The sequence below is a fragment of the Streptomyces sp. NPDC007025 genome, from assembly GCF_042869455.1.
Taxonomy (GTDB): Bacteria; Actinomycetota; Actinomycetes; order Streptomycetales; family Streptomycetaceae; genus Streptomyces.
Genome location: NZ_JBIAFT010000004.1, coordinates 440,417 through 498,087, shown reverse-complemented (window position 1 = coordinate 498,087; position 57,671 = coordinate 440,417). Strand labels below are relative to the sequence as shown.

General features: G+C 74.6%; 36 protein-coding genes and 1 other RNA gene (1 of these 37 cut by a window edge). 28 read left to right on the top strand and 9 right to left on the bottom strand.

The window, feature by feature from the left end; genetic code table 11:
- On the top strand, positions 1-2,578 hold the 3' portion of the coding sequence (gene secA / locus ACFYMO_RS10920; protein ID WP_388545647.1) for a preprotein translocase subunit SecA. It extends 269 nt beyond the left edge of the window; only the last 2,578 of its 2,847 coding nucleotides appear in the window; the start codon falls outside the window, past its left edge; it ends in the stop codon at positions 2,576-2,578.
- Between the two features lie 240 nt (positions 2,579-2,818).
- Here secA and ACFYMO_RS10915 read toward each other — a convergent pair whose 3' ends face one another.
- Positions 2,819-3,298, bottom strand: a complete 480-nt coding sequence (locus tag ACFYMO_RS10915; RefSeq protein ID WP_366773172.1) for an Rv3235 family protein — start codon at positions 3,296-3,298, stop codon at positions 2,819-2,821.
- A gap of 284 nt (positions 3,299-3,582) precedes the next feature.
- Here ACFYMO_RS10915 and ACFYMO_RS10910 point away from each other — a divergent pair, with 284 nt between their 5' ends.
- From ACFYMO_RS10910 to ACFYMO_RS10895, 4 genes are all read left to right on the top strand, one after another.
- Positions 3,583-4,110, top strand: coding sequence for a DUF6912 family protein (locus tag ACFYMO_RS10910; RefSeq protein ID WP_366773173.1), 528 nt, complete (start codon positions 3,583-3,585; stop codon positions 4,108-4,110).
- Positions 4,111-4,228: 118 nt separating this feature from the next.
- A complete protein-coding gene (locus ACFYMO_RS10905) occupies positions 4,229-4,909 on the top strand; it encodes an HAD family hydrolase (protein ID WP_366773174.1) in 681 nt (226 codons plus the stop codon).
- Between the two features lie 528 nt (positions 4,910-5,437).
- Positions 5,438-10,492, top strand: a complete 5,055-nt coding sequence (locus tag ACFYMO_RS10900; RefSeq protein WP_366773175.1) for an NAD-glutamate dehydrogenase — start codon at positions 5,438-5,440, stop codon at positions 10,490-10,492.
- Positions 10,493-10,617: 125 nt separating this feature from the next.
- A complete protein-coding gene (locus ACFYMO_RS10895; RefSeq protein ID WP_366773176.1) occupies positions 10,618-12,930 on the top strand; it encodes a hypothetical protein in 2,313 nt (770 codons plus the stop codon).
- Here the strand turns inward: ACFYMO_RS10895 and ACFYMO_RS10890 are convergent.
- Positions 12,888-15,476 (bottom strand): glycosyltransferase, encoded by a 2,589-nt coding sequence (locus ACFYMO_RS10890; RefSeq protein WP_388545643.1) that lies wholly within the window; start codon positions 15,474-15,476, stop codon positions 12,888-12,890. The two genes, ACFYMO_RS10895 and ACFYMO_RS10890, sit on opposite strands and share 43 nt — an antisense overlap.
- Positions 15,477-15,657: 181 nt before the next feature.
- Here ACFYMO_RS10890 and ACFYMO_RS10885 point away from each other — a divergent pair, with 181 nt between their 5' ends.
- The 3 genes from ACFYMO_RS10885 to ACFYMO_RS10875 all read left to right on the top strand — a co-directional run bounded on the left by ACFYMO_RS10885 (position 15,658) and on the right by ACFYMO_RS10875 (position 19,541).
- Positions 15,658-16,932 (top strand): acyltransferase family protein, encoded by a 1,275-nt coding sequence (locus ACFYMO_RS10885; protein ID WP_388545640.1) that lies wholly within the window; start codon positions 15,658-15,660, stop codon positions 16,930-16,932.
- Complete coding sequence (locus tag ACFYMO_RS10880) at positions 16,932-18,470, top strand: hypothetical protein (RefSeq protein ID WP_366773179.1); 1,539 nt, start codon at positions 16,932-16,934, stop codon at positions 18,468-18,470. Before ACFYMO_RS10885 ends, ACFYMO_RS10880 begins: the two co-directional genes overlap by 1 nt.
- A gap of 135 nt (positions 18,471-18,605) precedes the next feature.
- Positions 18,606-19,541: a class I SAM-dependent methyltransferase gene (locus ACFYMO_RS10875; RefSeq protein WP_366773180.1), complete on the top strand. Its 936-nt coding sequence runs from the start codon at positions 18,606-18,608 to the stop codon at positions 19,539-19,541.
- A 23-nt stretch (positions 19,542-19,564) separates the two neighbouring features.
- On the opposite strand, the gene ACFYMO_RS10870 is transcribed toward ACFYMO_RS10875, so the two are convergent.
- Positions 19,565-21,442 (bottom strand): hypothetical protein, encoded by a 1,878-nt coding sequence (locus tag ACFYMO_RS10870; protein WP_366773181.1) that lies wholly within the window; start codon positions 21,440-21,442, stop codon positions 19,565-19,567.
- Between the two features lie 300 nt (positions 21,443-21,742).
- On the opposite strand from ACFYMO_RS10870, the gene ACFYMO_RS10865 reads away from it, so the two are divergent.
- From ACFYMO_RS10865 to ACFYMO_RS10835, 7 genes are all read left to right on the top strand, one after another.
- Positions 21,743-22,510 (top strand): acyltransferase, encoded by a 768-nt coding sequence (locus tag ACFYMO_RS10865; RefSeq protein ID WP_388545636.1) that lies wholly within the window; start codon positions 21,743-21,745, stop codon positions 22,508-22,510.
- A gap of 170 nt (positions 22,511-22,680) precedes the next feature.
- Entirely contained in the window at positions 22,681-23,799 is a 1,119-nt protein-coding gene (locus ACFYMO_RS10860) for a DegT/DnrJ/EryC1/StrS family aminotransferase (protein ID WP_366773182.1), read from the top strand.
- A 182-nt stretch (positions 23,800-23,981) separates the two neighbouring features.
- On the top strand, positions 23,982-25,112 hold the full coding sequence (locus ACFYMO_RS10855) for a Gfo/Idh/MocA family oxidoreductase (protein WP_388545700.1): 1,131 nt from the start codon (positions 23,982-23,984) through the stop codon (positions 25,110-25,112).
- The gene (locus ACFYMO_RS10850; RefSeq protein WP_388545633.1) at positions 25,109-27,895 is read left to right on the top strand and encodes a glycosyltransferase; all 2,787 of its coding nucleotides are present in this window, start codon (positions 25,109-25,111) and stop codon (positions 27,893-27,895) included. The genes ACFYMO_RS10855 and ACFYMO_RS10850 overlap by 4 nt, the downstream gene beginning before the upstream one ends.
- A gap of 70 nt (positions 27,896-27,965) precedes the next feature.
- Positions 27,966-29,858, top strand: a complete 1,893-nt coding sequence (locus ACFYMO_RS10845; protein WP_388545630.1) for a glycosyltransferase family 4 protein — start codon at positions 27,966-27,968, stop codon at positions 29,856-29,858.
- Positions 29,743-31,023, top strand: coding sequence for a nucleotide sugar dehydrogenase (locus ACFYMO_RS10840; RefSeq protein ID WP_388545697.1), 1,281 nt, complete (start codon positions 29,743-29,745; stop codon positions 31,021-31,023). Before ACFYMO_RS10845 ends, ACFYMO_RS10840 begins: the two co-directional genes overlap by 116 nt.
- Positions 31,020-32,174 (top strand): glycosyltransferase family A protein, encoded by a 1,155-nt coding sequence (locus ACFYMO_RS10835; RefSeq protein ID WP_366773185.1) that lies wholly within the window; start codon positions 31,020-31,022, stop codon positions 32,172-32,174. Before ACFYMO_RS10840 ends, ACFYMO_RS10835 begins: the two co-directional genes overlap by 4 nt.
- 18 nt (positions 32,175-32,192) lie before the next feature.
- Here ACFYMO_RS10835 and ACFYMO_RS10830 read toward each other — a convergent pair whose 3' ends face one another.
- The 4 genes from ACFYMO_RS10830 to ACFYMO_RS10815 form a co-directional block, all read right to left on the bottom strand.
- The gene (locus tag ACFYMO_RS10830) at positions 32,193-34,475 is read right to left on the bottom strand and encodes a CDP-glycerol glycerophosphotransferase family protein (RefSeq protein WP_388545627.1); all 2,283 of its coding nucleotides are present in this window, start codon (positions 34,473-34,475) and stop codon (positions 32,193-32,195) included.
- Positions 34,373-36,826, bottom strand: a complete 2,454-nt coding sequence (locus ACFYMO_RS10825; RefSeq protein ID WP_388545624.1) for a CDP-glycerol glycerophosphotransferase family protein — start codon at positions 36,824-36,826, stop codon at positions 34,373-34,375. The genes ACFYMO_RS10830 and ACFYMO_RS10825 overlap by 103 nt, the downstream gene beginning before the upstream one ends.
- A 233-nt stretch (positions 36,827-37,059) precedes the next feature.
- A complete protein-coding gene (locus ACFYMO_RS10820; protein ID WP_366773188.1) occupies positions 37,060-37,833 on the bottom strand; it encodes a decaprenylphospho-beta-D-erythro-pentofuranosid-2-ulose 2-reductase in 774 nt (257 codons plus the stop codon).
- Between the two features lie 154 nt (positions 37,834-37,987).
- Positions 37,988-39,391: an FAD-binding oxidoreductase gene (locus ACFYMO_RS10815; RefSeq protein ID WP_366773189.1), complete on the bottom strand. Its 1,404-nt coding sequence runs from the start codon at positions 39,389-39,391 to the stop codon at positions 37,988-37,990.
- A gap of 151 nt (positions 39,392-39,542) precedes the next feature.
- Here ACFYMO_RS10815 and ACFYMO_RS10810 point away from each other — a divergent pair, with 151 nt between their 5' ends.
- The 3 genes from ACFYMO_RS10810 (at position 39,543) to ACFYMO_RS10800 (ending at position 41,910) form a co-directional block, all read left to right on the top strand.
- The gene (locus ACFYMO_RS10810; protein WP_366773190.1) at positions 39,543-40,115 is read left to right on the top strand and encodes a phosphatase PAP2 family protein; all 573 of its coding nucleotides are present in this window, start codon (positions 39,543-39,545) and stop codon (positions 40,113-40,115) included.
- Positions 40,112-41,170, top strand: coding sequence for a decaprenyl-phosphate phosphoribosyltransferase (locus ACFYMO_RS10805; RefSeq protein WP_366773191.1), 1,059 nt, complete (start codon positions 40,112-40,114; stop codon positions 41,168-41,170). The genes ACFYMO_RS10810 and ACFYMO_RS10805 overlap by 4 nt, the downstream gene beginning before the upstream one ends.
- Before the next feature lie 140 nt (positions 41,171-41,310).
- Entirely contained in the window at positions 41,311-41,910 is a 600-nt protein-coding gene (locus tag ACFYMO_RS10800; protein ID WP_366773192.1) for a GtrA family protein, read from the top strand.
- Between the two features lie 49 nt (positions 41,911-41,959).
- On the opposite strand, the gene ACFYMO_RS10795 is transcribed toward ACFYMO_RS10800, so the two are convergent.
- Entirely contained in the window at positions 41,960-46,126 is a 4,167-nt protein-coding gene (locus ACFYMO_RS10795) for an FHA domain-containing protein (protein ID WP_388545619.1), read from the bottom strand.
- A 377-nt stretch (positions 46,127-46,503) separates the two neighbouring features.
- On the opposite strand from ACFYMO_RS10795, the gene ACFYMO_RS10790 reads away from it, so the two are divergent.
- From ACFYMO_RS10790 to ACFYMO_RS10770, 5 genes are all read left to right on the top strand, one after another.
- Positions 46,504-48,264: a serine/threonine-protein kinase gene (locus ACFYMO_RS10790; RefSeq protein WP_388545695.1), complete on the top strand. Its 1,761-nt coding sequence runs from the start codon at positions 46,504-46,506 to the stop codon at positions 48,262-48,264.
- A gap of 207 nt (positions 48,265-48,471) precedes the next feature.
- Entirely contained in the window at positions 48,472-49,833 is a 1,362-nt protein-coding gene (locus tag ACFYMO_RS10785) for a serine/threonine-protein kinase (protein ID WP_388545616.1), read from the top strand.
- 128 nt (positions 49,834-49,961) lie between these two features.
- On the top strand, positions 49,962-50,735 hold the full coding sequence (locus ACFYMO_RS10780; RefSeq protein WP_366773196.1) for a 2OG-Fe dioxygenase family protein: 774 nt from the start codon (positions 49,962-49,964) through the stop codon (positions 50,733-50,735).
- A 35-nt stretch (positions 50,736-50,770) separates the two neighbouring features.
- Positions 50,771-51,886, top strand: coding sequence for a peptide chain release factor 2 (gene prfB, locus ACFYMO_RS10775; RefSeq protein ID WP_366773197.1), 1,116 nt, complete (start codon positions 50,771-50,773; stop codon positions 51,884-51,886).
- 267 nt (positions 51,887-52,153) lie between these two features.
- Positions 52,154-52,933 (top strand): collagen-like protein, encoded by a 780-nt coding sequence (locus ACFYMO_RS10770; protein ID WP_366773198.1) that lies wholly within the window; start codon positions 52,154-52,156, stop codon positions 52,931-52,933.
- A gap of 149 nt (positions 52,934-53,082) precedes the next feature.
- On the opposite strand, the gene ACFYMO_RS10765 is transcribed toward ACFYMO_RS10770, so the two are convergent.
- Positions 53,083-53,277 carry a hypothetical protein gene (locus tag ACFYMO_RS10765; protein ID WP_078534678.1) on the bottom strand — a complete coding sequence of 65 codons (195 nt, stop codon included), beginning with the start codon at positions 53,275-53,277 and terminating at the stop codon, positions 53,083-53,085.
- A 265-nt stretch (positions 53,278-53,542) separates the two neighbouring features.
- On the opposite strand from ACFYMO_RS10765, the gene ftsE reads away from it, so the two are divergent.
- The 5 genes from ftsE (at position 53,543) to ssrA (ending at position 57,629) form a co-directional block, all read left to right on the top strand.
- The gene (gene ftsE, locus ACFYMO_RS10760; RefSeq protein WP_366773199.1) at positions 53,543-54,232 is read left to right on the top strand and encodes a cell division ATP-binding protein FtsE; all 690 of its coding nucleotides are present in this window, start codon (positions 53,543-53,545) and stop codon (positions 54,230-54,232) included.
- A 41-nt stretch (positions 54,233-54,273) separates the two neighbouring features.
- Positions 54,274-55,188 (top strand): permease-like cell division protein FtsX, encoded by a 915-nt coding sequence (gene ftsX / locus ACFYMO_RS10755; protein ID WP_366773200.1) that lies wholly within the window; start codon positions 54,274-54,276, stop codon positions 55,186-55,188.
- Positions 55,189-55,256: 68 nt separating this feature from the next.
- Complete coding sequence (locus ACFYMO_RS10750) at positions 55,257-56,576, top strand: S41 family peptidase (protein ID WP_388545610.1); 1,320 nt, start codon at positions 55,257-55,259, stop codon at positions 56,574-56,576.
- A gap of 27 nt (positions 56,577-56,603) precedes the next feature.
- The gene (gene smpB, locus ACFYMO_RS10745; RefSeq protein ID WP_366773238.1) at positions 56,604-57,125 is read left to right on the top strand and encodes an SsrA-binding protein SmpB; all 522 of its coding nucleotides are present in this window, start codon (positions 56,604-56,606) and stop codon (positions 57,123-57,125) included.
- Between the two features lie 131 nt (positions 57,126-57,256).
- Positions 57,257-57,629, top strand: a transfer-messenger RNA (tmRNA) gene (gene ssrA, locus ACFYMO_RS10740).
- Positions 57,630-57,671: the final 42 nt, after the last annotated feature.

The following is a 57,671-nucleotide window of genomic DNA, read 5'->3' as shown; positions in this document are numbered from 1 at the left end:
CGCGCTGCACCTCGGCTACGTGGCCGAGATGAAGACGGGTGAGGGCAAAACGCTGGTCGGTACGCTGCCCGCGTATCTGAACGGGCTGTCGGGCGACGGCGTCCACATCGTCACGGTCAACGACTACCTGGCGCAGCGCGACTCCGAGTGGATGGGCCGGGTGCACCGCTTCCTCGGGCTCGAGGTCGGCTGCATCGTCGCCAACATGTCCCCCGCCGAGCGCCGCGAGCAGTACGCCTGCGACATCACCTACGGCACCAACAACGAGTTCGGGTTCGACTACCTGCGCGACAACATGGCGTGGTCGAAGGACGAACTGGTGCAGCGGGGACACAACTTCGCCATCGTCGACGAGGTGGACTCGATCCTCGTCGACGAGGCCCGTACGCCGCTGATCATCTCCGGCCCCGCCGACCAGGCCACGAAGTGGTACAGCGACTTCGCGAAGCTGGTCAAGCGGCTGGAGAAGGGTGAGCCCGGCGACCCGCGCACCCAGAAGCCGGAGACCGGCGACTACGAGGTCGACGAGAAGAAGCGCACGGTCGGCATCCACGAGTCCGGCGTCGCCAAGGTCGAGGACTGGCTGGGCATCGACAACCTCTACGAGTCGGTCAACACCCCGCTGGTCGGGTATCTCAACAACGCGATCAAGGCCAAGGAGCTCTACAAGAACGACAAGGACTACGTCGTCATGGACGGCGAAGTCATGATCGTCGACGAGCACACCGGCCGTATCCTCGCCGGGCGCCGCTACAACGAGGGCATGCACCAGGCGATCGAGGCCAAGGAGGGGGTGGACATCAAGGACGAGAACCAGACGCTCGCCACGATCACCCTCCAGAACTTCTTCCGCCTCTACAACACCCTTTCGGGTATGACCGGTACGGCCATGACCGAGGCCGCCGAGTTCCACCAGATCTACAAGCTCGGCGTGGTCCCCATCCCGACCAACCGCCCGCTGGCCCGGGTGGACCAGGCCGACCTGATCTACCGCACCGAGGTCGCCAAGTTCGACGCGGTCGTGGACGACATCGCGGACAAGCACGAGTCGGGGCAGCCGATCCTGGTCGGCACCACCTCGGTCGAGAAATCCGAGTACCTCTCCAAGCAGCTCACCAAGCGCGGCGTCGCACACCAGGTGCTCAACGCGAAGAACCACGAGCGTGAGGCGCTGATCGTCGCGGAGGCGGGCCGCAAGGGCGCGGTCACGGTCGCCACCAACATGGCCGGCCGCGGTACCGACATCAAGCTCGGCGGCAACGCCGAGGGCATGGCGGAGAACGAGCTGCGCGACCGCGGGCTGGACCCGAACGAGCACCCGGAGGAGTGGGCGGCGGCCCTGCCCACCGCGCTGGACAAGGCCGAGAAGTCGGTCAAGGCGGCCGTGGACGAGGTCAAGGAGCTGGGCGGCCTCTACGTGCTGGGCACCGAGCGCCACGAGTCGCGCCGGATCGACAACCAGCTGCGCGGCCGCTCCGGCCGGCAGGGCGACCCGGGCGAGTCCCGCTTCTACCTGTCGCTCGGCGACGACCTGATGCGGCTGTTCAAGGCGCAGATGGTGGAGCGCGTGATGGCCATGGCCAACGTTCCCGACGACGTCCCGATCGAGAACAAGATGGTGACCCGCGCCATCGCCTCCGCGCAGTCCCAGGTCGAGCAGCAGAACTTCGAGATCCGCAAGAACGTCCTCAAGTACGACGAGGTGCTCAACCGGCAGCGCGAGGTCATCTACGGCGAGCGCCGCCGGGTCCTGGAGGGCGAGGACCTGCACGAGCAGGTGCGGCACTTCATGGACGACACGATCGAGGCCTACGTCCAGGCCGAGACCGTCGAGGGCTTTGCCGAGGAGTGGGACCTGGAGCGGCTGTGGAGCGCCTTCAAGCAGCTCTACCCGGTGCAGGTGAGCATCGAGGAGCTGGAGGAGGCCGCGGGCGACCGCGAGGGTCTGACCGCCGACTTCATCATCGAGGCGATCAAGGACGACATCCGCGAGCAGTACGACGCGCGTGAGCAGGAGCTGGGCTCCGAGATCATGCGTGAGCTGGAGCGGCGCGTGGTGCTGTCGGTGCTCGACCGCAAGTGGCGCGAGCACCTCTACGAGATGGACTACCTCCAGGAGGGCATCGGCCTGCGTGCGATGGCCCAGAAGGACCCGCTGGTCGAGTACCAGCGGGAGGGCTACGACATGTTCCAGGCCATGATGGACGGCATCAAGGAGGAGTCGGTCGGCTACCTGTTCAACCTGGAGGTTCAGGTCGAGCAGCAGGTCGAGGAGGTGCCGGTCGAGGACGAGGCACCGGCGCCGTCACTGGAGAAGGAGGGGGCGCGCGACGCCGTGCCGGCCGGTGCGGGCGCGGGGCCGGCCCCCGCGATCCACGCCAAGGGGCTGGACCAGCCGCAGCGCCCCGACCGCCTGCACTTCTCGGCGCCGACCGCCGAGGGCGGCGTCGTCGAGCGCGATCTGGACACCAGCGAGACGGCGGACGAGGACGGCGGCGGTCCGGTCCGCTCGTCGGCCGACGGCCTCACCCGCGCCGAGCGCCGCAAGGCCCAGAAGGGGCGCAAGAAGCGGAAGTAGCGCGCGGCGCGGCCCGCCGCGCGCCGGCCGCCGTTTCGGCGGCCGGCCGGGGCGGCTCGCGCACTCCTACGCGGCCCGAGGGGCCGGGCACCCGGTGCCCGGCCCCTCAGCCGTGTCCGGTGGCTCCTCGGCCGTGGTCCGGTGGTGGCCCCTCAGTCGTGCCCTGTGGTCCCCCGCCGGGCCCGGCTGCGCCTCCGCCGGGTCCGGGGCTCCGTGCGCCCCCGCGGGATCGGGGCGCGGTCAGCCGTCGGCGGCGCCGTCGAGCTCGATGGCGGTGCAGCGCCAGCGGTTGTCCGGGCACCATTCCAGGCGGAACGCCATGGCGCGCTGGTGGGCGCCGGTGGCGATGCGGGCGAAGGCTTCGATGACACCGGGCCGCGGCTGGGTGCCGCGAGCCTCCAGCACCTCGGGTGCCGTGCGGTCCGCGCCGCGCGGGCGCAGCGGTGCCGAGGGGGCCAGGGCGGTCAGCCGGTCGTAGGCGGGTCCTCGGACGTGGGCCAGCAGGGTGTGGACGGGGCACTGGCCGCTCAGCACCAGCAGCAGCCGGTGGGCGAACCAGAACGGGGGCCGGCCCTGGCGGGCGCGGTGGGCCGCTGCCCGGAGCGCGGAGTCGGCGGGGCGGCGGCTGTCGCGCCGGGTCGGCGGCCGGGTGGGTGCCGGGCGCGGGCCGCGCCTGCGGGGCTGACGTCCGGATGCCGGGTCGGAGACGGGCGTCGTCATGGGCTCCCTCGGGGTGTGTGCCGGGACCCGGCGAGCGAATACCGGGCGGTAACTGGCTGGACGGCAACGGTTCTAGCGGCGGAACGCGGGGTGCCGCAATGCGCGGGGGCGGCCCGGTGCGGGGCCGGGGCAGATTCCCCTATCCGGTGGGGGCGACCCGTGGGTGTTGACTCCGCGCCGTGTTCACCTGCGGGTTCGTTCGGCCGCCGAGCAGGGCGCCGTGCGGCGCGTGCCCGTATGCTGACGGGGCATCCGGTCCCGGCGATACACGAAAGCGGCAGCCCATGCGCGTCTATGTCCCTCTGACCCTGCCCGCACTGAGCGAGGCGCACGGCGCGGGTGAGCTGGGACCGGCGCCCGTCGAGGCGTACGCGGTCACCCCCGGGCTGCGCGCGTGGTGGGGCTCGGAGGACGCGGAGGAGCTGGAGTACGCGGCGCTGCGGCAGGCCGCCGGTGCTGCGCTGCGGCTGCTCGCCGACCAGCACGAGGCGGCGCGCCGCCGGGTCGTCGTCGCGCTGGAGGCCGCCGACGAGGCCGTCGTCCCCGACGAGGAGGGCGACGGGTCCCGGGGCGGCGCGGAGGCGGATGCCGGGGCCGTGGGCCGGGTCCGGCTGACCGCCGCCGTCCCGCTGACCAAGGCGGCCGCAGTCCACCTCGACGCGGAGGACGCGGTGGACGACGTGACCGCCGCGGTCGGTGCGCTGTCCGCGGCGCTCGCCGGTGACGAGCGGGCGGAGCAGGTGGTGGACCGGGCCGACGACCACGAGCTGCTGTGGTTCGCCACCCAGGAGATCCCCGCGCTCGTCGGCTGAGAGGCCGCCGTCGGCGGCCGACCGGCCGCAGACGGGCCCCGCGCGGAGGCGAGCGGTCGCCCGCGGGGGGCGGGAAATCGGTGTCGCGATGTCAGTGCCGTCTCCTACCGTCGGCTGCATGGTCCTGGGGCGAGAAGAGCGGTCCGCGCACATTGTGTGGGACTGGAACGGCACGCTGCTGCACGACATCCATACGGTCATCGAGGCGACGAACGCCGCGTTCGGCGAGCTCGGTATGCCGAGCATCACACTGGAGCGGTACCGGGAGCTGTTCTGCGTACCGGTACCGCGCTTCTACGAGCGGCTGCTCGGCAGAATGCCCACCGACGACGAGTGGCGGGTGATGGACGAGACCTTCCACCGGTACTACTGGGCGCTGGCGCCGCGGGCGGGGCTCGCCGAGGGAGCCGCCGAGCTGCTGGCCGCCGGGCGTTCGGCGGGCCGCACCCAGTCGCTCTGCTCGCTGGCGCCGCACGACCGGCTGCTGCCGCTGCTGCGTACCTACGGCATCGAGGAGCACTTCGTGCGGGTGGACGGCTCGGTCGGCCCCTCCGGTGGCGGCAAGGCGGCGCAGATGGTGCAGCATCTCGCCGCGCTCGGCGGGGTGGAACCGCGCCGCACGGTGGTGATCGGGGACGCCGTGGACGACGCCTCGGCGGCCGCGCACGCGGGGGCCCGTGCTGTGCTGTTCACCGGCGGCTCGCACAGCCGGGCCAGTCTGGAGGAGGCGGGTGTCCCGGTGGTGGACACCCTGCACGAGGCCGTCCGGACGGCGGAGCTGCTGGCGGCGGAGCCGTGACCGGACCGTCGGGGGCGTGGGAGCGGGCCGGGGCGGCGGCCCGGCGCCGCAGCGGCCGTACGGATCACGGCCCTACGGATCACGGCCCCCGGCAGAGCCGCACGGAGCACGCCGACAGCTGCCGGCACGCCCCCGGCGGCCCGAAAGGGGGAACCGTCCGGGCCCCGCGCACCGTCTCCAGGAGCGTGCCCCCGGAACGCCGCTTTGCCAGAAATTTTCCCGGACCCGGCCCAACTGGCCGGTTCGGAGAAGACGATCTCGGCGTTCTCCCTATTCGTACATATAAGGCCCATGACGTGTCGGCGGCCGGGGGCGATAGCCTTACCCCCGTGATCAGCGCGATATCCACCGGAGGATCAGCGACCGAGCGATCCTCCGTACAGCGCCCCCCGCGACAGCGCGGGCGGGGCGCCGCTGGTCGTCTCTCCCGGCACAGCGGCGGACCCGAGCGGAGACCCCGCGTCGTTCCGGTGCCGTGCCTTCATTTTCCCGACGTCACGCAACGGCGCGCGACAGGAGCCAGAGGACATGCAGAGCAAGCTGGAAGAAGCAAAGGCCGAGCGGCTGGCGGAAGCCGCACGGGTGGCTGAACGGAGCCCGGCCCAGGGGCGCCACCCGGTCCAGGGGCCCCAGGACGACGCCCTTGGTGCGTATCTCCAGCGGTACTACCTGCACACGGCGCCGGAGGATCTCGCCGACCGCGATCCGGTCGACATCCTCGGAGGTGCTCTCGCCCACTACCGGCTGGCCGAGGAGCGGCCGCAGGGCACGGCGAACGTCCGCGTGTACTCGCCGTCGATAGACGAGAACGGCTGGTCGTGCACGCACTCGGTGGTGGAGGTCGTCACCGATGACATGCCGTTCCTGGTCGACTCGGTCACCAACGAGCTCTCGCGGAGGGGACGCGGCATCCACGCCGTGATCCACCCGCAGATGGTGGTCCGCCGGGATCTGACCGGGAAGCTGCTGGAGGTGCTCTCCGTCGGCCGGGACGACCTCGCGCAGGTGCCGGACACCCAGTTGCCGGACACCCGGGCCGCCGGGGCCGGCGAGCCCGCGGCCGGTGCGCGGGACGGCGCCGGGGCGGCCGGGAACGGGAAGCTGCCGCACGACGCGGTGGTCGAGTCCTGGATCCACGTCGAGATCGACCGCGAGACGGACCGCGACGACCTCAAGCAGATCGCCGCGGACCTGCGCAGGGTCCTCTCGGACGTGCGGGAGGCCGTGGAGGACTGGCAGAAGATGCGCGGTGCGGCCCTGCGCATCGCCGACGAGCTGCCCGGCGAGCCCACCGACGAGCTCCCGCGTGAGGAGATCGAGGAGGCCCGGGAGCTGCTGCGGTGGCTGGCCGACGACCACTTCACCTTCCTCGGCTACCGCGAGTACGAACTGGACGTCGAGGAGGGCGCGGACGGCTCCGGGAAGGGCGACGGCGGTGAGGAGCTGAGCCTCGCACCGCTGCCCGGCACGGGGCTGGGCATCCTCCGTGCCGACCCGCGGCGCAGCACCGAGGAGAGCCACCCGGTCTCGCCGTCCTTCAACCGGCTGCCCGCCGACGCGCGCGCCAAGGCGCGCGAGCACCAGATGCTGGTCCTCACCAAGGCGAACAGCCGGGCGACCGTGCACCGCTCGTCCTACCTCGACTACGTGGGCGTCAAGAAGTTCGACGAGGCGGGCAACGTCGTGGGGGAGCGCCGCTTCCTCGGGCTGTTCTCGTCCGCCGCCTACACCGAGTCGGTGCGCCGTGTCCCGGTGGTCCGCCGCAAGGTCGCCGACGTGCTGGAGACCGCGGGCTTCACGCCCGACAGCCACGCCGGGCGCGACCTGCTGCAGATCCTGGAGACCTACCCGCGCGACGAGCTGTTCCAGACCTCGGTCGAGGAGCTGCGCTCCATCGTCACCTCCGTCCTCTACCTCCAGGAGCGCCGCAAGCTGCGGCTCTACCTGCGCAAGGAGGAGTACGGGCGGTACTACTCGGCGCTGGTCTACCTCCCGCGCGACCGCTACACGACCGCGGTGCGGCTGCGGCTGACCGAGATCCTCACCGAGGAGCTGGGCGGCACCAGCGTCGACTTCACCGCGTGGAACACCGAGTCGGTGCTCTCGCGGCTGCACTTCGTCATCCGGGTGCGCCCCGGCGCCCAGCTCGCCGAGCTGACCGACGCGGAGATCGAGCGTATCGAGTCCCGGCTGGCCGAGGCGGCCCGCTCGTGGGCGGACGGTTTCAACGAGGCGCTGGTCGCCGAGTGCGGCGAGGAGCAGGCCGCCGAACTGACGCAGAAGTACGCGCGGGCCTTCCCCGAGGGCTACAAGGCGGACTTCTCGCCGCGGGCCGCCGTCGCCGACCTGCAGCACCTGGAGGAGCTGGTGCAGGGCGGGCAGGAGAGCGACTTCTCGCTGAGCCTGTACGAGCCGGTCGGTGCGGGCCCGGGTGAGCGCCGCTTCAAGATGTACCGGACCGGCAGTCCCGTCTCCCTCTCGGCCGTGCTGCCGGGACTGCAGGCGATGGGCGTCGAGGTGGTCGACGAGCGGCCCTACGAGCTGCGCTGCGCCGACCGCTCGCACGCCTGGATCTACGACTTCGGGCTGCGGATGCCGGACGGCCGGCGCGGTCTGGAGGAGGAGGCCCGGGAGCGCTTCCAGGAGGCGTTCGCCGCGGTGTGGACCGGCCGCGCCGAGAACGACGGGCTGAACGCGCTGGTGCTCTCCGCCGGGCTGACCTGGCGGCAGGCGATGGTGCTGCGCGCGTACGCGAAGTACCTGCGGCAGGCGGGCGCCACCTTCAGCCAGTCCTACATCGAGGACACGCTGCGCGGGAACGTGCACACCACCCGGCTGCTGGTCAACCTGTTCGAGGCCCGGCTGGACCCGGCGCGCCGGTGGGCGGGGCACGAGCTGACGGACGGCATCCTGGAGGAGCTGGCCGGGGCGCTGGACCAGGTCGCCAGCCTGGACGAGGACCGCATCCTGCGCTCCTTCCTGACGGTCATCAACGCCACCCTGCGCACCAACTACTTCCAGCGGGACGCCGACGGCGAGCCGCACACCTACGTGTCGATGAAGCTGGACCCGCAGGCCATCCCGGAGCTGCCCGCGCCGCGCCCCAAGTACGAGATCTGGGTGTACTCGCCGCGGGTGGAGGGCGTACACCTGCGGTTCGGCAAGGTCGCGCGCGGCGGCCTGCGCTGGTCGGACCGGCGGGAGGACTTCCGCACCGAGGTGCTCGGCCTGGTCAAGGCGCAGGAGGTCAAGAACTCCGTCATCGTGCCGGTGGGCGCCAAGGGCGGCTTCGTCGGCAAGCAGCTCCCGGACCCGGCCGCCGACCGGGACGCCTGGCAGGCCGAGGGCATCGCCTGCTACCGGACGTTCATCTCGGGTCTGCTGGATGTCACCGACAACCTCGTCTCCGGGGCGGTCGAGCACCCGCGGGACGTGGTGCGGCACGACGAGGACGACACCTACCTCGTCGTCGCGGCCGACAAGGGCACCGCCAGGTTCTCGGACATCGCCAACGAGGTCGCCGAGTCCTACGGCTACTGGCTGGGCGACGCCTTCGCCTCCGGCGGTTCGGCCGGCTACGACCACAAGGGCATGGGCATCACCGCGCGCGGTGCGTGGGTGTCGGTCGAGCGGCACTTCCGGGAGCTGGGTCACAACACCCAGACCGAGGACTTCACGGTGGTCGGCGTCGGCGACATGTCCGGCGACGTGTTCGGCAACGGCATGCTGCTCTCCGAGCACATCCGGCTGGTGGCCGCCTTCGACCACCGGCACATCTTCCTCGACCCCGACCCGGACGCGGCCACCTCCTACGCCGAGCGCCGCCGGCTGTTCGAGCTGCCGCGCTCGTCCTGGGCGGACTACGACCCGGGGCTGATCTCGCAGGGCGGCGGCATCCACCCCCGCGGCGCCAAGTCGGTGCCGATCACCCCGCAGGTGCGCGAGGCGCTGGGCATCGAGCCGGGGGTCACCAAGATGACGCCCGCCGAGCTGATGCGGGCCATCCTCACCGCCCCGGTCGACCTGCTGTGGAACGGCGGCATCGGCACCTATGTGAAGGCGTCGACGGAGAGCGACGCGGATGTCGGCGACAAGGCCAACGACGCCATCCGGGTGGACGGCCAGGATCTGCGGGTGAAGGTGGTCGGCGAGGGCGGCAACCTCGGCTGCACCCAGCTGGGCCGGATCGAGTTCGCGCTGAACGACGGCCGGATCAACACCGACGCGATCGACAACAGCGCCGGGGTGGACACCTCCGACCACGAGGTGAACATCAAGATCCTGCTGAACTCGGTGGTGGCCGACGGGGACATGACCGTCAAGCAGCGCAACGCGCTGCTGGCGGAGATGACCGACGAGGTCGGCATGCTGGTGCTGCGCAACAACTACGCGCAGAACGCGGCGCTGGCCAACTCGCTGGCACAGGCGGCGAGTCTGCTGCTGGCCAGCCAGCGGCAGATGCGCCGGCTCTCCAAGGAGGGCAAGCTCGACCGGCCGTTGGAGTTCCTGCCCTCCGACCGGCAGGTGCGGGAGCGGCGCGGCAACGGCCAGGGGCTGACGCAGCCGGAGATCGCGGTGATGCTCGCGTACACCAAGATCAATATCACCGCTGAGCTGATCGGCACCTCGCTGCCGGACGACCCGTACCTCGAGGGGCTGCTGTACGCCTACTTCCCCGAGCCGCTGCGCGAGCGGTTCGGCCAGCAGATCGCCAACCACGCCCTGCGCCGCGAGATCGTCACCACGCTGCTGGTCAACGACACGGTCAACACCTCCGGCTCGACCTTCGTCCACCGGATGATGGAGGAGTCGGGGGCCTCCACGGAGGAGATCGTGCGCGCCCACACCGCCGCGCGGGCCATCTTCCGGCTGGGCGACATCTGGGACGCCGTCGAGTCGCTGGACAACGAGGTCGCCGCCAACGTCCTGACCGACATCCGGCTGCGCTCCCGGCAGCTGGTGGAGCGCGGCACCCGCTGGCTGCTCAACAACCGCCCGCAGCCGCTGGAGCTGGCCGACACCATCGAGCTGTTCGCCGACCGGGTCGAGGCGGTCTGGGCAGAGCTGCCCAAGCTGCTCAAGGGCGACGACCTCAAGTGGCACCAGCGGGTGTACGACAAGCTGTCGGGCGCCGGTGTCCCCTCGGAGCTGGCGCTGCGCCTGGCGGGCTCGGCGGCCGCGTTCTCCGCGCTGGACGTGGTGGCCGTCGAGGGCCGTACGGACATGGGCCTGATGGATGTGGCCGAGGTCTACTTCGACCTCGCGGACCGGCTGGGCATCACCCAGCTCCAGGGCCGGGTCAGCGAGCTGCCCCGTGCCGACCGCTGGCAGTCCATGGCCCGCTCCTCCATCCGTGAGGACCTCTACGCGGCACACCAGCTGCTGACGGCCGATGTGCTGGCGGCCGGGGACGGCGCCGCGTCGTCGGAGGAGCGGTACGAGGCGTGGGAGGAGAAGAACCACGCGATCCTCGTCCGCGCCCGGGCCACCCTGGACGAGATCCAGGCGTCCGAGACCTTCGACCTGGCCAACCTCTCGGTGGCGATGCGGACGATGCGCACCCTGCTGCGCAGCAACCGCTGACCCGGGTCCGGCACCGGACACCCCGACCGCCGCGCCGCGGGACCTTCCCGCGGCGCGGCGGTCACGCGTTCGGCCGCCTGTGCCGCGACGGGCCGCACCGGCGCTGCCTACGGTGAAGTGTGGGTGTGCTGGTGGACGGAGTGGACGACGCGAACGACGACAGCGGCGCGCACGGGGACGGCGACGCGGTCGGCGGCAGCCGTGCGGGCGACGGCGGCCCGCGGCCGGACGCCGCGGGCGGTCCCCCGGGGGTGGACGAGGCCGACACGCTCGTGCTCGACCCGGTGGCCGGCACCGGCGGCTCCGGGACCGGCACGGCGGTGGCCGTGCACCGCGCGGGCGGTACCGGGGGCGACGCCGCGCTGCGGCGGCAGCGCCGCGCCGTGCTGCGGTACCGGACCGGGTCCGCTGCGGCGCTGGTGCTGCTGGCCGCCGGCTATCTGCTCCAGGTACTGGGCATCGCCCACCCGCACGCCTTCCTCGTCGTCGCGGGCGCGCTGCTGGGCCTGCTGACCGATGTGCTGCTGCCCTACGGCGCGCAGCAGGTGGTGCGGGAGCTGCGCCGGGCGCAGTTCACCCCGCCGGTGCGGCAGCTGCTGAGGGACGCGCTGCTGCTGGGCGGGCTGGGCGGGCTGGGGGTGCTGCACCCGGCCGGGGCCGGTGCGCTGCTGCCGGGCGCGGTGCTGCTCTGCTGGATCCTGCACTTCTCCTGCCAGGCCGTCGCGGCCGCGGTGCGCGACCGGCGGCGGCTCCCGGTGGTCACCCGCAACATCGACACCTCCGCGCTGCGGCTCTCGCCCGCGCCGCCCGCGCTCTTCGCCCAGCGGGCGACCGTGCGGCTGACGGCTGTCGCAGCGCTCACGACGGCCGGGATGAGCGCCTCGGCCGCGTCCGGGGACCCGGTGTGGGCGTCGGTACTGGCCTGGGGCTGCTGCGCCGGGCTGCTGGCGGGGACCGCGCACCTGGCCGGGCGGCTGCTGCCCGGCAGGCGGGTGGCCGGTGAGGAGGAGGCGCTGGCCTGGCTGGACGGCTGGCTGGCGGAGTACCGGCCGACGGTGGCGATGTACTTCTCGGGCGGGACGACGTCGGCGTACCAGGCGAACATGTGGCTCTCCACGCTGGCGGAGCTGGAGGGGCGGCCGCTGCTCGTGCTGCGGGAGCGGTTCATGGTGCAGAAGATCGACGCCACCGACGTCCCGATCGTCTGCATCCCCAAGGTCTCGCATCTGATGCACCTGGAGCACTCCACGCTCAAGGTGCTGCTGCACCCGGCCAACTCCGGCAAGACCTCCCAGGCGCTGCGGATCCCCACCCTCAAGCACGCCTTCATCAACCACGGCGAGTCCGACAAACTCTCCTCCTGCAACCCCTACGCCAAGGCCTACGACCAGGTGTGGGTCGCCGGAGAAGCCGCCCGCGAGCGCTACCGGCTCGCCGAGGTCGGCGTGGACGACAAGGACGTCGTCGAGGTCGGCCGCCCCCAGCTCGCCCCCATCCGGCACGCCGACGAGCGCGCGGCGGGCGGTGGAGACGGGCGGCTGACCGTGCTCTACGCGCCCACCTGGGAGGGGTTCACCGACGATCCGGGCAACACCTCGGTGCTCACGGCTGGGGAGAACATCGTCAAGGCGCTGCTGGCCGACCCGAAGGTACGGCTGCTGTACAAACCGCACCCGATGACCGGGTCGATCGACCCGCGGGCCGGCGCAGCAGACCGGCGCATCCGCGCGCTGGTCCTCCGCGCGGGCGTCGGGCAGGGCTGCGCGCAGCCGGATCCGGAGGCGCTCGCCGTGCTGGAGGAGGCGACCCGCGCGCTGGAGGAGCTGACCCGCGCCGACCTGCGGCGGCACGCGGACGAGGTGGAGCGGATGCTGCGCCAGCAGGCTCCCGCGCCGGGCCGCGCCAGGGCGACGGCCGAGGCCCAGCGCAGGTGGGAGGAGGCGTACTGGGCGGCGCGGCCCGCCGGACAGCACCAGGTCGTGGACGGGCCCAGGCCGGGGCTGTTCAGCTGTTTCAACGAGGCCGACGTGCTCGTCTCGGACGTCTCCTCGGTGGTCTCGGACTACCTCAGCAGCGAGAAGCCGTACGCGGTCGTCAACACCAGCGGTATGGACGAGGACGGCTTCCGTCGCGCCTTCCCCACCGTCCGCGCGGCGACCGTGCTGGGTCCGGACGGCGCAGGGGTTCCCGGACTGCTGCGGACCCTGCGGCACCCGGAGGAGGACGCGCTCGCCGCCGCCCGCGCCGCGCTGAAGGTGCGGCTGCTCGGCCCGGCCGAGCCGCCCTCGCTGGTCCGTTTCGACCGTGCCGTGCAGGCCCTGGCGCGGGAGGCCGAGGCCCGGGCACGGCATGTGCGGGAGGGCGGCGGCCCGGGCGCGGCGCGGGCCGGTCCGGATCAGGCGCGGGTCGAGGCGCTCGGTGCCGACGACCGGTCCTGACGGCTCGCGGCGTCCGCCGCGGCCCCGCCCCGGGCGGCCTGCCCGGCCCCGGCCTGTTCCGCCCCGGGCTGACGCACCTGCTCCGCGGGGTGCGCGAGGGTCCGCAGGGCGAGGACGAGGTTGTTGTTGAGCGAGAAGTAGAGCTGCACGGCCTGGCCGCTGTCGCCGAGCCGGGTGGGCGGGGTGACGTCGGTCCTCTTGCGGTCCGGCAGGTCGCCCAGCAGCCGCCCCATGCGCATCCGCTCGGGGCCGGGGCCGGGGCGCAGCCACAGGTCCCACACGCCTTCCGGGGCGCCGTCGGCGAACGCTGCGGGCAGCTCGAAGGGCAGCTCCATCCGCGCGGTGTCCGTGCGGCCCGTGCCCGCTGCGCCGTCGCCGCTCCACCGCCCGGGGAACTCGAACGCCTGGCGCGGGTTGTCGCGCGGCACCGCCGTCAGCACCGGGCCACCGGACAGCTCCTCGGTGCGCCGCGACAGCGCCGGGCGCGTGCCCTGGCCGTACAGCCGCGCCGTGAGGGTGTAGCCGTGCTCGCCCAGCTCGATCGAGGTGATCTCCGCGTGCCGGGCGCGGGACCAGGCGCGCACGGCGAGGTGGCCGTCGCTGGTGACATAGGGGATCCGGGGGTTCAGGGTGCCGTCGTCGGTGAGCGGCGCCGGCATGGTGAGCAGGTGTGCCGTCTCCACGAGGAGGGCCTTGACCCGTCTGGCCGCGCCGTCGGAGGTGCGCTCCACGTAGGCGTCCCACCGGGCCTCGTGCAGGTCTGCTCCGGAGCGCTCCAGCCGGAGGGCGATCCAGCCGTCCGCGTCCGCACGGTCGCGGGGCGGCAGCGGGAGGCGGACGGGTGCGGAGTCGTCCCGGTGCCGGGGGCGCAGGGACAGCACCGCCGGGCCCTTGGGGAGCGTGTCGGCCCGGAGCCGGACCAGCAGCGCCCCGTCCCGCTCGGCCCGCGCCCGGGCCACCGGGCGCCGCATCCCCTTGGCGGCGCCGCCCGGGGTGCCTCCGCTCAGTCGCAGGGCACGGGCCAGCGGGCGCAGCGCGGGGACGAACGCCCGCGGTACGAGGCGGCGGGCGGTCCGTACGACCCGCCCCCGGCTGCCCGTGCGGGGGGTGGACGCCGCGGACGCGGGCTGCCGGGCCGCGGGCCCGCCAGGTGTTGCCGGCCCGGTCCGCGCGTCCCCCGCCGGCTGTGCGGGTCCGTCCGGCTGTGCGTCGCCCGCCGGCTGCGCGGTCTCCGCTGTCGGCGCCGGTGCGGCTGCCGGTGCCGGTCCGGGAGTCCGTCCGGGGCCGGCCGGCTGGGTCGGTCCTGCCGCTTGTCCGGGTCCGCCGCTCGGCGGTGCGGTCTCCGGTGCGGCGCGGCCGGGGGCGGCGCCCGCGCCGGCGCGTCCCGCCAGCAGCCTGGTCATCAGGGCCTCGTACTCGCCCGCCACCCGCCGGGGGCAGTAGCGGGCGGCCTTCTCCCGGGCCGCACCGGCCATCCGGGAGCGGAGGTCCGGGTCCTCGATCAGGTGCAGCAGGGCGTCGGCGTAGCCGCGTACGGTCGTCTCCTCGCTGCCGCCCAGCGGGGCGAGCAGCCCGTCCTCGCCGTTGGTGATGATCTCTCCCGGTCCGTACGGGCAGTCGGTGCTGACGACGGGGACGCCGCAGTGCATGGCCTCCACCAGGGTCATGCCGAAGGACTCGGCGTCGGAGGAGACGGCCGCGATGGAGCCCTTCGCCCACTCCGTCTCGATGGGGGAGTGGACGCCCATCAGGAACGCGCGGTCGTGGAGGCCGCAGTCGTTCAGGGTGGCCCGCAGCGCGTCCTGTTGCGGGCCGCGCCCGTACAGCCGCAGCGACCAGTCCGGGTGGACGCCGGCGACCAGCGCGAAGGCGCGCAGCAGCCGGTCGTACCGCTTGACCTTGATGAGGCGGCCCGCGGCGACGATGAGCTTCGCCTCCCCGTCGGAGGGCTCGACCTGCGAAGCGGGTACCGCGTTGGGCACGCAGGTGATCTCGGCCCGCACCTCGGGCAGGGCGGCGCGGTAGTCCGCGGCGTCCGCGTAGGAGACCGTGACGAAGGCGTCCAGGTGGGCCAGGGCGGCGTCCTGGTGGCTGCGGATATGGTCGCTGTGCATCGCGTGGGTGAGGTGTTCCTGCCCGATGCGCAGGTAGCGGTCGGTTCCGTAGGCGGCGAGGTAGTCGTTGATCTTCGGCCGGGTGCCGATGACGACGTCGGCGTCCAACTGTTCCAGCAGCTCCTTCACCCGCAGGTCGCCCAGCCGGGTGGCGATGCCGCGCTCGACGTGGTCGCGGCCTTCGATGAAGCGCTCGCTGGGCCGCCGGTAGTCCGGGTGGTCCCCGTCGTAGCCGGGGGAGGAGCGGCGCAGGTCGATGAGGGAGGTGAGGGTGACGCGGGGGTCGAAGACGAGTGCCGGTTCCTGGCGTGACCGGCGGAGGCTGACCACCTCCACCTGGTGCCGATCGGCAAGCGCTCCGGAGAGGTTCACCGTCGACCTGATCGTCCCGCCGATTCCGTAGGCGTTGTCCAGCAGGAACACGATCTTCATCCGCGGCTTCCCCTTCTCCGTGCTGCGTAGGTCAATCTGTCCGAAAACAGATGATTTCCACCGACTATTTGAGGTGTGAAAAGGGAGGGGATGCGCTCGTAACACTCGTATGTCCCTCGTTCGGCCCTCGCGGCGGCATGCCGCGACCGGACGGACCGCCGCCGCGCCTACTGTCTGATCAATGGCCTCGAAGATCATCGACCCAGCCGGGCCGGGCGGCGCCGACAGCGGCCCGCCCGCCGGTTCCGGCGTGCCCGGGGACGCGGCGGGGGCCGCGGAGGCCGCCCCGGTGGCGGCCGGAACGGTGCCGGTGGTCGCTTCCGAGGTGCCGGCCGACCCCGGGGCACCTTCCGGTGCGGTCCACGGCGCTGCCGGCAGCGCCGCCGACGCCGACAGCACTTCCGACGGCACGCGGGGCCCCGCCCGGGACCCGTTCCTCGACAACGCGAAGTTCCTGCTCATCGTGCTCGTCGTGATCGGCCACAGCTGGCCGATGGGGCTCGTCGAGGGCTCCCGCACCGTCAAGGCCGGCTATCTGTGGATCTCCTCCTTCCACATGCCCGCCTTCATCCTGCTGAGCGGCTACTTCTCCCGCGGCTTCACCGGACGCCCCGCGCAACTGCGCAGACTGGTGGCCGGGGTGCTGGTGCCGTACCTCGTCTTCGAGGTGCTCTACACCGCGGTGGAGACCGCCGCCTGGGGGAAGCCGTTCCGGCTGACTCTGACCGAACCCACGTTCGTGTGCTGGTTCCTGGCCGCACTCTTCGTCTGGCGGCTCACGGTCCCCCTGTGGCGGGTGATCCCCCGGCCGCTGCCGGTCGCCGTGCTCGTCTCCCTCGCCGCCGGCACCTCCACCCTCGGGAACGACCTGGCGCTGCCCCGGGTGCTGATGTTCCTGCCGTGGTTCGTCCTCGGACTGGCCCTGCGGCCCGCCCACTTCGCCCGGCTGCGGACCAGCGCCCCGCTGCGGTGGTGCGCCCCGCTGGTGCTCGCCGCGGGCGGCGCCGCGGCGTACGCGCTCGCGCCGGGCACCGATGTGCACTGGCTGTGGATGAGCCACGGCCAGGCCGAACTGGGCGCGAGCACGCTGCCCTACCTGCTGGTGCGGCTCGCGCTGTTCGCGGTGACGGCCCTGATGACCGGCGCCTTCCTCGCGGTGGTGCCGCGGCGCACCCGCTGGATCACCGCGTTCGGTGCCGTGACGCTGTACCCGTACCTGCTGCACGGACTGCTGACCACCGCCGCGCACGGCTACGGCTGGGAGGCGCCGCTGCGTCCGCTCGGCCCGCTCGGTGCCGGCCTGCTGACGGTCTGCGGAGCCGCCGTCGCCGTACTGCTGTCGACCGCGCCCGTACGGCGGCTCGCGCGGCCCCTCATCGAGCCACCGGTGCCGGGCCTCACCCGGCCGCGGCGCCGGGGACGCTCGCCCGGAACGAGTGAGCCAAGGACGGCGTGATGGCCTGGGACCCTTTCACCGACAGCTTCGTGACACCGTCGCGCACCGCACCCGGCGCCGCGGAACCGCAGCGGACCGCGCCGCCGGACGGCGAAGCCGCAGCGCGGTACGCGCCCACCGTCTCGGCCCTGGGCTCCTGCGCCGGGCCGGACGGCTCCGGCGGCGGCGCGCTCCCCGGGCCGCCCGGACCCGCCGCCGGGCTGCCCGCGCCCGCCCCGGCACCGCCCTCCTCGGGCACCCGGCGGCCGGGGGAGCGCGGCGCGCCGGACGAGGCCCGGGGGGCGCGCCAAGGCGACTCCGGCGGCCCGGAGAGAGCGGCCGGGGGACCGCACCGGAGGTGGGCCCGGGGACCCCACCGGCCGGCCCGCGGCGCCTCCGCAGCGGGGCGGCAGAGCGGACGCGACCCGTTCCTCGACAACGCACGGTTCCTGCTGGTCCTGCTCGTCGTCCTGGAGCACAACTGGGCACCCGTCGCCGACGCCATGCGCGGTGTCGAGGCCGCCTCGCTGCTGGTGTACTCCTTCCATCTGCCCGCCCTCGCGCTGCTGTGCGGCCACCTCTCGCGGAACTTCACCGGGCGGCCCGACCAGATGCGCAGGCTGCTGACCCACCTGCTGGTCCCCTACCTCGTCTTCGAGGCCGCCTTCGGGGGGATGCGCACCCTCTTCTGGGAGCAGCCCTTCGCCGTCACCCCGACCCGGCCCTCCTTCGCGTGCTGGTTCCTGCTGGCACTGTTCGCCTGGCGGCTGACAGCGCCCCTGTGGCGGGCCGTCCGCTGGCCGGTGGCCTTCGCCGCGCTGCTGTCGGTCGCCGCCGGGTTCACCGAGCTGGGAGACGAACTGGCCCTGTCCCAGGTGCTGATGTACTGGCCGTGGTTCGTCCTGGGGCTGCGGCTGCACGCCGGCCGGCTGCGCCCGCTGCGCAGCCGCGCCGCACGCAGCTGGGCACTGCCGGTGCTGGCCGCCGCCGCGGCGGGCGCCTGGTGGGCGGCGCCCCGGGTGAGCCGCGACTGGCTGCTGATGGAGGCGGGCGCCCACGAACTGGGCCTGCGCCCGCTGCCGTACGTGGTCGTGCGGCTCGCGCTGTTCGTGCTCGGCGGAGTGCTCGTGGCCGCGTTCCTCGCACTGGTCCCCGCACGCCGCACCGGCTACACCGTGTTGGGCGCCTGCGCGCTCTACCCCTTCCTGCTGCACGGACTCGTCGTCGAGGCCGTCCGGCAGACCGGCGGCTACCAGGCGGTGGTCACCGGCGGCCTGCTGGCGGTGGTGGGGACGACGGTGCTGGCCGTGGGGCTCACGATGCTGCTCGGGCTGCCGCATGTGCGGCAGGTCCTCTGGCCGCTGGTGGAACCGTCGATCCCCGGATGGCTGCACGGGCGGGCCGCGCCGGAGGCGGGTGACGACGCCGCGCCCGACGGGCGGCTCCCCCGGGTGCGCGCCCCGCAGAGCGGCAGCGGCCGGTGGCCGGCGGACGGCCGGGCCGTGCCGCCCCGCTCGGCCGGGACCCGGGTGCCGGGCCGGACCGCGAACGGCGGCTGAACCCCGGATGGCCGCGGCGCTGCGGTGCGCCGAAGCTCTGCCGACGCGCGGCGCGGCGGGCTCCGGTGTGCCCCGGCGGGCGGTACAGGTGCCAGGGAAGCCCGTACGCACCCGTACCGAGGAGAGCGCCTCCCCATGACGACCACCGCCTCGTCCGGCCGGTCTCTGCCCGCCGACGCCGACGCCTCCGCAGCCGATACCGCCGACGGCCGGGAACCGCCCGGGCCCCGGACCTTCGAGGAGGTGCCCGGCTGGTTCTACCGCACCGACCTGATCCTCTTCGACTGGTTCCTGACCCGGCAGCGCGAACTCCAGCACCGCGGCGACCTGCTGGAGATGGGTGCCTATCTCGGCAAGAGCGCCGTCCTGACCGGCGGATACCTCAACGGCCCGGACGAACGCTTCACCGTCTGCGACCTCTTCGATTCCGAGTCCGCGCCCGACGACGCCAACGGACGCGAGCTGCGCCGCTCCTACCCCACGCTGACCCGGCGCGCCTTCGAGGCCAACTACCTCTCCTTCCACGACGAGCTGCCGCGGATCCTCCAGGCGCCGACGACAGCGGTGCCCGACGAGGTCACGGACGGCAGCTGCCGCTTCGTCCACGTGGACGCCTCCCACCTGTACGCGCACGTGCGCGGGGACATCGCCGCCGCGCGGAGGGCCCTCGGCCCGGCCGGGCTCGTCGTCCTGGACGACTACCGCTCCGACCACACACCCGGTGTCGCCTGCGCCACCTGGCAGGCCGTGCTGGAGGACGGGTTGCGGCCGGTCTGCGTGTCCGGCCACAAGTTCTACGGCACCTGGGGCGACCCGGAACCCTGGCAGGACGCCCTGCACGCCGAGCTGCGGGCCCGCGGCAAGTGCTGGCTGCAGTGGCAGGAGGTGGCGGGCCGGGGGCTGCTGCTGGTGGGGGCGCGCAAGGCCGACCCGCCGGTGCTGCCCGTCTCCCGGCACGCCGGGTCCGGTGCCGCCCGGGGGACCGCACTCCGTGCCGCCGCCGTCCGGCGGCTCGCCGTCGACCTGCTGCCCCCGCTGATGACTCGCGCCGTGCGCCGCGCCCGCCGCTGACCGGCCCGGCGGGTCCGGAGCGCTCAGCACAGCCGGCGTTCGGCCACCAGCGGGTCCGGCGGGATGCGCAGGGTGGTGCGGGACCAGGAGCCCCGCAGGTTGCTCCAGAACCGGCCCGGCGTCAGCGGCGCCCGGGTCGAGTCGAGGAGGTCGGGCAGCGGGCCGCAGGTCAGCGCGTGCCGGGCCGCCCGCACCCGGCGCGGGTCGACGCCCCGGGGCACCGGTGCGCCCGGCGCGGTCAGGTCGGCGAGGATCCAGGAGCGGTCCAGTGGCTTCTCGTGCCCCGCCTTGCGGTGCGAGACGGGTTCGGTGTGGGCGCCCAGCGGGTTGCCCAGGCCGAGGATGTCCACGACCCGGCCGTCCAGCGGGAGGACGGCCCCGGCCAGCCCCAGCCGCGCCTCCGCGCCCGCGACCGGTGCCCGCACCCGCGGGGCCAGCGGCACCAGCGGGAACCCGGTGTCGCGGGGCAGCCGCAGCACCAGCGTGTGCCCGCCCTCGTGCAGGGCGTGCCGCGCCACCAGGGTGAAGTCCCGAGGGGCCGCCGTGTGGTCGTACTGGCTCACCGGATGGTGCGCGCCCAGCGCCTGCTGGTAGACGCTGTGCGAGTCGAAGACGATCCGCTCGTCCTCGAGGCTGCCCAGCGGCGGGCGGAGCGCGACGAGGCAGACCATGCCCCAGCCCGCCACCGCCGCCGTCAGCACGGCCGCCGCACGGCCGAACGGCAGCAGGAGGACGGGCAGCAGCAGCAGGAAGAGGGCGGGCAGCACCATCCGGCCGTGCATGAAGTCGCCGCCGACCTTCACCACGAAGAGCGCCGAGAGCAGCCCCGCCAGGACGGGCGCCACCCTCAGGGCGGCGTCGGCCCCGCGCGGCGCGTCCGGGGCGCTGCGGCTGCTGTCGTTCTCACCCGCGCGCCGGGCACGGACCAGGTGGAGCACTCCGTACGCGGCGAGGAGGCCGAGCGGTACCCACAGCAGGTACGGGTCCAGGGTGTTGCGCAGGTAGTACCAGCCGTAGCCCCACTGGCTGCCGGAGGCTTCCTTGGCGATGGCCGGCAGCGGCACGAGTACGCCGTAGTACCCGGCGCGGAAGAGTTCGTAGCCGCCCGGCAGCGCGACCGCCGCGCCCGCCCAGGCGAGCGCGGTGCGCGGCCGGGGCCGCCGCACCACCCACAGCGCGGCCAGGAACACGGCACCGACCAGCACGAGGTCCGGTCGCACCAGCGGGCCCAGGCCGAACACGAACGCGGTGGCGGGCAGCGCCCGTCCGGGTGCCGTCAGCGCGTGCCGCAGCCCGCGGAGCGCCGGCGCCCTCCGGTCCCGCTCCGGGGCCGGTTCCGAATCCGGTTCCGTTTCCGAGCGCGCCCGGACCAGCAGCCACCAGCAGCCGCCCAGATAGCCGAAGGTCAGCCCGCTCTCCAGCCCGGAGGTCGCGTAGTCCCAGGTCGCGCAGAGCGGGAGCAGCACCAGCACCCCGACGGGCAGCAGCGCGCCCGCGGGCCGGTGCAGGCGGATCATGCGGCGGGTGCCGTCCAGCGCCAGCAGGAAGCCCGCCACGGTGCACAGCAGCCCCAGGGCGACCGCGAGCCGCAGCGGGTCGTCCACCCCGGGCACGGTGCTCCCGGCGGCGAGCAGCCACTGCCAGAGGGTCCCGGTCGAGGTCTCGGCGCGCTCGCCGACGTTGTAGACCGGGCCGTTGCCCGCCAGGATCTGCCGCACGGTGCGGGTGTAGATCAGCGCGTCGTCGTTGGTCCAGCGGTGCCGGTACCCCAGGACGAGGACGGTCGCGCCGCAGGCGAGGACGGCGAGCGCGTTCCAGCGCTGGACCAGTGTGCCGGGCAGAGCGAAGGCCCGTGGTCCCTGCGCCGGTTGGGGGACGGGGATCTCATCCGAGCGCGACATACCGCCAGCCTCTCCCCGGGCCCGCCGGGGCCCGTGCCTGCGGCGCGCCGCCGGGGTGCCGCTCACCCGGTCGGCGGAGGGGTGCCGCGGGGAAGCGGGCGGACTCCGGGGGCGCCGCGCGCGCCGGTCGCCGGACACGCCGCGTGCCGCGGCCATATTCGGCCTCGGACCGGTTCGCCGGGCCGGGCCGGGCTGGAGTGGTCCGGTCCGGCCGAAGCGGCCCCGGCCGGCCCGGCTGTGTCCGCTGTGTCCGCCGTGTCGTTCCGTCCCCGTACCGCCCCGCACAGAGAGCGAGCCGCCATGCCCACCATCGATCCCACCCCCGATCCGGTGCCCCCGAATCCGGCCGCCGCCTCCAGGCAGGCCTCGTCCTTCCGTCCGCCGCACCACACGCGGGTGGGGGGGTTCCGTGCGATGCCGGGCGCGCAGGTCTCCGAGCGCGCCGCCGTCGGGGACGGCAGCACCGTGTGGGAGCTCGCGCAGGTGCGCGAGGACGCGGAACTCGGCGCGGAGTGCGTGATCGGGCGGGGTGCCTACGTCGGTGCCGGGGTCCGGATCGGCGACCGCTGCAAGCTGCAGAACCACGCTCTGGTCTACGAGCCCGCCGTTCTGGGCGACGGCGTCTTCGTCGGGCCGGCCGTGGTCCTCACCAACGACCGGGCCCCGCGCGCGGTGGAGCCGGACGGCGCGCTCAAGCGGGCGGGGGACTGGGAGGCGGTGGGGGTCACGGTCGGCGACGGTGCCTCGCTCGGCGCGCGTGCCGTGTGCGTGGCGCCGGTACGGATCGGCCGCTGGGCGATGGTGGCGGCGGGCGCCGTGGTGACGGCGGACGTGCCCGACTTCGGCCTCGTCGCGGGGGTTCCGGCACGCCGCATCGGCTGGGTGGGCCGCTCCGGGGTGCGGCTGCGTCCGGTGCCGGAGCGGCCGGGGGAGTGGGAGTGCCCCAGGACGGGCGAGCGGTACCGGGAGCAGCCCGCGGAAGGCGCCGCCGGGGCGACCGAGGGCTGCCCCGGGCTGCGGGAGGTGCGGCCCGTCGAGCACGGGGCGGGGGGCCGGGGCCGCTCGTGACAGAGCGCGGGCGGGAGGCGCCGCCGCGCCCTCGTCCGGGGTGCGGATGTAGGCGATCCGGGTGATTTGTAAGCAAATCATGCAAGAGGGGGGCCGGATGCGGGTCCACATAGGGCGAATCTGCCGGGGGAACCGGAGGGCACATCCGCATGCAAGGGCTGCGAAAAGACATGATTCCGGCTGCCAAGCCCACGATTCCGGCCGCCAAGCCCGTACTCGGGGACGACGAGGTCGCCGCCGCGGTGCGGGTCCTGCGCGACGGCCGCGTGGTCCAGGGACCCGAAGTGGCCGCGTTCGAAGAAGAGTTCGGCGCCCTGGTCGAGGGCCGCCCGTGCGTCGCCGTGAACTCGGGCACCTCGGCGCTCCACCTCGCGCTGCTCGCGCTCGGCATCGGGCAGGGCGACGAGGTCGTCGTCCCCTCGTTCTCGTTCGCCGCCACCGCGAACGCGGTGCGGCTCGCCGGCGCCGAACCGGTCTTCGCCGAGATCGACCCGGAGACCTTCTGCCTGGACCCGGACGCCGCCGCCGACGCCGTCGGGCCGCGCACCGCCGCACTGCTGCCGGTGCACCTGTACGGCCATCCGGCGCCCATGGGGCGCCTCACCCAGCTCGCTCAGCGGCACGGGCTGGCCGTCGTCGAGGACGCCTGCCAGGCGCACGCCGCCGCGCTGCACGGGCGGCCGGTGGGCACCTTCGGGGACGCGGCCTGCTTCAGCTTCTACCCGACCAAGAACATGCACGCCCTGGAGGGCGGCATGGTCGTCGTCCCGGACGCGGAGCGGGCCCGCACCCTGCGGCTGCTGCGCAACCAGGGCATGGAGCAGCGGTACGAGAACGAGATCGTCGGCGCCAACATGCGGATGACCGACGTGGCGGCGGCCATCGGCCGCGTGCAGCTCGAACGGCTGCCGGAGTGGACCGAGCAGCGCCGCACCAACGCCAAGGCGCTCGACGCGGGCCTGGCCGGCGGGCTGGTCACCCCGCAGGTCGCCGACGGCGCCCGGCACGTCTTCCACCAGTACACGGTCCGGGTGCCGGGCGGCTCCGCGGTACGGGACACGGTCCAGCGCGAGGTGCAGGCCGCGGGCGTGGGGTGCGCCGTCTACTATCCGACGCCCATCCACCGGCTGAAGCCCTACGCGCACCTGGGTGCCGACCTCCCGGTCACCGACCAGGCCGCCGCCGAGGTGCTCTCGCTGCCCGTGCATCCCGCGCTCACCCCCGAGGACCTGGACCGGATCGTGGCCGCGGCGGACAGCGCGGCGCGCCGGGCCGGGGTGACGAAGTGACGGCGGCGAGGGCGGCCGCGGCGGCCGCACCCGTGGCGCCCGCGGCCAACGAGCCCAGGACCGCCCGCGCGCCCCGCACGGGGTCAGGGCCCGGGGCCGCCGCGTCGGCCGCGCCCGAGGAGCAGCACGCGGGGCACGGCTCCGGGCGGCGGCTGCGCGCCGGACTCGTCGGACTGGGGGTGATGGGCCGCAACCACGCGCGGATCCTCGCCGCGCTGGACGGTGTGGAGTTCGTCGGCGTCGTCGACCCGGCCGGAGCCCCGCACACCGGCGGGCCCCTGCCGCCCGGCGTGCCGGTGCTGCGCGAGGTGGCCGACCTGCTGGCGCTGGGCGTCGACTACGCGGTCGTCGCCTGTCCGACCGCGCTGCACGAGGAGGTCGGCCTGCAACTCGCCGCGCACGACGTGTGCGCGCTGCTGGAGAAGCCGCTGGCACACACGCCACAGGCCGCACGGCGGCTGGTGCACGCCTTCGAGGAGCGCGGCCTGGTCGCCGGGGTGGGGCATGTGGAGCGGTTCAACCCCGCGCTCCAGCAGCTGCGCGGTCGGCTGGAGGCGGGGGAGCTGGGGGACCTCTTCCAGGTCGTCACCCGGCGGCAGGGGCCTTTCCCGCACCGCATCGCCGACGTGGGCGTGGTCAAGGACCTGGCCACCCACGACATCGACCTGACGGGCTGGATCACCGGGCAGGGCTACGCCTCGCTCTCGGCCCGCACCGTCTCCAAGAGCGGCCGCGAGCACGAGGACATGGTCGCCGTCGTCGGCTCGCTGACCGGCGGCACCATGGTCAGCCATCTGGTGAACTGGCTCAGCCCGCTCAAGGAGCGCTTCACCGCCGTCACGGGCGAGCGGGGCTGTTTCGTCGCGGACACCCTCACCGCCGATCTGACCTTCCACGCCAACGGTGCGGTGGCCACCGAGTGGGAGGCCCTGCGCGCCTTCCGCGGGGTCGCCGAGGGGGACGCCGTGCGGTACGCGTTCCCCAAGCGTGAGCCGCTGCTCGTCGAGCACGAGCGGTTCCGCGACGCGGTGCGCCAGGGCACCGGTGAGGGCAGCGGCATCGTCACGGCCCGCGAGGGGCTGCGGACGGTGGAGGTGTCGGCGGCCGTGCTGGAGTCGGCACGCGAGGCGGGCCGGGTACGCGGCGGGGCGCCTCCGGCGGCGGGAGACGCGGCCGTGCCGCTCGAAACCCTCGTGGTGGCCTCGCCGGTCAGCACGTCCGCCCCGGCGCCGGACCCGGACGGACCGGCGCCCCACGAGACGGTCGCCTCCCACGACCCGACGGCCCCCACCATCGCGGAGCACACGGCATGAGGCACACGCACCGCAGCATCCGGCGCCGGACGGCGCGCGGCAGCAACGCCCCCGAGGCACCCGGCGCGGCCGCCGGGCGGATGGCCGGGAGCGCGGCCCGGCAGGGTACGGAGCGTCCCCGGGGGCGTCCGCGGCTGGCCGTCGTCGTCGGCAACACCATCGCCGGGGACTCGCGGGTGCAGAAGACCGCCATCGCCGCGGCCCGGGCGGGCTGGGACGTGACGCTGGTCGGGCGCAGCCCCTCCCGGCGGCGCGAGGAGTCGGTGCTCGGCCCGGTCCGCGTCATCAAGGTGCCGGTCTCGGCGCAGCTGCGGGCCGTGGTCGCCGCCGAGCGCCGCCGCCCCGGAGTGCGCAGCCGGCTCACCCAGTTCGGACTGCCCGACGACGCCGCCTGGGTACGGGCCCGGGCCGCGCACGCGGCCTGGGTGCGCGAGCAGACGGCACGCGTCGGCTGGCTCGGCGGCCCCGCACCCGAGCGGCCGGCCCTCCAGGAGCCGCGGGCCGCCGCACTGGCCCGGCAGCTCGCCCGGGAGGCGCTCCGCGGATGGGTGCGGGCCCGCCGGTACGCGCACCGGGGCCGCGGCCGGGCCTACCGGTGGGAGCGCCGGCGGGTCGCGGGTGCGACACGGCCCACCGGCGACTGGCGCACCGACTGGCCCGAACTGCTCGACATCGACCTGGCGTTCGGCCCGGTCGTGGAGGAGCTGGAACCGGACGTCATCCACGCCAACGACCATCTGATGATCGCTGTGGGCGCGCGCAGCGCCGCCCGGCTGCGGGCCCGCGGCGTGCCCACCCGCTGGCTGTACGACGCGCACGAGTACGTCCGCGGCGTCGAGTGGCCCGACGCGGTGCGCGCCAGCGCCTTCCCCGGGGTGGAGGAGGAGTTCATCGGCCGCGCCGACGCGGTGGTCACCGTCTCCGAGGAACTGGCGGGCATCCTGCGCGAGGCGTACACGCTGCCCGCCGAGCCGCTGGTCGTCGCCAACGCGCCGGTCCGCGAGACCGTCAGCGCCACGGCGGGCGACTGCGTCCGCGTCCGGGACGTGTGCGGGCTGAGCCCCGACGTGCCGCTGCTCGTCTACGCGGGATGGATCGGCCCCGAGCGGGGGCTGGACACCGCCGTGGAGGGGCTGGCGGAGCTGCCGCACGCCCACCTCGCGCTGGTCGCGGGCAAGGAGAACGCGACGCTCCAGGGGCTGCTGGCCCGCGCCGAGGAACTGGGCGTCCGGCAGCGGGTGCACGTGGTGCCCTACGTGCCGCAGGAGCAGGTGCCCGACTACCTCTCCTCCGCCGACCTCGGACTGGTCTGCTTCCGGCACGTGCCCAACTGCGAGATCTCGCTGCCCACCAAGGCGGCCGAGTACCTGCACGCCGGACTGCCGATGGTCACCAGCGGGGTGCGCACGCTGCGCAACTTCGTCGAACGCACCGGTGTCGGCGAGGTGTTCGTCACCGAGGACGTCCGCTCCTTCGTGGCGGCCGTGCAGCGCGGCCTCGCCAAGCGGAGCACGCTGGCCGCGCGGATCACCGAACCGCTGCTGCGGGAACTGTCCTGGGAGCAGCAGTCGGCGGGACTGCTGGACCTCTACGAGCAGCTCGCCGGCCCGGCCGCCGCGGCCCGCCTGGCGCCCCGCGGCGTGCCGTGGTCCGCCTCCGAGCAGCCCGGGCTGGGCGCCCCGGGCCGTGCCGCCGCCCCGGAGCCGGCGGAGTCCGGCGCCACGCCGTCCGCGTGGCGGTCGCTGGGCAGCACCCCGGTACGGCTCGGCCTGGGCTGCGCCAACTCGGCCGGTCAGCTCGCCGGATTCGCGCGGGCGCTGTGCGAGCGCCGCCAGGACCTGTCGGCCGAGGTCGTGATGCACACCCACGACCAGAGCGTCATCTACCCGGCCGACATCTACGCGATCGGCGAGCGCACCGGCGACCTGGGGTTCCAACTGGAGCGGGCACGCCGGGTGCTGGGCTCCTACACGCACTATCTGGCCGACTCCTTCACCCCGGCGCTGGGCCGGCTCAACGGCGGCCACATCCAGGACGACCTGCCTTCGCTGTCCGCCGCCGGTATCAAGGTGGCGCTGCTGGCGCACGGCAGTGACGTGCGCGACCCCCAGCGGCACATGAGCCGCTACGAGCACTCCCTCTTCCACGCCGCCGACGAGGCCGTCCTCAAGGCGCTGACGCGGAAGAGCGCCCGCAACCGGCGGGCGGCGGCGCAGAGCGGACTGCCCCAGTTCGTGACCACCCCCGACCTGCTGGAGGAGCTGCCCGGGGCCCGCTGGGCACCGCTGGTGGTCGACACCGGGAGCTGGGCGAGCGAGCGGCCCGCCATGGAACGCTCCCGGCCCGTGGTGGTGCACGCGCCCTCCAAGCGGTGGACGAAGGGCACCGAGAAGGTGGTGCCGGTGCTGGAGGAGATGGACCGGCGCGGTCTGATCGAGTTCCGGATGCTGACCGGGGCGCCCTGGAGCGAGGTGCGGGAGCTGGTCAAGGGCGCGGACGTGGTCGTCGACCAGTTCGCCGTCGGCACCTACGGCACCTTCGCCTGCGAGGGGATGGCCGCGGGCCGGCCCGTCATCGCCTTCCTGGACGAGCGGCTGCACCGGTCGGTCGGCATCCGGCCCCCGATCGTCAATGCCACCCCCGCCACCCTGCGCGGCGCGGTCGAGTCGCTGCTGGAGGACCGCGACTTCGCCCGGCGTACCGCGCAGGAATCCGCCGAGTACGTCCGCACCTACCACGACGGCACCTACACGGCGGACGTACTGGACGGCTTCCTGCGCTGAGCGCCGCGCCGCCTTCCTCGGCGGCGCGCGACGGCCGACAACAGACGGCCGACAACAGAAGGGGACACCCGTGGAGTTCGACAGCGGCGCCGGGAAGGGCGGCACATCGGGCGCGGAGCAGCGGTCCGCCTCCGCCGGACGGCGGGGCCGGATCGTGATGCTGGTGTGCAACGGGGTGGAGGGCGACTCCCGGGTGCAGAAGACCGCCCGGTCGGCCGCCGCGGCCGGCTGGGAGGTGGTGCTGCTGGGCCGCTCCCCCGACGGGCGGCCCGCGTCCTGGCGGCTGGGCGGGGCGCAGGTGCGGCTGCTGCCCGTGCCCACCCCGCTCGACCGGCCGCCGCGTACGGCCCGCCGTCCGCTGCTGACCCGGCCGCTGGCCTACCGGCCGGCCACCGCGCCCTACCGCGCGCAGCGCGTCAAGGCGTGGCGTGACGAACTGCGCACCCGGCGCGCCGCGCTGGCCGCCGACCGGCGGCCGGCGGTGTACGCCGCGGCGCGGCTGGCCGGTCCGCGGGCCGCCGCCCGGCTCGCCCAGCGCTGGGTGGGCTTCCGCACCCGCCAGCTCGACCGGGGGACGGCGCTGCGCGGCACCGGCACCCCGCTGGACCGGGCGACCGTGGCCGTGTGGCGGCGCGCCCGCAAGGAGCGCTGCTGGCGGCGGCTGTGGCCCGGCCTCTACGACTTCGAACTCGCCTACGGGCGGGTCGTGGACGAGCTGCGGCCCGACCTGATCCATGCGCACGATTTCCGGATGCTGGGGGTGGGCGCCCGCGCCAAGGTCCGCGCGGCGGCGGCCGGGCGGCCGGTGAAGCTGGTGTGGGACGCGCACGAGTATCTGCCCGGCGTCCGGCCCTGGCAGCACGACGTGCGGTGGCTGCCGGCCCATCTGGCGCACGAGCGCGAGTACGCGCCCTGCGCGGACGCCGCCGTCACCGTCTCCGGCACCCTGGCCGCGTTGCTGCGCGAGGCGCACGGGCTCGCCGAGGAGCCGGCCGTCGTCCTCAACGCGCCGGAGGCGCACGCCGCGACCGGACCGGCCGGCACCGATGGCCGCGCGCCCCGGAGTCCCGCGTCCGCGAGCACCTGGCCCGGGCCGGCCGCCGGCGGGACCGGTGCGGCCGACGGCGGGGACGGCGGGGACGGCGGGGACGGCGGGGACGGCGGGGACGGCGGGGACGGCGTGCCGAGTCTGCGCGCGCTGTGCGGCATCGGACCCGGAACCCCGCTGGTCGTCTACAGCGGCGCGGCGGCCCCGCAGCGCGGGCTGGGCACGATGGTGGAGGCGCTGGCGGAACTGCCCGAGGTGCACACGGCGCTGGTCGTGCCCAGGCCCTCCGCCGGGTATCTGCGCGAACTGCGCGCGCGGGCCGCGGAGCTGGGGGCCACCGAGCGGCTGCACGTCCTGCCGTACGTGCCCTACCGGCAGGTCGTCCCCTTCCTCGCGGAGGCGGACGCGGGCGCGATCCCGCTGCACCACTGGACCAACCACGAGATCGCGCTGATCACCAAGTTCTTCGAGTACGCGCACGCCCGGCTGCCGCTGGTGGTCAGCGACGTGCGGACGATGGCCGGCACCACCCGGGAGACCGGCCAGGGCGAGGTCTTCCGTGCGGAGGACACCGCCGACTACGTACGGGCCGTGCGCGCGGTGCTCGCCGCTCCGCAGCGCTACCGGGCGGCCTACGAGCGCCCGGGCCTGCTGGAGCAGTGGACCTGGGAGGCCCAGGCCCGCACGCTCGACCGGATCTACGCGCGGCTGCTGCACCAGGCGGCGCCGGAGCGGCCCGACCATCAGGAGCAGCCGGAAGGAGACGGGAATGCGGATCTGCGTGGTGGCGCTCGGGAAGATCGGGCTGCCACTGGCCGTCCAGTTCGCGGCCAAGGGACATCAGGTGACGGGAGCGGACACCGACGCGCGCGTGGTGGCGAGCGTCAACGAGGCGGCGGTGCCGTTCCCCGGTGAGGAGGGGCTGGCGGAACGGCTGGCCGAGGCGGTGGAGGCCGGTCGGCTGTCCGCGACGACCGACACCGCGGCGGCCGTCTCCGAAGCGGAGGCCGTCGTGCTCGTCGTCCCGCTGTTCGTCGACGAGCGCGGTACCCCCGACTTCCGGGCGATGGACGCCGCGACCCGCGCCGTCGCCGCCGGGCTGCGCCCCGGCACACTGGTCAGCTACGAGACGACGCTGCCGGTGGGCACCACCCGGGACCGGTTCGCGCCGCTCCTGGCGCAGGACTCGGGGCTGCTGCCGGAGCGGGACTTCTCCCTGGTCTTCTCCCCCGAGCGGGTCTTCACCGGACGGGTCTTCGCCGATCTGCGCCGCTACCCCAAGCTGGTCGGCGGTATCGGCCCGCACTCGGCCAAGGACGGGGTGCGGTTCTACGAGTCGGTGCTCGACTTCGACGCCCGCGAGGAGCTGCCCCGGCCCAACGGGGTGTGGGATCTGGGCTCGGCCGAGGCCGCCGAGCTGGCCAAGCTCGCCGAGACCACCTACCGGGACGTCAACATCGCGCTGGCCAACCAGTTCGCGCGGTTCGCCGACCGGTCCGGTGTGGACATCGACGCCGTCATCGACGCCTGCAACACCCAGCCCTACAGCCACATCCACCGCCCCGGCATCGCGGTGGGGGGCCACTGCATCCCGGTCTACCCGCGGATGTACCTGTGGAACGATCCGGAGGCGGCCGTCGTCCGCGCCGCGCGCGAGACGAACGAGGCCATGCCGGCGCACGCCGTCGACCTGCTGGCCGACGCCTACGGCGAACTGCGCGGCGCCGAGGTGCTGGTGCTCGGCGCCGCCTACCGGGGCGGGGTGAAGGAGACCGCGTTCTCCGGCGTCTTCCCCACGGTCGCCGCGCTCCGCGAGCGGGGCGCGCGCCCGTACGTGTCCGACCCGCTGTACGCGCCGCACGAACTGGCCGACATGGGGCTGCGCCCGCACACCGGCCAGCCGGTGACCGCGGCCGTGATCCAGACCGACCACGCCGCCTACCGGGAGCTGTCCGCCGACCGGCTGCCCGACGTGCGGGTCCTGGTCGACGGCCGCCGCGTCACCGATCCGGCGCTGTGGGCGGGGGTGCGGCGGGTGGTCGTCGGGGACGGCGGCGGCCGGGAGGCGGTGGCGGTATGAGCGCCGGCACCCGGGCGGCGTCCGGGGCCGCCGGACGGGACGGGGCCGCCTGCCCCGATGCCGGCGCCGCCTGCCCCGACGTCAGCGTCGTCGTCGCCGCCTTCGACACCATGCCCTACCTCACCCGTTGCCTCTCCTCGCTCGTCGAGCAGACCATCGGACCGCGGCGGATGGAGGTGATCGTCGTCGACGACGGCTCCACCGACGGCAGCACCGAGGAGATCGCCCGCTTCGCCGCGCAGCACCCCGGCCTGTTCAGCACCGTGCGCCGGGCCAACTCCGGCGGCCCGGCCGCGCCCTGCAACCAGGGCCTGGAGCGGGCGCGCGGGCGCTACGTCTTCTTCCTCGGCGCCGACGACCACCTCGCCCCCCAGGCGCTGGAGCGCATGGTGGCCATGGCCGACGACTGCCGGTCGGACGTGCTGCTGTGCAAAATGGTCCCGGTCGGCGAACGCACCGTCCCCACCGGCGTGTTCGGCCGCTCCGCGCCGATGATCCGGCTGGTCGGGGACGGGCTGCCGTGGGCGCTCTCCAACACCAAACTCTTCCGCCGCTCCCTGGTGGAGGAGCACCGCATCCGCTACGACGAGTCGATGCCCGCCTTCAGCGACCAGCCGTTCGTGCTGGAGGCGTGCGTGCGCGCCGCCCGGATCTCGGTGCTGGCCGACCAGCCGCACTACTTCGCCGTCCGCCGGGCCGACTCCAGCAACATCACCTACCGGGCCGGGCCCGAGGTCCGGCTGCACTGCGCCGAGCGGCTCTTCGAGGCCGCCTGCCGCTTCCTGCCGCCCGGCCCGCTGCGGGACGCCTTCCACAAGCGGCACTTCCACGTCGAGGTCTTCCAGCTCTTCGGCGCGGACTTCCCCGCCCTCGACCACGAGGTGCGGCAGGCCGTGTGCACCGGGGCCGCCCGGCTGATCGGCGCGTACGGCGACGGGCTGCTGGAGCGGCTCGACCCGCGCCGCCGCCGCACCCTGGAACTGGCGTGGCGGGGCGATGTCGCCGCGCTGTGCACCGAGATCGCCGCCGACCCCGAGCGGACGCCGTGCCCGGTCACGCCCGCGGGCCGCGCCGCGCTGGTGCGCTGGCTGCGCGGTCCGGGCGGCGCCGGCCGGCCCCCGCGGGGCGGGGCCCGGCCTGCGGTCGGTTGAGCGCCCCGGGCACACCGGTCAGCTGAGCGCCTGGGGCCTGTCCGCTTCCGGTCCAGCCGCTTCCGCCGCGAGGATCGCCTCGGCCTGCTCCGGGGTGGGCGCCGGGCGCCGTTCCGCGAGCGGCACCACCGGCGGCAGCGCCGCCGCGTCCTCGCCCAGCAGCACCCTGCGCACCACGCGTTCGGCGGCGTGCCCGTCGTCCCAGGGGCAGAACCGCTCCCGGAACGCAGCGCGCAGTGCTCGGGCCTCCGGGCCGCGCCAGGTGCCGCTGCGGAAGACCGCCGTCAGCTCGTCCTCGGTGCGGGTGACCGGTCCGGGGGTCTCCCCCGCGCGGCCGGAGAGCAGGTCGAAGTAGGTGCCCCGGGCGTCGCGGTAGCTCTCCCAGTCGGGCGCGTGGACGACCAGCGGCCGGTCGAGGTTGGCGTAGTCGAACATCAGCGACGAGTAGTCCGTGATCAGCGCGTCCGCCGCCAGGCACAGATCCTCGACCGAGGGGTGCCGGGAGACGTCCCGCACCAGCCCGCGCGCGTGCAGATCGCGCAGCACCGCGTCCCGTCCGTAGTAGTAGTGGGTGCGCACCAGCAGCACGTACTCCTCGCCCAGCCCCGCGCTCAGCCGCTCCAGATCGAGGCGGGGGACGAAGCCCCTGCGGTAGTCGCGTGCCGTCGGCGCGTACAGCAGGGCGATCCGGCCGCGCGGGATGCCGAGCCGGGCGCGGACCGCGGCGACCTCCTGCGCGGTGGCGGTCGCGAACCGGTCGTTGCGCGGGTAGCCGGCGGACAGGTCCTGGTAGCCGGAGGGGAAGACCCGGTCCCACACCTCGGCCGAATGCGGATTGGCGGTCAGGCTCACGTCCCACCGCTCCACCCGGCGCAGCAGCCTGCCGAAGTCCATCTGCGCGGCAGCCGGGTACGGCTGCTGGTCCAGGCCCATCGTCTTGAGCGGGGTGCCGTGGTGGGTCATCAGATGCACCTGGCCGGGCCGCTTCACCAGATGGTCGGGGAAGTTGACGTTGTTGACGAAGTACCGGGCGCGGGCCAGCATCCGCCAGTAGCGCCGGGAGCCGGGCAGCACATGGTCGGTGCCGGGCGGCAGCGCGGGCACCGCGTCCGGGCGTACCACCCACACGCTGTGCAGCTGCGGCGCCAGCCGCCGGGCGGCGGCCTCGATCGCCTGCGGGTTGCAGGCCACGCCGCGGTTCCAGTAGGCGGAGTAGACGGCCACGTCCGGATAGCCGGGCAGCCGCCGCTGCACGGCGTAGTAGAGCCGGTGCCCGGCGCGGGCGAGCCGCGGGCGGGCCGCGCGGGCCGCCGAGCGGGCGCGCCCGGCGGTGCGGCGCACCGCCTCCCGCGCCGCGAACAGCGGATAGGCGTCGAGGGCCAGCAGCCGACAGTCCCGCGCCCGCCGCGGCGGCGGCGTGAATCCGTCGGGCACGTGCTCGCGGTAGAGGCGCGCCGCCTCCCGGAAGAAGGCGCGCCGGTCGGCCGGGCGCACCCGCTCCTTGCGCCGGATGCAGAAGACCAGATGCGCGACGGCCCGCTCGAACAGCAGCGGCCGGTGCCGCGCCAGCTCGGGGCGGCGCTCCAGGAAGGCGAAGAGGGAGGCGTACTGCGGGAAGATGTCGAAGTGCGCCCGGCCCGGGGAGCGGGTGATGGCGCCCTGATGCCGCTGCCGGTAGTCGACGCAGACGCGCGGCAGGCAGCCGATGGAACCGGCGCACACCAGGGCCTCGTTCGAGAGCGGCGCGTCCTCGTACAGCCCGGGTTCGAAGCGCAGCCCCTCGCGCAGATAGAAGACGCGCCGGTAGGCCTTGTTCCAGGCGACGTGGAAGAGGGTGAGCAGCTCGGGGTGCTCGGCGGCCGTGAAGGTCTGGGTGCCGACCCCGGCGAGCTGGTCGCCGAAGCGGCTCGCCTCGGCGCGCCCGTCCCAGTAGGAGCGCTGGTGGTCGAAGACCAGCACGTCCGGGCCGCCGCAGGCGGCCAGTTGCCGGTCGATCGCGGCCAGGGCGCCCGGCAGGAAGCTGTCGTCGCTGTCGAGGAAGAGCAGGTAGTCGCCGCGTGCGTGGTCGACACCGGTGTTGCGGGCCCGGCCCAGTCCGCCGTTCTCGGCCAGGTGCAGCACCCGCACCCGGGAGTCGCGGGCCGCGTACTCGTCCAGGATGGCGCCGCTGTGGTCGGGGGAGCGGTCGTCGACGGCTATCACCTCCAGGTCGGTGAAGGACTGGCCGAGCACCGAGTCGAGGCACTCGCGCAGATAGCCCTGGACCTTGAACACCGGTACGACGACGCTGAAGCGGGGCATGACCACCAGTCCTTCGCTGCGGGGGGAGCAAGAGGCGTGCGGGGAGCGGCGCCCGGCCCGGGCCCGCCGGGACCCGGCGCGGGTGCGGGACGCCGCTCGGCGAGCGGTACGAGGGGCGGCACCGCCGCGGGGACGGCGGCACCCGGCGCGGCGGCGCCGGTGCTGTGGCCGGTACCGCGGCCCGTGCCGGTTGCGGGGCCGGTGCCGAGGAAGACGTGCCGGACCACGCGTTCGGCCGCGTGCCCGTCGTCCCAGGGGCAGAACCGCTGCCGGAAGGCGGCCCGCAGGGCGCGCGCGTGCTCGGTGGTGTGCGCGCCGGTGGCGAGGATGTCGATCAGTTCGTCCTCGCTGCGGGCCACCGGGCCCGGCGCGGCCGCCGTCACGTCGAAGTAGGTGCCGCGGGTCTCCCGGTAGGTCTCCCAGTCGGGCGCGTGGACGACCAGCGGCCGGTCGAGGTTGGCGTAGTCGAACATCAGTGACGAGTAGTCGGTGACCAGCACGTCCGAGGCCAGGAACAGCTCCTCGACCGACGGGTGCGCCGACACGTCGAGCAGCCCGCCGGGCGGCTCGCAGGGCAGCCCCTGGCCGGCGTGGAAGTAGTGGGCGCGCGCCAGCACGACGAAGGCCGGTCCCAGCGTCGCCACCAGCCGCGCCGGATCGAGCCAGGGCTGCCGGCCGGGCCGGTGGTCGCGGTGGGTGGGTGCGTACAGCACGGCCGTCACCCCGTCGGGTATGCCCAGCGCGGCGCGGAGGCGGGCGACGTCGGCGGCGGTCGCGGTGTGCAGGACGTCGTTGCGCGGGTGCCCGAACTCCAGTGTGGTGTACGGCGAGGGGTAGGCGCGCTCCCACACCAGCGTGGAGTGCGGGTTGCCGGAGAGGCTGTAGTCCCAGCGGTCTGTGTGCTCCAGCAGTCTGCCGAAGTCCATGCCGTCGGCGGCGGCCGGATAGGCCATCAGATCGAGCCCCATGTGCTTGAGCGGGGTGCCGTGGTGGGTCTGGAGGAGGAGCTGGCCGGTCCGTTTGCGGAAGCTGTGCGGCAGGTTGACGTTGCTGACCAGGAAGCGGGCCCGGGCGAGCGCCGTCCAGTGGGCCGCCGAGCCCGGTTGCAGCCGCCGCACGCCGGGCGGGAGGGTGTGCGCGTGGTCGGGCGGACATATCCACGCGGTGCGGATGTCCGGGACCAGCTCGCGGGCCTTGGCCTCGATGGCCGCCGGGTGGCAGGAGTAGCCGCGGTCCCAGTAGGCGGAGAAGACGGCCAGGTCCGGATCGAGGGGGCGGTGGCGCTGGAGCAGGTAGTGCCCGCGCAGCAGCGCCTTGCGCAGCACGCGGCGGGCGCTGCGCAGCCGGGCGCCCAGCAGGCGGCGGACGCGGCCCGCGTGCGCCAGCAGCCGGAAGGCGTGGTGCGCCCCGTGCCGTACCAGCATCCGGCGCAGCCGTCTGCCGGGCGGCGCGGCCGGGCGGCCCGCGCCGGGTGCGGGCCGGTGGCGGCGGCAGTGGGCCCGCGCGCGGTGCAGGAACTCGGCGCGCGCCGACCCGGGCAGCCTGCCGGGGGTGCTGTGGATGGTGGCGAAGTGGTCGGTCATCCGCTGGTGCAGGGGGTGGTGCCAGCGGTCCAGTCCGGGACGCGTCGCCAGGAACGCGAACAGCCGGTCGTACTGGTCGAAGACGTCGAAGTGGCGGCGGCCGGTGGTCGTCAGGATGCTGCCGCCGCGGCGCTGCCGGTAGTGCACGCAGACCCGGTCCAGCGTCCCGAGGGTGCGGGCGGTGAGCAGCGCCGGGAACGTCCAGGGGGTGTCCTCGTAGGTGCCGGGCGGGAAGGCGAGCCGCTCGCGGAGCAGGAAGGCGCGGCGGTAGGCCTTGTTCCAGGCGACGGCGGTGAGCCGGAGCAGCTCGGGCCGCTCGTCGAGGGTGCACACGCCGGGCCCGGCGCCGGGGGCGAGCAGCTCGGGGTGGGCCGCGGGGCCGAGCGAGCCGTCCCAGTAGGCGGGAGCGAAGTCGAACAGCAGGATGTCCGGGTCGCTGGTCTCCGACAGGCGTTCGGCCAGGGCGCGCAGGGTGCCCGGTGCCATGGTGTCGTCGCTGTCCAGGTAGAGGACGTAGTCGCCGCGGGCGCGGGCGGTGCCGGTGTTGCGTGCCGGTCCCAGGCCGATGTTCTCCGCCAGATGGATGACGGTCACCCGCGGGTCGGCCGCGGCGTAGGCGTCCAGAATCTCGCCGCTGGAGTCCGGTGAGCGGTCGTCGACGGCGATGAGTTCGAGGTCCCCGAAGCACTGCCCGAGTACGGAGTCCAGGCACTCGTGCAGATACGCCTGCACCTGGTGGGCGGGGACGATCACGCTGAAACGGGGCATGGCGGTTCCGCGGGGTCGGCGGGGAGCAGGGGCGGCTGTCGCGCTCGACAGGGGTGAATCATCTGATTTATCCCATACGTCGGACGAGGGCACATCCCGGCGCCGTCCCGTCCCCTGCCCCCGTGCGGTCCCCCGTCCCGTCCCCCGCGCCGCCCGACCGGAACACCGGCCCCGAGCACCGTTCTCCCGCCGCCCCGGAACACGCCCTCCCGCCGCCCCGGCGCCCGCGGACCTCAGCCCGGCAGCCGCCGGAAGACGCTGCGCGGCAGGTGCCGCAGCACGCTCATCACCGGGCCCAGCGCGGCCGGCACCCACACCGTCCGCGCCCGGCGCCGCACCCCGTGCTCGATCGCCTCCGCCACCGCGCCCGGCGTGGTGGCCAGCGGCGCGGGCGTCCGCCCCGCCGTCATCCGGGTGTGCACGAATCCGGGCCGCACCACCAGCACATGCGCTCCCGAGCCGTGCAGCGCGTCCCCCAGGCCCTGTGCGAACGCGTCCAGCCCCGCCTTGCTGGACCCGTAGAGGAAGTTGGCCCGGCGCGCCCGCTCCCCGGCGACCGAGGAGAGCACCACCAGCGACCCGTGCCCCTGGGCGCGCAGCGCGTTCGCGCACACCAGCCCGGAGGAGACGGCGCCGGTGTAGTTCGTCCGGGTGAGGTGCACGGCCGCCATCGGGTCCTGCTCGTCGCGGGACTGCTCGCCCAGTACCCCGAAGGCGAGCAGGACCAGGTCGATGTCGCCTTCCGCGAAGACCTTCTCCAGCACCTCCTCGTGCGTCTCGGGGGCCAGCGCGTCGAACGGGACCGTGCGCACGGCGACCTCCGCGCCGTGCGCGGCCGCCTCCTCCCGGAGTCCGGCCGCCGCCGCGTCCAGCCCCGGGCCCGGCCGCCCCGCGAGCCAGACCGTGCGGGCCCGGCGGGCCATGAAGCGGCGCGCGGCCGCCAGCGCGATCTCGGACGTGCCGCCCAGGACGAGCAGCGACTGCGGGGAACCGAATGCGTCCTTCATGTGTGCTCCATGGTGTTCTTCCGGGATGCCGGTTCGGAAAGCGCGGGGCCGGGGTGCGCGGAGTCCGCCGGATGCGCCGGGCGGGGCCTGAGCCGTGCCGGGACGCGCGGTGCCGGAACCCGCGGGGCGGGGAGGTGTCCGGGCGGGCGCGGGATCACAGGGCCAGCCGCCGGGCCAGGTCCGAGGTGAAGACGCCGCGCGGGTCCAGCCGGGCGCGCAGCTCCCGGAAGTCGGCCAGCCGCGGATACATCCCCGCCAGCAGCTCGGGCCGCATACGCGCGTCCTTGGCCAGGTACAGCCGTCCCCCGGCCAGCGCGACTTCCTCGTCCAGCAGGTCGAGGAAGTCCGCCAGCCCCGGCAGCCCGGTCGGGATGTCCAGCGCCAGCGTCCATCCCTCCGCGGGGAAGGAGAGCCACCCCGGGTCCCCGGCACCGAATCGCTTGAGGACGGCGAGGAAGGAGGGGCAGGAGCGGCGTGAGATCAGCCGCACGATCCGGCGCAGCGCGTCGTCGTGCTCGTGCCCCACCACGCACTGCCACTGCACGAACCCCGCGCTGCCGTAGACCCGGTTCCAGTGCGGCAGTCCGTCCAGCGGGTGGAAGAAGGAGGCGAGCCGCTGGAGTTCGCCCCTCCGGCGGCGCGGCGCCTTGTGGTACCAGAACTTGTTGAAGGCCGAGACCGTACTGCCGCGCAGCAGCCCGCCGGGCACGGTGCGCGGCGCGGGCGGCAGCTGCCCGGGCCGGAAGGCCAGCGGGTCCCTGCGCGCCGCGCGGGCCGCCCGCCCCGGTCCCTGCAACGCGGCCAGCGGCGCGTGGTCGCCGCGGGTCAGCACTGCGCGTCCGGCCGCCGTGCCGCGCGCCAGCAGGTCGATCCAGGCCACCGAGTAGCGGTGCCGGTGGTCGCTCGCGGTCAGCGTGGCCAGCAGCGAGTCCAGGTCGGGGAGCCGCTCGGTGTCCACCGCCATCAGCGACGTCTCCACCGGCAGCAGCCGCACCGTCGCGCTCAGCACCAGCCCGGTCAGGCCCATCCCGCCGGCCGTGGCGTCGAACAGTTCGGTGCCCGGCACGACCGTCCGCACCTGCCCGTCCGCCGTCAGCAGCTCCAGGGAGCGCACATGGCGGCTGAAGGAGCCCGAGAGGTGGTGGTTCTTGCCGTGGATGTCCGCGCCGATCGCCCCGCCGACCGTCACATAGCGGGTCCCCGGGGTCACCGGAACGAACCAGCCCAGTGGCAGCAGGACCGTCATCAGCCGGTGCAGACTGACCCCCGCCTCGCAGGTCACCATCCCCTCGGCCGCGTCGATGGCCAGCACCCGGTCCAGCCCCGTGGTGTCCAGGACGGTGCCGCCCGCGTTCTGCGCCGCGTCCCCGTAGGCCCGGCCCAGGCCGCGCGGGATGCTGCCGCGCGCCCCGCACTCCAGGACCGCCGCCACCGCCTCCTGGCGGGTACGCGGCCGCAGCACCCGGGCGCCGGTGGGGGCGGTGCCGCCCCAGCCGGTCAGCAGTCGAGCGCTGTCGGGCGGTGCGGACACGTCGCGCTGGAGGTGCTGAGCGGGCATGGACGTGACGGTAAGCGCCAGGAAATGCCCGGCAGCGGAGGCTGTGCCGGTGGCGACGCCGGTGTCGCCAAAAGGTCGCTGAAAGGGTGAAACGGCGTGTGTCGGCTCGCGGCTCGGCCTGCGGCGGCGCCGGGCGCGGCAGAGTCGGAGCGTGGCAGCGAAAGCGGTACGACAGTGGGAGCGGCGGCTGTTGTGCGCTCTGGGTGACTGCGCGGCCGACGCCCGGGTGGCCGGCGCCGCCCGCGCGCTGTCCTGGAGCGGGGAGCACGCGGCCGTCTGGCTGCTGGTCGGACTCGCCGGCGCCGCCACGGACCGTACGCAGCGGGAGCGCTGGCTCCGGGGCACCGGACTCGTGGGTGCCGCGCAGCTGGCCAGCATGGGGATCAAGCGGGTCGTGCGCCGCCCGCGCCCCGAGCCGGCGGGCCGCGCCCCGCTCGTACGGACGGCCGGGCGGCACTCCTTCCCCAGTTCGCACGCCGCCTCCTCCGGCGCGGCGGCGCTCGCCCTGGGCGGACTGCGGTACGGGACGCCGTTGGCCGCGCTGGGCGCACTGATCTGCGTCTCCCGGCTGGTCGCCGGTGTGCACTACCCCTCTGACGTGGTGGCGGGCGCGGCCCTGGGCGCGCTGGTCGTCCGGCTGGGCGGGGCCGCCCGGCCGCAGGGCGCGCAGCCCCCGGCCCCGCCCGGCTCCGCCGCGCCGGACGCGGAGAGGGCGGCCGGATGACCGAACGCTCCACACTGACCGGCTCCCCCGGGCACCGGGGGGCCGCCCCGGACCCCGGCGCCGAGCAGACCGCCGGACCGCAGGCGGAGTCGGCAGCCGGGCCCACCACCGGGCCGGTTTCCGAGCCGCGCCCCGGCGGCCGCGCCGACCCGGCCGCCGGGCAGCCGGCCGGATTCGCCGGCACCCTCCCCGGTGGGCTGCTGCTGACCGTACGGCCCAGGCAGTGGGTGAAGAACCTCCTCGTCCTCGCCGCGCCCGCGGCCGCCGGAGAACTGGCGGCGGTGCACACGGTGCTCGCGCTCGCCCTCGTCTTCGCCCTGTTCACCGCGGCAGCGGCGGCCGTCTATCTGCTGAACGACGCCCGGGACGCGGAGGCGGACCGGGCCCACCCCGACAAGTGCCGCCGCCCCGTCGCCGCCGGAACCGTGCCGGTGCCGCTCGCCTACGCGCTCGGCACCCTCCTCGCGCTCGCCTCCACCACGGCCGCCGCGCTGCTGTGCAACACCGGGACCGCGGCGCTGCTCGCCGGCTACGTGCTCATGCAGATCGCCTACTGCCTGCGGCTCAAGCGCGTTCTGGTCGTCGACCTGGCCGTGGTGACCGCCGGGTTCGTGATGCGCGCCATGTCCGGCGGGCTGGCGCTGGGCATTCCGCTCTCCCGCTGGTTCCTGATCACCGCCGGGTTCGGCGCGCTGTTCATGGTGGCGGGCAAGCGCTACTCGGAGGCGCTGCTGATGGGTGAGGGCGAGGGCGGCACCCGGGCACTGCTGCGCGAGTACACCGTCGGCTATCTGCGCTTCGTCTGGCAGCTCGCCGCCACAGCCGCGGTGCTCGCCTACTGCCTGTGGGCGCTGGAGGACGGCACCGGCGCGGGGGCCACGCTGTGCCGGCAGCTCTCCATGGTGCCGCTGATCCTGGCGGTGCTGCGGTACGCCGTCTTCACCGACCGCGGCGCGTCCGGCTCCCCCGAGGACGTCCTGCTGCGCGACCGTCCGCTGGCGGTCACCGCGCTGTGCTGGGCGGCGCTGTACGGGCTGTCGGTCGCGGGGATGTAGACCGTGTGCGACCGCGGGGTCCGGCGCCGTACGCGTCGGCGAGGTCCGGCGCCGTGCGCGTCCTGGTGGCCCGGCGCCGGACCTGTCCTGGTGGGCCGGAGCCGTGCGCGCCGGAGCGGCCGCGCGCCGGGGGCCGCGCGGTGAGGGCGCGGAGTGCCCCCGCCTCCCGGATGCCGCCGCGGCTCCGCGCGTTCTGCGCGGAGCTCGCCGGATTCGCCGCCGTCGGGGTCTTCGCCTTCCTCGCGGACCTCGGCGGCTTCCTGTGGCTGCGCGGCCCCGTCGGGATGGACCCGATGTACGCCAAGGCCCTGTCCTTCGTGGCGGGCGTCGCCGTCGCCTACACGGGCAACGCGCTGGGCCCCTACCGGCTGCGCGACCGCCGGGTGGCCGGGGGCTGGCAGAGGTTCAGCATCTTCGTGCTGGTCAACGCGGCGGGCGGGGCCGTGCAGCTCGGCTGCCTCGGCGTCTCGCGGCAGCTGCTGGGACTGACCTCCACCCTCGCCGACGTCGTCTCCGGCGCCGGAGTGGGCCTGGTGCTGGGTACCGCCGTGCGCTTCTGGGGTACCCGCACTCTCGTCTTCTCCGGCACGCGGGGCTTGCGTACGCCCGGCCGCACCGCGGCCGCCGCGTCCCCTGCCTCCGCACCGTCCGCCGCCCTCGGCCCGGACGGTGCGCCCGGCCCGGACGGTGCGTCGGCGCGGGAGCGGTCGAGGGCCGACGGTGGGGCGGGGGCCGGGTGACGGGCAGCCGGCCGCCCCGGGGGCCGGCGCGCCGCCGGACTCGCCGTGCCTATCCGGGCCCCGGCGCGGCCCCCGGCGCCACCTGGCGGGCCGCCCGCTCCATCGCGCTGGCCAGCAGCGCCAGATCGGTCGGTCCGTTGCCCAGTTCCCGTACCTGGCGGCGCGCGGGAGGGTCCCCGGCGCGCGCCCAGTCCAACGGCACCACCGTGGGCCGCAGCGTCGCGGTGCGGGGGATCCGGCCGGTGACCCGGCCCGCCTGGAAGGCGACCGGCACCCCGCCGACCACGGTGCCCTCCGGCCCCCGGCGCTGACGCAGGGTCAGAGTGCCCCGGCCGCGCGGCGTGCCCTCGGCGCCCCGTTCGCCGCCGGTCAGCTCCACATGCAGCGCCGCCGCACGGGCCGGCGCCGTGTGCACCGTCCGGTCGGCTCGGCCGGTCGCCGCGATCACATGCACGCCGAGCCGGCTCCCCGCCCGGGCCACCGCCTCCAGCGCCCGGACCACCGAACCGGCCGCGGGGCGGCCGGGGTTGCCCAGTGCGGGGTCGACCAGCGTGTCGAAGTCGTCCACCAGCACCACGAGCCGGGGCGGCACACCGCCGGGCCCCAGCGGGGAGGGCGACGTCAGCGAGGGCGCCGCGGCGTCGCCGTCCGGCCCGCCGGTTCCCCGGGAACCAGCGGAATCAGCGGAATCAGTGGAACCAGCGGAACCGGTGGAATCGGTGCGGGCCGCTTCGGCGCCGGACCCCTCGGTAGGGGCCGTCCCGGTGCGGGACGCCGCGGCCGTACCCGGCTCCCCGGGCAGCTGGTCCCCGGGCCGCGCCTCGGTGCGCCGCAGCCGGAGGGTGCGCCGGGTACCGTCCGGCTCGGGCTCGGCAGCCCCGCCGCCCCCGACGGCTCGGTCGCCCGGATCCGGGCCCGGCCGCCGGGCCGCCCCGCCCCCGGCCGCCGAGGGCGCCCCGGCCTGCTGCGGCAGTGCCTCCAGTCCCGCACCGCTTCCGGCGCCGGGCCTTCCGCCGCCCTGGACTCCGCTCCTGCCCGCAGCGCGGTCCTCCGGGTCACCGCCGTGCCCGGCGGACCGCTGGGCGGCCACCGCGGCGCGCTCCTCGGGCGCCCGGGCGGGAGCCGGGACCTGCACGCCCTCCCCGGCCCGCGGCTCGGCGGCCGTCCCCCGTACCGGCTCCCGCTCCGGTGCCTGCCGGGGGGCCACCACCCGTCCGGAGGAGCGGGCGGCCGAGCGCACATACTCCTCGAAGCTGCTCTCGTCACCGATCAGGTCGGCCCGCCGCTTCAGCTCGGCGCTCAGCGACTGCGCGAACTGCCGCATCCGCACCGGGTCGCCCGCCGTCAGCCGCGCCGTGGTGTGCGGCAGCTCCTCGCACACCCGCAGCCCGTCCCCGGCGTCCGCACCGGCGCCGTCCACCAGCACCAGCGCGAGCCGGTCGGGGCGTTCCCCGGCGGCGAGGGAGGCCGCCAGCGAGCGGAGCAGTTCGGTCTTGCCGGATCCGGGGCCGCCGCTGACGAAGGCGTGCCCCGGCAGGGCGCGGCCCGCTGCGCCGGTGTCGCCCTCGGGGACGGCGGGCGCCATCCCGGCGGGCAGTGCCGACAGGTCCGAGAGGTCGGCCTCCAGCGGTCCGTGCGGTCCCGCGCCGAAGACCAGCGGGACCCGGCCCGCAGTGCCGGCGGCCCGCTCCGACCAGCGGGCGAGCAGCGCGGCGGGGGTCGCCCTGGCCAGCCCCAGCTCCTCCAGCAGCCGGCACTGCTCGGGCAGGGTCACGGTCGGGGCCGCCGACGCGTCGGTCCCCGTGCCCTCCGGTTCCCGCAGCGGCGCCAGCGCCCGCGCGAACCGCTCGGCCCATGCCGCCGAGACCGCGTCCACGGTGGCCACGCGCCCGCCCGGCGCCCCCGGGCCGCCGCCCGCTCGGCCCGGCCCGTCCTGCGGTTCCCCGCCGGGAGCCGCCGCCCCGGCAGGAGCCGGGGCCCGTCCGCTCCGCCACTCCTCGGAACGCGGTCCGCCACCCGGTCCGCCGTGTCCGTCCCGGGTGCGGTGCCCGGTGTGTCCTCCCCGGGTGCCGGGCCCGTCGCGTCCGGCCTGTCTGTCCCGGCGCTCCGGGGTGCTGTGCGGGGCCGCCCGTCCGGCGGGGTGCAGGACCTTGACCGCCGTGGCGACATCGCCGCTCAGCAGGGCGACCGTGCCGCACTCGGCGAATCCGGGGCAGGCGCCGTCCGCCGCTTCGAGGGTCGCGGTCAGCGGCGAGGACGGGCTGGCGGGCGGCGTCTCGGCCAGGCAGAGCAGATGGATACCGGCGGCCGGGCCCTCCCGTGCCAGTCGGGCCGTGCTCGCGCGCAGCTCCGCGGTGCCGGGGTCGCCGTCCACCACCACGACCGCGGCGGGGCCGCTGCCCCCCGCCGGGCGGGGAGCCGAGCCCTGCGCCTCCAGCCGCCGTACCAGCTCCGCCGTGCGGGCGGCCGCCTGGTCGTGGTCGTAGGCCGTCAGCAGCCCGCAGTCCTGGCCGTGTCCCGGGCGCAGATGGGGCAGCCAGCCGAGCCATGCCCACTCCTGCTGCCGTGCCTGGGCGCTGCGCGCCGGGTCGGCCGACAGCAGGACGACCTCCAGCGCGCTGGGCCCGTGCAGGGCCGTCAACTGCGCCAGCACGGACCGTGCCAGTCCGGCCAGCCGCGCCCGCGGCCCCGCCAGCCCGAGCGCGCCCGCCCGCCGCAGGTCGGCGGTGACCGCGTCGCCCTGCCCGCCGCCGCGGTGCGCGATGCCGAGCCGCACGGTCAGCGCGTCCGGATGCTCAGGGCCCCGCTCCCACAGCCGGGGGCCCGGTCCGAGGGCGCTCAGCAGCACCGAGGCCGGGTCCGGCCAGCGCTTCGCACCGCCGGGCGGCATCGACAGGGCGTCGGCGGCCGCCTCCTGGCGGTTCCCGAAGCCCTCGGCCGGGTGTGCCGCGTAGCCGCTGGTGCCCGAGCCGTAGCGCGTCGGCCCGTGCGGGTCCGGGTCGGGGTGCCGCGGTCCGCCGCCGGGTGCCGTGCCGGGCCCGGCCGGCTCCGTGCGGGCCGTGAGGCGCCGGGCCCAGGCGCTCAGGCCCCGGCCTCTGCGGGCTGCCGCCTCCCCGTCGCCCGGTGGGGGCCCGGCGGTACCGCCACTCGGGCCGCCGGGAGGTACGAGGCCCGCGCCGTGGGCCATGTCGGCCCCGGGGAAGGGCCCGCCGGACGCCGGTGCGTAGGAGTGCGCGGAGTGGCCCGGGCCGTCCCCCGTGCCCCAGTGCTCGGCTGCCCGGGCGGCTCCTCCGCCGGGGCCCGGCGGCTCGCCGGAGGTGCCGGCCGTCCCCGGTCCCGTTCCGGCGGCGGGGCCTCCGGCGGGCCGCTCGGGGACGAGGCGGAGGCGCCCTTCGCCGTCCGGGGCCGTGGGCAGGGCCAGCGGTGCGGTCGGGCCGGGCGCGGCCGGATCCGCTGCGGCGGCCTCCAGCCGGACGGTCGTCTCGCCGATGCGCAGGGTGGCGCCCGGGCGCAGCAGGACGGGCTGCCGGCCGACCGGGGCGCCCTCGACCGTGGTGCCGTTGGTGGAGCCGAGGTCGGTCACGGTGACCGTGCCGCCGTCGGTCACGGTGACGGCGCAGTGCAGCCGGGAGACGTCGGGGTCGTCCAGCGGGACGTCGGCCTCCGCGGAGCGGCCGAGGTGGACCGTGCCGCCCTGTAGCAGGTGGATGCCGCCCGCGTCGGGTCCGCCGGTGACATGCAGCCGGGCCCGGGCCGAGCCGTAGGCCGTCAGTGCCGTCACGGCGGCGCCGTGCGCGGGGAGCGCGGCGGGGGCGACGGGGGCGTGCAGGGAGATGAGCGCGCCGTCCAGCAGCGGGGGCTCGCCGATGATCTGGCGGTGCGGGTCGAGCCGCCGGGTCCCGGCGTAGACGACCACTGGCTCCTGCGCCGCCTCCTCCTGGCCCGCCGCCTCGCTCCCGGCGGAACCGGAAGCGGAGGACGATGCGGCCAGCGCTGCCGCGGCTGAGGTCGCCAGTGCGCTGGTCACCGCCGAGAGCACGGTGCCCGCCGGAGCCGTGACCAGTACGTTGGCCTGTCCGACCGGTTGAACCGGGTGGGGCTGTGCCGACTGCGGCCGCGCGGCGGGGCGTGCTGCCGGTCCCGTGCGGCCCCTGCCCGCGTCCGCCGTGCCGCGCGCGCCGCGTGGCGCCGGCGCGACAGTCAGCCGGATCTGCATCTGCGCCTCCAGGTCCCGTCCGCGCCGCGCGCTCGGCGGGCAGCCCACCCACCGCGCTCACGCGCCGGCACATCGTCCGTACCACTGCATGCATACTCGCACCCGCGACCGACAGCGGAGCCGGTCCTGGCCATCCGCCCGATTCTGCCGCGCTGATGATCTTGACCGGGTGACGGCGCCGCCGCAACCATCACCACCCCGCGTGCGTCTTCCGGGGGAGCCGTCCGGCCAGGCGTGCCCAACGGGCACCGGCGCGTGCCCGGTGCGCTGCGCCGGTCACCGCGCGTGCCCGCGAGCGGGTGCGGGCCTCGGCGCCGCCTTGCGCGGCGGCACTATTGTGGGCGGGATTGCAGAACGAGACCAGGGAGCGCATTGACGTGCGGCCGGTAGGCAGCAAGTACCTGCTCGAAGAGCCGCTGGGGCGCGGCGCCACGGGCACCGTCTGGCGGGCCCGCCAGCGCGAGACGGCGGGCTCGGAGGCGGCGGTGGCCGGGCAGCCCGGCGAGACCGTCGCGATCAAGGTCCTCAAGGAGGAGCTGGCCAACGACCCCGACGTGGTGATGCGCTTCCTGCGGGAGCGCTCCGTGCTGCTGCGGCTGACGCACCACAACATCGTCAGAACCCGCGACCTCGTGGTCGAAGGCGATCTGCTGGCGCTCGTGATGGACCTCGTCGAGGGCCCTGACCTGCATCGATACCTGCGCGAGAACGGCCCGTTCTCGCCCGTCGCGGCCTGCCTGGTCACCGCACAGGTGGCCGACGCGCTGGCCGCCAGCCACGCCGACGGCGTCGTGCACCGGGACCTGAAGCCCGCGAACGTCCTGCTCACCGAGGACGAGAACGGCATGCGCCCGATGCTCACCGACTTCGGCATCGCCCGGCTCGCGGACTCGCCCGGACTGACCCGTACCCAGGAGTTCGTCGGCACCCCCGCCTACGTCGCGCCGGAGTCGGCCGAGGGCCGCCCGCAGACCTCGGCGGTGGACGTCTACGGCGCGGGCATCCTGCTGTACGAGCTGGTCAGCGGCTACCCGCCGTTCAGCGGCGACAGCGCCCTCGCCGTCCTGCACCAGCATCTGGCGCAGGAACCCGAGCGCCCCGCGAACCTCCCCGACCCGCTGTGGACGGTCATCGAGCACTGTCTGCGCAAGAACCCCGACGAGCGGCCCGGCGCCGAGAACCTGGCGCGCGGCCTGCGGGCCGTCGCCGGCGGCATCGGCGCCCAGGCGACGCCGCAGGCAGCGGGCGCCGCGCTCGGGGTGGCCGCGCTGCTGGCACCCGACCCGGCGCCCGCACCCGTCCCGGGTTCCGCGCCCGGCGCCCCGGCGGCGGGCGGCGGGCAGTACGATCCCGCGGCGCGGACCGACGTCCTGCCGCAGACCGGCGGCCCGCACGGCGCGCCCGGCAGGTACGACCCGTCGGCCGAGACCAATGTGCTGCCGCAGACCGGCAGTCCGCAGGGCGGCTACGGCCAGGGCGGGCAGAGCGGCCCAGGGGGCCAGGGCGGCGACTCCACCCGGGTCATGCCGCCGGTTCCGGGCGGTCCGCCGCCGGGCGGACAGGGCGGGACTCCGCAGCAGGACGGCCCCCACCCGTGGGAGAGCCAGCTGCGCGCGGCCCGGGACCGCAACGAGCAGACCCAGTTCCAGCCGCTCGACCCCAGCATGGATCCGCTGCGCCGCCGCCCCCAGCGGCAGGCCCCGCCGCCGCCCGGTCCCCAGGACCACGGGCAGTACGGTCAGTACGGCGGGCAGGGCCAGTACGGCCGGCAGGGCCAGTACGGGCAGCAGCCCGCACAGCAGCCGCCGCAGCGCTACGAGCCGCAGCCGCCCAGGGGCCGGGAGCCCCGGCCGCAGCGGGACCCGAGGCCGCAGCGGGATCCGCGGCAAGGGGGGCCGCCGCGCGAGCCCCGGCAGCGCCGCGAGCCGCGGCAGCGCAGCGCCAACCCCATGCGCATCCCGGGGCTGGGCTGCCTCAAGGGGTGCCTGTTCCTCATCGTCATCCTCGTGGTGGCGGGAGTGCTGTTCTGGAACCTGACGGATGCTCCGCAGTGGTGGGCCGACGGCAAGAGTTTCTGGGAGTCGACGAAGGACGTGTTCCGCGAGATCGGGGACTTCTTCGACAAGGTCAACAACTGAGGCTTCGGCCCGCCCGACAGCCGAAGCGGAATTCCGCGGCGCCGCACCGGAAGCCTGTGGCGCCGCACCGGAATCCCCGTGGGCCGGACCCGAGCACCGGCGACCATGGGGATTTGTCGACACCTGAAGGGGGATTTCCCCCACAGAAGTGACAGTTACCGGCATCCGGGGCTCCCAACCCGGGCCCCGCCGCGTAGTTTTGTCGCCATGGCACGGAAGATCGGCAGTCGCTACACGGCACACCGCATCCTCGGCCGCGGCAGCGCCGGAACGGTGTGGCTCGGTGACGGACCGGAGGGTCCCGTCGCCATCAAGCTGCTGCGTGAGGACCTCGCCTCCGACCAGGACCTGGTCGAGCGGTTCGTGCAGGAGCGCAGCGCGCTGCTGTGCCTCGACCATCCGCGCGTCGTCGGCGTACGCGACCTGGTGGTGGACGGCAACGAACTGGCCCTGGTCATGGACCTGGTGCGGGGTACCGATCTGCGCACCAGGCTGGAGCGGGACCGCCGGCTGGCACCCGCCGCGGCGGTCGCCATCGCCGCCGACGTCGCCGACGCGCTGGCCGCCGCGCACGCCGCCGGGCTGGTGCATCGCGACGTGAAGCCGGAGAACGTGCTGCTGGACGCCCTGGCGCTGGAGGGGCCCGGCGGGGCGCCGCCCGCGCTGCTGACCGACTTCGGCGTCGCCAAGCTCATCGACTCGCCCAGCCGCACCCGCGCCACCTCGATCATCGGCACCCCCGACTACCTGGCGCCCGAGATCGTCGAGGGGCTGCCGCCGCGCGCCGCCGTCGACATCTACGCGCTGGCCACCGTCGTCTACGAACTGCTGGCGGGTTTCACGCCGTTCGGCGGCGGCCACCCCGGAGCGGTGCTGCGCAGACATGTGACCGAGACCGTGGCGCCGCTGCCCGGCATCCCGGACGAGCTGTGGCAGCTCGTCCACCAGTGCCTCGCCAAGGCCCCCGCCTCCCGGCTGCGCGCCGCGGAACTGGCGGCCCGGCTGCGCGAACTGCTGCCGGGCCTGGAGGGGCTGCCGCCGCTCGACATCGACGAACAGGACGACGAATACGGCGAGTACGGCGGGCACGCCGAACACGGGGGACCCGCCGCATACGCGGACCACGACGCCTACCCCGACCACGACGAGTACGCGGGTGACGACGCGTACCCCGGCCACGCGCCGGGCGCGGGCGGCGCGGGGGGCGCGGCGCACGACCGGCGTCCCGGCCCCGGCGCGGCGGCGGCCGCCGCGGGCGGCGGCGCCGTGCCCCTCGTCCACTCGCGGGTCGGCCCCGACGCGAACCGGGACACCCACACGAGCATGCGGGTGCCCGGCGAGGACGAGCTGGCCGGCGGCGCGCACGGCACGGCACGCACGCCCCGCGCCGCGGGTGAGGCGCGCGCCGGGTCCGCGCGGCACCGGACCGCCGTGCGGCGCAGACGGCTGAAAATAGGCGTTGCCGCCGCGCTGGCCGCCGTGGCCCTCGCAGTGGGCGGCTGGCTGGCCACCGCCGAGGAGGACACCGGCTCGTTGCGGGCGCCCGCGTACGGGTACCCGACGGACTGACCGGAAGCCCGTGCGCCGGGCCCGGATGCGGAGCGCGGCGGCGCGTAGCAGGCTGGACGTGCCGGATCGGCGTGCGGGCCGCGCCCGGCGAACCGGCCGTACCGGGCAGGGCACGAGGGAGGTGCCGCATGGCGGACATCGCGGGCGCTCCGACGCGGCGCAGCGCGGGCGAGATCGCCCGCGCCCGGCAGGCACTGCTCTCCCGGCACGCCCAGGTGATGGAGCCGGCGGCCGTCTCCCGGTGCGTGGGAGCCGACGCGGCCGACTGGCGGCACTTCGACCTGCACTGGGAGGACCTGGCACCGGAAGGCCACGCCGCGTGGGACGACACGCACCGCCTGCGCCGCTACGGGCACTTCTCGCTGGACCGCACCGGTGCGCTGCGCCCGGCGCCGCACCCGGCCTTCGCGCAGCCCGGGGACAGCGGCCCGCTCCCGCTCGGGGACGGCGGCCACATCGAGCCGCTCACCGACGTCTTCGCGGCCGATCCGCTCTTCAAGGCCCTGGTGCGGATGCTGGGCCGGATCGCGAGCTGTCTGCGGGACGCCGAGGTGTGGAGCGTCAGAGCGCATCCGATCCGGGTGGTCGCCTCGGCCGACCGGGCCGCGCTGCCCGTCCCCGAGGGGCGGCACCGCGCCGGGGCGACGCTGGTGAGTTCCCTGCTGGTCGGCCGGCAGAACGCCGTCGGCGGCCGGCACACCGTCTACGCGCCCGACGGCACCCGGCTGCTGACCGCCACCCTGCACGAGCCGGGCAGCCTGCTGCTCGGCGACGACCGGGCCACCCTGCATGAGGTGGGCGCCGTCCGCCCGGCGGAGACCACCGGGCCCGCGCGCCGGGACGTGCTGGTGACCACGCTGACGGCACACCGCAGCGCGGAGCGTGACGCCCAAGTGGGCTAGGGCTGGGGTGGCGGCTTGCGGTTAGGGTGGGGAGCGTGGCAGTCGTCGATGTATCCGAAGAGCTGAAGTCCCTCTCCTCCACCATGGAGTCGATCGAGGCCGTCCTTGACCTGGGCAAAATGCGGTCAGACATCGCCGCGCTCGAGGAGCGGGCGGCGGCCCCCGACCTGTGGGACGACGTCGAGAACGCGCAGAAGGTGACCAGCCGGCTCTCCTATCTCCAGGGGCAGCTGCGCAGAGTCGAGGAGCTGCGGGGGCGGATCGACGACGTCGGGGTGCTCTTCGAGCTGGCCGAGAGCGAGGACGACGCGGACGCCCGCGTCGAGGCGGACAACGAGCTGGCGGCGGTCCGCAAGACGGTGGACGAGCTGGAGGTCCGCACGCTGCTGTCCGGTGAGTACGACCCGCGTGAGGCGGTCGTCAGCGTCCGCGCCGAGGCGGGCGGTGTGGACGCCGCCGACTTCGCCGAGCAGCTGATGCGCATGTACCTGCGCTGGGCCGAGCGCCGGGACTACCCCACCGAGGTGTTCGACATCTCCTACGCGGAGGAGGCGGGCATCAAGTCCGCGACCTTCACGGTGAAGGCGCCGTACGCCTACGGCACGCTCTCGGTGGAGCAGGGCACGCACCGGATGGTGCGCATCTCGCCGTTCGACAACCAGGGCCGCCGCCAGACCTCGTTCGCCGGGGTCGAGGTGCTTCCGGTCGTGGAGCAGGTGGACCACATCGACATCCCGGAGAACGAGCTGCGGATCGACGTCTTCCGCTCCTCGGGCCCCGGTGGCCAGTCGGTGAACACCACGGACTCGGCGGTGCGCATGACGCACCTGCCGACCGGGATCGTCGTCTCCTGCCAGAACGAGAAGTCGCAGATCCAGAACCGCGCCGCCGCCATGCGCGTCATGCAGGCGCGACTGCTCGCCCACCGCCGCCAGGAGGAGCAGGCCAAGATGGACGCGCTCAAGGGCGACGGCGGCAACTCCTGGGGCAGCCAGATGCGTTCGTACGTCCTGCACCCGTACCAGATGGTCAAGGACCTGCGCACCGAGTACGAGGTGGGCAACCCGCAGGGCGTGCTCGACGGCGACATCGACAGCTTCCTGGAGGCCGGTATCCGCTGGCGCAAGCAGCAGGAGCAGGCCCAGAACTGACGTCGCGTCAGGCTTTGTCGGGCACGCCTCGGGCCTGTTCGACGGATCTTCGCTTGACGCGCACACGAGGGCTGGGGAAAGCTGTTGGCTCGGCATGCCTGTGTCAGGAGCGCATGAACGGGGCGGGAGAGCCCCGGTGAAGACGGCGGCAGTCCGGGTGGGGGTACGACATCGCCTCGACATCGCCTCGACGGCAAGCCCGGTGCGGATCGCGCTCCACGCGCAGCGGCCCCATCCACGAGTACAGCTACTGGGGGTAGTTGGAACATGAGCAAATCGAAGACGCGGCTGCGGGTCGCGCGGATCGCCGCAGCGGCCGTGTTCGCCGCGGGCGCCTCGCTGACCGCCGCAGGTGCCGCGCAGGCCGCCGATGTGTCGGACAACGGAGACTCCGGCGGCATCCTCGGCGGCATTTTCGGCGGTGGCGACAGCGACGGCGGCGGTGACAGCGGCGGCGACAGCGGCGGCGACAACGGCATCGGCGGCGGCGACGGCGGCATCGGTGGTGACGACGGCGGCATCGGCGGCACCGTCATCGGCGGCAACGACGGCGGCAGCGGCAACGACGGCGGTGTCGCCGACGGTGGCAACGGCGACGATGGCGGTGTCGCCGACGGTGGCAACGGCAACGACGGCGGTGCGGCCGACAACGGCGGCAACGGCAATGCTGGTGGCGACGACGGCGGTGCGGCCGACAACGGCGGCAACGGCAACGGCGGCAACGCCCACAGCGGTGGCAACGGCAACGGTGGCAACGGCAACGGAGGCGGCGGCGAGCAGCCGGCGACCACCGGTGGTTCCGGCGGTGGCGGCGACGACACCTGCGACCTCGACGGTGACCAGGTGAAGTGCGAGGTCGGCACCAACCCGGACAGCGCGGGCAGCCAGCCGGTCCAGGACAGCAAGCCGGAGGCGCCGAAGGACGAGCTGGCCGAGACCGGTTCGGGTGAGACGACCTTCCTGCTGGTGGGCGCGGCGACGATGATCGCCGGTGGCGTCGGGTTCCGCCTGATGCCGAGGCTCGCCTCGCGGCGCACCGCCGCCTAGGGAGTCAGGCTCGCACCAGCGCGCCGGGGCGCGGGGGTCTTCGGACCGCCGCAACCCGGCGCGTTCGTGTTTTCCGGTGACGACACGGCTCGGCGTCCCGGCGGGTCACCCGCCGGGACGGCGCTCGTGCACGGCGCGCGTCTGCGACGTCACGCCGTGGCTACGCGCTGTGCCACAAGTGTTACCGCTATCAGTGCCGCCAGCAGGGCGATCAGCGCCGCCGGGGACAGATGCGCCAGCGGGGCCTCCCGGTGCAGCCGTTCCCGATGGGCACGGCACACGGCACAACGCCCCTCGTTCACGGGCCCCGCGCAGTTGGCACACACCAGTCGATCGCATGTCATGCGAACTCCTCCTCAGTCGCGCCAACGACACCCGTGAGTGATTCGTTCCCCAGGGGTGCTCGATTCCACTCTGCCAGGTGAGGCGGCTCCACGCAGAAACAGGCAGGTGGGGCGCGGGGGCGGGGTGAGGGCGCGGGTGCCGCGTGCGCGGTACGCCACGCTTCGCGTATGGTCGCCCACACCGCTCCCGGCTGCCGCCGGTGGGCGTCCCAGGGGGCCGCACCGCGGTTTCCGTTGTCCCTACCCAGGTCGACGTGGTGTATCCGTGATCCGATTCGACAGCGTCTCCAAGTCCTATCCCAAGCAGAACCGCCCGGCGCTCCGCGATGTCTCGCTGGAGGTCGAGCGCGGCGAGTTCGTGTTCCTGGTGGGCTCCTCCGGTTCCGGCAAGTCCACCTTCCTGCGGCTGCTCCTGCGCGAGGAGCGGGCCAGCTCCGGCCAGGTGCATGTGCTCGGCAAGGACCTGGCGCGGCTGTCCAACTGGAAGGTGCCGCAGATGCGGCGGCAGCTCGGCACGGTCTTCCAGGACTTCCGGCTGCTGGGCAACAAGACCGTCGGGCAGAACGTGGCCTTCGCGCTGGAGGTCATCGGCAAGTCGAACGGCCAGATCCGCAAGACGGTCCCCGAGGTCCTGGAGCTGGTCGGCCTGGGCGGCAAGGAAGAGCGGATGCCCGGTGAGCTGTCCGGCGGCGAGCAGCAGCGGGTCGCCATCGCGCGGGCCTTCGCCAACCGCCCGATGCTGCTGATCGCCGACGAGCCGACCGGCAACCTGGACCCGCAGACCTCCGTCGGCATCATGAAGCTGCTGGACCGGATCAACCGCACGGGCACCACCGTGGTGATGGCCACCCACGATCAGCAGATCGTCGACCAGATGCGCAAGCGCGTCATCGAACTCGAGACGGGCCGCCTCGTGCGCGACCAGTCGCGCGGTGTCTACGGATACCAGCACTGAGGCGACTGAGGCACCGGCACCAGCACTGAGGAAAGGACGCCATGCGCGCCCAGTTCGTCCTGTCGGAGATCGGCGTCGGTCTCCGCCGCAATCTCACGATGACCTTCGCGGTGATCGTCTCGGTCGCCCTGTCGCTCGCGCTGGCGGGCGGCTCGCTGCTCGCCCGCGAGCAGGTGAGCACGATGAAGGGGTACTGGTTCGACAAGGTCCAGGTCTCGATCTACCTGTGCAACAAGAACGACGCCTCCTCGGACGACCCCAACTGCGCCAAGGGCGCGGTCACCCGGCAGCAGAAGAGCGAGATCAAGGCTGACCTGAAGAAGCTCGACGTCGTCGAGAAGGTCTACCACGAGTCCGCCGACCAGGCGTACAAGCTGTACAAGAAGCAGTTCAAGGACTCGCCGCTGGCCGCTTCGCTGACGCCGGACCAGATGCAGGAGTCCTACCGGGTCAAACTCAAGGACCCGACCAAGTACCAGGTTCTGCAGACCGCCTTCTCCGGCAGACAGGGAGTCCAGGAGGTGCAGGACCAGCGCAAGACGCTGGAGCCGCTCTTCAACCTCCTCAACGGTATGAACATCGCGGCCCTGTGCGTGATGGCGCTGATGCTGGTGGTCGCGCTGCTGCTGATCGTCAACACCGTGCGGGTGTCGGCGTTCAGCAGACGCCGGGAGACCGGGATCATGCGGCTGGTGGGCGCGTCCAGTTTCTACATCCAGATGCCGTTCATCCTGGAGGCCGCCATCGCGGGGCTGATCGGCGCCGGGTTCGCCTGTGTGCTGCTCGTCCTGGGCAAGTACTTCCTGATCAACAACTGGCTGCAGCAGAAGATCGTGCTGATCGAGTTCATCGGCTGGGACGCGGTGATCGCGGTGATGCCACGGATTCTCGCGGTGGGGCTGCTGATGCCTGCCGTGGCAGCCTTCTTCACGTTGCGCAAGTACCTGAAGGTGTGACACAGGCCGCGAGGCGCCGTGCGCCCAACCCGCCGTGAGGCGCCCCGCACTGGCCTACACTCCGGACCATGCCAGGCTCGTGGTTCCTCGACACGCGCCCGCGCCGGCCGCGGCGCGGGGCCCTGACGATGGTCTTCGCCGGTGTGCTGGCGACCGGAGCCGCCACCGGAGCGTTCGGCGGGGAGCTGGCCGCCTTCGGGTCGGCCGCCCCCGGCAGCGCCGCGCACGGCGCGGGCCGCAGCGCACTCGGCGGCCCGGTCGACGCCAAGGGCGAGTCCGCCGGCTCGCGCGGCGCCCGCGGGCGGGCCGGAGGCGACGCGGCGGACGCCGTGGTCAGCCGCAGCGGCGACCGCTGGTCCGCCGCCTACTCGGCCCGTGAGTACGAGGGGCTGCGGCAGGCCCTCGACGGCTCCTACGTGGGGGTCGGCATCTCCGTACGGCAGACCCGGGCCGACGCACCGCGCACCGACGGCTCCGGGAGCGGCGCCGCGGACGCGGAGAGCGCCACCGACCGCGCGGGCGGGCAGCGGACCGGGTACGGTACCGCCGTGCGGGTGGAGCGGGTGCAGCCCGGCAGCCCCGCCGACCGCGCCGGCATCCGGGCGGGCGACCGGCTGCGCTCGGTGGCCGGTCGGCGCGTGACGGGCAAGCCGGTCACCGCCGTGGTGGCGCTGCTGCGCGGCTCCGACCCGGATTCCCCCGCCGACGCGGCCGACCCCGGCACCCGGGTCCGGCTCCACCTCACCCGCGGCGGCCGCGACCTGCACCGCACGCTGCGCCGGGAGCGGCTGACGACCGAGTCGGTGCGGGTGGACCGGGTCGGCGAGGGCGTCACCCGGGTCGCGATCCGCTCCTTCACCCGGGGCTCCGGCGAACAGGTGCGCAAGGCGGTCCGCGAGCGGGTACCGGAGACCGGGCCCGTCCTGCTGGACCTGCGGGGCAACTCCGGCGGCCTGGTGGACGAGGCGGTCACCGCCGCAGGGGCGTTCCTCGACGGCGGTCTCGTCGCCACCTACGACGACGACGGCACCGAGCACGCGCTGTACGCCGAGGACGACGCGGAGCACCCAGGCGACGTCGAGCGGCGCCCGCTGGTCGTGCTGGTCGACGGCGGGACGATGAGCGCGGCCGAGATGCTCACCGGTGCGTTGCAGGACCGGGGCCGCGCCGTCGTGGTCGGCTCGCGGACCTTCGGCAAGGGGTCGGTGCAGATGCCCCGCCCCCAGTCCGACGGCTCCGTCGCCGAGCTGACGGTGGGGCACTACACGACTCCGTCGGGTCGCGACGTGGAGGGGCACGGCATCGCGCCCGACCTCTCGGTGCGCAGCAGGGGCGAGTCCATGGAGCGGGCCAGGACAGTATTGAGTGGCCTCGGGGCCCGGTCGTAGTGGGAGAATGGACCGGCTATGGCGAAGATGAAGACGACACGGACCAATGCCAAGGCCAAGGCCAAGGACGACAAGGACACCCGGAAGCTCATCGCGCAGAACAAGAAGGCGCGTCATGACTACCTCGTGCTGGACACGTACGAGTGCGGCATCGCGCTGACGGGCACCGAGGTCAAGTCGCTGCGGCAGGGCCGTGCCTCGCTCGTCGACGGCTTCGCCCAGATCGACGGCGGCGAGGTCTGGCTGCACAACGTGCACATTCCGGAGTACGCGCAGGGCACCTGGACCAACCACGCGGCCCGGCGCAAGCGGAAGCTGCTGCTCCATCGGGCCGAGATCGACAAGCTCACCGGCAAGCTCCAGGAGACCGGCTACACCCTGGTCCCGCTCCAGCTCTACTTCTACCGGGGCCGGGCCAAGGTGGAGATCGCTCTGGCCAAGGGCAAGAAGGAGTACGACAAGCGGCAGACGCTCCGGGAGAAGCAGGACCGCCGCGAGGCGGAACGTGCCGTCTCGGCGGTCCGCCGACGCCAGCGCGCGACGGTCTGAGGCTTCCGGGGTCTGAGCACGTTCCCGTCGGTGCCCAAATGGTTGGCATCGCCGCGGCCGGGTCACGTAGTATGGGAGCAGCATGACGGCACCGCCCGGGAGGGTGGGTGTGCAGATTGTCAACTCAACACGGGGATGATCGGTTTCGACAGCGAACGTCGAAGCAGGGGAAGCGAGCCGAGGAACGCGGCAATGATCTCGTTAACCATGTGCCGCAAAAAAATAATCGCCAACACCAAGCGCGATTCCTTCGCCCTCGCTGCCTGAGCAGCGACCTGCGAAGTGTCAGCCCGGGGTAGTTCCCGCCCCGGTTCCTGGCATCAGCTAAGGGAACTCACCGCGTAGGTCCGGTCACGGGACCTACCGGGACATCGAACAGTGACTGGGCCCGTCGGAGACTTGTCCGCGTGATCTCCGGGGCCGAGAAAATCGCAGCGGACTGCGCTCGGAGAAGCCCTGTTTCCACTTCGTTGGACGCGGGTTCGATTCCCGCCATCTCCACGAAGGCGAGAGGCGAGGTGTGCCCACGGAAAGCGTGGACCGCCT

Bases quoted from the DNA above. Each gene is read 5' to 3' on its own strand.
- ACFYMO_RS10785 (WP_388545616.1), top strand. From the start codon at position 48,472: ATGGCACGGAAGATCGGCAGTCGCTACACGGCACACCGCATCCTCGGC.
- ACFYMO_RS10820 (WP_366773188.1), bottom strand. From the start codon at position 37,833: ATGAAGGACGCATTCGGTTCCCCGCAGTCGCTGCTCGTCCTGGGCGGC.
- ACFYMO_RS10850 (WP_388545633.1), top strand. From the start codon at position 25,109: ATGAGGCACACGCACCGCAGCATCCGGCGCCGGACGGCGCGCGGCAGC.
- ACFYMO_RS10880 (WP_366773179.1), top strand. From the start codon at position 16,932: ATGGCCTGGGACCCTTTCACCGACAGCTTCGTGACACCGTCGCGCACC.
- ACFYMO_RS10910 (WP_366773173.1), top strand. From the start codon at position 3,583: ATGCGCGTCTATGTCCCTCTGACCCTGCCCGCACTGAGCGAGGCGCAC.
- ACFYMO_RS10870 (WP_366773181.1), bottom strand. From the start codon at position 21,442: ATGTCGCGCTCGGATGAGATCCCCGTCCCCCAACCGGCGCAGGGACCA.
- ACFYMO_RS10780 (WP_366773196.1), top strand. From the start codon at position 49,962: ATGGCGGACATCGCGGGCGCTCCGACGCGGCGCAGCGCGGGCGAGATC.
- ACFYMO_RS10750 (WP_388545610.1), top strand. From the start codon at position 55,257: ATGCCAGGCTCGTGGTTCCTCGACACGCGCCCGCGCCGGCCGCGGCGC.
- smpB (WP_366773238.1), top strand. From the start codon at position 56,604: ATGAAGACGACACGGACCAATGCCAAGGCCAAGGCCAAGGACGACAAG.
- ACFYMO_RS10795 (WP_388545619.1), bottom strand. From the start codon at position 46,126: ATGCAGATCCGGCTGACTGTCGCGCCGGCGCCACGCGGCGCGCGCGGC.
- ACFYMO_RS10830 (WP_388545627.1), bottom strand. From the start codon at position 34,475: ATGCCCCGCTTCAGCGTCGTCGTACCGGTGTTCAAGGTCCAGGGCTAT.
- ACFYMO_RS10855 (WP_388545700.1), top strand. From the start codon at position 23,982: ATGGGCCGCAACCACGCGCGGATCCTCGCCGCGCTGGACGGTGTGGAG.
- ACFYMO_RS10915 (WP_366773172.1), bottom strand. From the start codon at position 3,298: ATGACGACGCCCGTCTCCGACCCGGCATCCGGACGTCAGCCCCGCAGG.
- ACFYMO_RS10900 (WP_366773175.1), top strand. From the start codon at position 5,438: ATGCAGAGCAAGCTGGAAGAAGCAAAGGCCGAGCGGCTGGCGGAAGCC.
- ACFYMO_RS10815 (WP_366773189.1), bottom strand. From the start codon at position 39,391: ATGCCCGCTCAGCACCTCCAGCGCGACGTGTCCGCACCGCCCGACAGC.
- ACFYMO_RS10905 (WP_366773174.1), top strand. From the start codon at position 4,229: ATGGTCCTGGGGCGAGAAGAGCGGTCCGCGCACATTGTGTGGGACTGG.
- ACFYMO_RS10865 (WP_388545636.1), top strand. From the start codon at position 21,743: ATGCCCACCATCGATCCCACCCCCGATCCGGTGCCCCCGAATCCGGCC.
- ACFYMO_RS10860 (WP_366773182.1), top strand. From the start codon at position 22,681: ATGATTCCGGCTGCCAAGCCCACGATTCCGGCCGCCAAGCCCGTACTC.
- ACFYMO_RS10875 (WP_366773180.1), top strand. From the start codon at position 18,606: ATGACGACCACCGCCTCGTCCGGCCGGTCTCTGCCCGCCGACGCCGAC.
- ACFYMO_RS10765 (WP_078534678.1), bottom strand. From the start codon at position 53,277: ATGACATGCGATCGACTGGTGTGTGCCAACTGCGCGGGGCCCGTGAAC.
- ACFYMO_RS10805 (WP_366773191.1), top strand. From the start codon at position 40,112: ATGACCGAACGCTCCACACTGACCGGCTCCCCCGGGCACCGGGGGGCC.
- ACFYMO_RS10890 (WP_388545643.1), bottom strand. From the start codon at position 15,476: ATGAAGATCGTGTTCCTGCTGGACAACGCCTACGGAATCGGCGGGACG.
- ftsX (WP_366773200.1), top strand. From the start codon at position 54,274: ATGCGCGCCCAGTTCGTCCTGTCGGAGATCGGCGTCGGTCTCCGCCGC.
- ACFYMO_RS10835 (WP_366773185.1), top strand. From the start codon at position 31,020: ATGAGCGCCGGCACCCGGGCGGCGTCCGGGGCCGCCGGACGGGACGGG.
- ACFYMO_RS10770 (WP_366773198.1), top strand. From the start codon at position 52,154: ATGAGCAAATCGAAGACGCGGCTGCGGGTCGCGCGGATCGCCGCAGCG.
- ACFYMO_RS10825 (WP_388545624.1), bottom strand. From the start codon at position 36,826: ATGCCCCGTTTCAGCGTGATCGTCCCCGCCCACCAGGTGCAGGCGTAT.
- ACFYMO_RS10885 (WP_388545640.1), top strand. From the start codon at position 15,658: ATGGCCTCGAAGATCATCGACCCAGCCGGGCCGGGCGGCGCCGACAGC.